Consider the following 42,195-nt stretch of genomic DNA (forward strand, 5'->3'; position numbering starts at 1 on the left):
TGGAGCGGATGATGCGTGACGCGAAGATCACCCAGATCTACGAGGGCACCAACCAGGTCCAGCGCATCGTGATGGCCCGCAACCTCCCGTAACGGGCCCGACCTCGAACTCCTCGGAGCCCCCGGCCGATTCCGATCGGCCGGGGGCTCCGGCGTTTCCGGACCGGCCTGATCGCCGGCCGCGGCGGTGTCGTATAAATGATCGTCAACTTTCCTGTAGTGCACCCGAGTACGGAGGAATGCAGATGACCGCTCACGAGAACGCCGGCAAGGTCTGGCTGATCACCGGTGCCAACTCCGGCTTCGGCCAGGCCATCGCCGAGGCCGCCATCGCCGCCGGCGGCACCGTGGTCGCCGCCGCCCGGCGCCCCGAGGCGCTGGCCGAGCTGGAGGCCGCCCACCCCGGCCGGGTCGTCCCGGTCCGGCTGGACGTCACCGACCAGGAGCAGATCGCCGCCGCCGTCGAGGAGGCCGTGTCCCGGCTCGGCCGGATCGATGTCCTGGTGAACAACGCCGGGCGCGGCGTGATCGGCGCCGTCGAGGAGACCACCGACCGCGAGCTGCGGGACCTCATGGACCTGCACTTCTTCGGCCCGGCCGCGCTCACCCGGGCCGTGCTGCCGCACATGCGGGCCCAGGGCTCGGGCGCCGTGGTGCAGATGAGCAGCATGGGCGGCCGGTTCTCCTTCCCCGGCGTCGGTGCCTACTCGGCCACCAAGTTCGCCCTGGAGGGGCTGTCCGAGGCGCTGGCCCAGGAGGTGGCCGGCTTCGGGATCAAGGTGCTGATCGTCGAGCCGGGGGCGTTCCGGACCGGCTTCGCGGGCGGTGGCGCGCTCGCCCACTCCGCCCCGATCGACGCCTACGAGCCGGTGGTCGGCCCGGTCCGCACCGGCCTGCCGGACTCCGACGGCAAGCAGGCGGGCGACCCGGTGAAGGCCGCCGAGGCGATCCTGACCGCGCTGGACGCCGAGCGGACCCCGCTGCGGCTCGCGCTCGGCACCGACGCCGTGGACGCGATCCTCGGCAACCTGGACGGCGCGCGCAGCGAGGCCGAGGCCTGGGCGGCGGTCGGCCGTGCCACCGACTTCCCGGCGGGGGCGTAACTCCGCGGGAATCCCCGTGACGGCGGGCGGCCTGGACCCTAGGCTGCCCGCCATGTCCTCCACGCTCAGCCTCGCCGTGCTCACCCCCGACAACATCGACGCCGCCCTGGCCCTGCGGGCGCGACCGGACCAGGAGGGCCTGGTCACACCGGTGGCGGAGTCGCTGGCCGAGGCGTACGTGTACGGGGAGACGGCCTGGCCCCGGCTGATCCTGGACGGCGGGCGGCCGGTCGGCTTCGTGATGGCCTTCTTCGACGTCCGCTTCGACCCGGAGCGACCCGGCGACCGCCCCCGCTCCGGCCTCTGGCGCCTGCTGGTCGACGCCGGGCAGCAGCGCGGCGGCTACGGCCGGTTCGCCGTCGAGCAGGTCTGCGCGGAGATCCGCCGCCGCGGCGGCACCCGCGCGACGGTCACCTACCACCCGGGCCCGGACGGCCCGGCCGGGTTCTACGCCCGGCTGGGCTTCCGCCCGACCGGCGAGCTGAGCGGCGAACAGGAGGTGGCGGAGGTCGAGCTGTGAGGCCTCAGTCCAGCAGTGCGGCGGCCTGCTGCCGGGCCTGCCGCAGCCACTCGGCCCGCTCGTCGGCGGGGGAGCCGGTGACGGTGCGGAACACCGTCCGCCGGACGTCGGTGACGCCGACGTACGGCAGCACGCAGGCCGCCCAGATCCGTTCCAGCGGGTCGCCGAACTCCTCGCGCTCCCGGGTCCCGGGGGTGTCCGAGGTGTTCAGCACCAGGGCCCGCCCGGCCCGCAGCAGTCCGGCCGGCTCGCCGTCGGCGGTGCCGAGCTTGTAGGCGACGCCGGGGGCCAGCACCCGCTGCACCCAGCCGGTCAGCACGGCGGGCGGCATGCCCCACCAGTTGGGGTGGATCACCACCAGCGCGTCCAGGGTGGCCACCTCGGCGCGGTGCAGGGCGAGTTGGGGGTCGGCGGTGGCCCCGGCGTCGGCCACCGTGCCGGTCTCCTCGGCGGTGAGCAGCGGTGCGAACCCCTCGGCGTACAGGTCGTGTGCCCGTACCTCGCAGCGGCGCCCGCGCAGCTCGTCGATCACGGCCTGGTGCAGCGCGTGGTTGAAGCTGCCCGGCCGCGGATGCGCCAGGTAGACCCCGATCCGCTTCATGTTCCGCCCCCCTCAAGGTGGTTGGAGGCCGATGCTACTGGTGCCGCCGGGGTTGCGGGGGCGGACGGCCCTAGGAGCGGGCGGCCGTGTAGTGCGCGAGCGCCTGCGCGGCCGGGACCGGGGTGAAGGGTTCGACGGCGGTGACCGCGAAGCGGGAGAGCCGCAGGTGGGGCTCGCCGGTGTCGGTCAGGGTCCACTGGTGCCGGGTCCGGGCCGTCATCGGGCGGCCGTCCTTGGCGATGCCCTGCCAGTCGAAGTCGATGGCCAGGTCGTACGTCCGGCCGGGCCCCGGGATGACGGTCAGCTCGCGGACGTGGTGCAGGCTGAGCTGGACCGCCTCGCGGGTGCCCGCGTACCAGGCGGCGACCTCCTCGTAGCTGTGCAGCGCCCGCCCGTCGGGGAGGGTCATCGTCAGGTCGTCGGCGAGCAGTTCGCGCAGCGGCTCGGCGTCGCCGGTGGTCCGCTCCAGCAGCTCCAGCCAGCGGTAGAGGAAGGCGCGGGCCCGGTTCTCGCCGGCCGCGGCGGTCAGCGTGGCGCGCAGCCGGTCGAGGTCGGCCTGCTCGGTGGTGGTGTGCTCGGACATGTTTCGGCCCTCTCGGCATGGCGGGGACATGTGTTGCGTGCGCACGCACACACTAGAACTGTGTGCGCATGCACGCAACCTCGGTACGATGAGCGCCATGGACCGCGCTGATCTCACCCTGGGCCCGCTGTCGGAGCAGGACCACGCCTTCTACGGCCTGGTCTGGGCGGGAACCACCCTCGCCGCCCGGATCGACCGGGAGCTCACCCGGGTGCACGGGCTGCCGCTGTCCTGGTTCGAGGTGATGCTCTGGCTGAACGGCCAGCGGGAGCCGGTGGCCGCCTCCGACCTCGGCGCGAAGACCATGCTCAGCCGCAGCCAGGTCTCCCGGGTCGTGGACGCCCTGGCGGGGCGTGGACTGGTGTCCCGCGCGCCCTCCGCCTCGGACGCGCGCTCGGTGCGGATCGAGCTGACCGAGCAGGGCCGCGCCGTCTTCGCCGAGGCCGACGCCACCCGGCGGGCCGTCCTCGCGCCGGTCTTCACCGAGCGGCTGGACGAGGCGGACATCGCCGCCCTGGAGACGGTCTGGCGCAAGCTGAAGGCCTGAGCCCGCTACGCCGCCGCCGACTTCCCGGAGGCGCCGGCGATCACCTCGTCCAGCACCTCCCGCGAGCGCAGCAGGTCGGTGATCATCCGGTCGATCCGGTCGCGCTCCGCGGTGAGCTCCTGGACCAGCAGCGGCGTGGCGGTCTTGTCCGGGCCGCCGTCGGAGTCCCGCATACAGGGCAGGATCTTGTGGATGGTGCGACTGTGCAGCCCGGCCGCGAACAGCTCCTGGATGTGGACCACCCGGTCCACCGCCGTCTCCGGGTACTCCCGGTGGCCGCCCCGGGTGCGTTGCGCGAACAGCAGGCCCTGCTGCTCGTAGTACCGCAGCGAGCGCTCGCTCACGCCCGTCCGCCGGGCCAGTTCACCGATCCGCATGCCGTCCACCCCGTCGTCCCGGTCGAAGCGCCCGTCGAGTCACTCGAGGTTCGAACCGGACGTCGATGCCAGCTTCCGCCCGACGCCCGCCGGATAACACGCCGATCCGACCTCGTGCGCTCCGGGGGTGGCGAGCGACGGTGGGTCGCTCGTGCCATGATCCCTGCATGGGTTCCAACGTTTTCTTCGACATCAGCATCAACGACGAGCCGGCCGGCCGCATCGTCTTCAAGCTCTTCGACGACGTCGTCCCGAAGACCGCCCGCAACTTCCGCGAGCTGGCCACCGGCCAGAACGGTTTCGGCTACGAGGGCTCCGGCTTCCACCGCGTGATCCCCGCCTTCATGCTGCAGGGCGGTGACTTCACCAACCACAACGGCACCGGTGGCAAGAGCATCTACGGCGAGAAGTTCGCGGACGAGAACTTCGAGCTGAAGCACGACCGCCCGGGTCTGCTCTCGATGGCCAACGCCGGTCGCAACACCAATGGTTCGCAGTTCTTCATCACCACCATCGTCACCGACTGGCTGGACGGCAAGCACGTCGTCTTCGGCGAGGTCGTCGAGGGCATGGACCTGGTGAAGAAGATCGAGGGCCTCGGCTCGCAGAGCGGCCGCACCTCGGCCAAGATCACCATCGCCAAGTCCGGCGAGATCGCCTGATCACCGTCCTCCGGGACCGGTGACAACCCACCGCCCCGGAGCGGGGAGTCGGACCTGCCGACCTTCCGCTCCGGGGCGGTGGCATGCCCGCCGACCGTGGAATGGCCTAGGACGAAGGACCGATGGTCGATCGCCCGCCGCCCGGGTGGAATGGGCGGGTGGATCACGAGAAGGCGTACGAGGGACTGGCACCGGACGTACGGGCGGCGTACCTGGAGCGGATCGGCGTGACGGAGCCCGGGCCGCCCTCGGCGGAGGGCCTGGCGCTGCTGCAGCGGGCCCACCTTCGGGCGGTTCCGTTCGAGAACCTGAGCATCCACCTCGGCGAGCCCGTGGTGCTGGAGCCGGCCGCCCTGGTGGCGAAGCTGGTGGACCGGCGGCGCGGCGGCTTCTGCTACGAACTCAACGGCGCCTTCGCCGAGTTGCTGCGCGCGCTGGGGTACCGGGTGAGCCTGCTGGCCGCCCGGGGCCTGGGCGGGGAGCGGCCCGGGCCGCCGTTCGACCACCTGGCGCTGCGGGTCGACCTGGACGAACCCTGGCTGGTCGACGTGGGGTTCGGCCGGTTCAGCCTGCTCCCGCTGCGCCTGGAGGAGCGCGGCGCCCAGCCCGACCCGCACGGCACGGTCGTGATCGGTCCGTACGGCGACCACGGCGAGTTGGACGTACGACTGGACGGCGTGCCGCAGTACCGGCTCGACCCGCGCCCGTACCACCTGGCCGACTTCGGGCCGACCTGCTGGTGGCAGACCACCTCGCCGCAGTCCCACTTCACCCGGTCGACCACCTGCTCGCTGCTCGCCCCGGACGGCGGCCGCACCACCCTCAGCGGCACCCGGCTGATCCGGACCGCCCCCGACGGCGGCCGCACCGAGGAGCAACTCACCGACGCCGGGGCGCTGTCCGCGTACCGGGAGCACTTCGGGATCGCGCTCGACCGGCTGCCGACCCCTCCGTCCGCCTGACGCCGGGGCGGCGGCATGCCGACGGCCGGGAACCGCGGCGTGCCGTCAGGCGAGGGCGGAGCCGGTCGCCCGGAGTCGCCGGTTACTTGAAGTCCGGCACCGTGGTGTCGTTCTTGAAGGCGTCGAAGACCTGCTTGGACTTGCCGGCGTCCCACTGCACCGCGGACTCGCCGGTCTTGGTGTGGTAGTCCGCGTTGCCGATCGGGACGGTCATGGTCTTGCCGTTGCCGCCGTTGACGTCCTTCATGGCGAGGAAGAGCGAGCCCAGGTCGGTCAGCCCGCAGTCGTCGTCGACGATCAGGGTGCCGAGCGCCGAGTCGACCAGCGGGTAGAAGGTGAACGGGTTGAGCACGGTGCCGGGGGAGGCGGCCTGGTGGGCGAGGGCGCCGAGGAACTTCTGCTGGTTGCGCATCCGGCCGAGGTCCTGGTCGGCCATCTGGTGGCGCTGGCGGACGAAGGCGAGGGCCTGGACGCCGTTGAGGGTCTGGTCGCCGGCCTTGAGGTCGAGGCCGGAGTCCCGGTCCTTGATGTCCTGGTCGATGTGCATCTCGACGCCGCCGATCGAGTCGACGATGCCGGCGAACCCGGCGAAGCCGATCTCGGCGTAGTGGTCGATGTGGATGCCGGTGTTCAGCTCGACGGTCTGCACCAGGAGCCGGCCGTTGCCGTTGGCGAAGGCCGAGTTGATCTTCGAGGTGGTGGCCTTGACGGTCTTCCCGTTGCTCGCCTTGAACTCCGGGATCGGTACCCAGGAGTCGCGCGGGATGCTCATCAGGGTGTTCCCGTGGTCCCCGATGTGCAGGATCATCATCGAGTCGCTGCGCTTGCCCTCGACGTCGTGGCCCGTGTGCATCTCGTCCTGCTGGGCCTCGGAGAGGCCCTCGCGGCTGTCCGAGCCGACGATCAGCCAGTTGGTGCCCTTGCCCGCCGCCGGGCGGCCCGGGTAGCCGGCCAGCACGTTGTCGTGGTTGAGCTTGGAGTCCGCCCAGAAGTAGGTGGAGACGGCGGTCACCATCACGGCGATCAGCAGGCCGAAGACCGACCACTTGACTATGCGCCGCCGCGGCCAGCGCTTGGCCTGGGCACCGGCCGGCCGCGCACCGGCCGGGCCGCCGGGACCACCCGGACCACCCGGACCGCCCGGCCGGCCGGGACCGCCGGGGCCACCGGGCCGGCCCGGGCCACCGGGCACGCCCTGCGGCGGGACGCCGCCGTACCGGGACGGCTCGGGCTGCCGCGGCGCGGGCGCCCCCGGCCCGCGCGGGTTCAGCGAGGTCGGCAGCGGCGGCTCGGCCGCCGCCCCGCCTCCGCCGTTGCCTCCGTACGGGTTCCCGCCGCCGCCCGGGCGGCCCTCCTGCCACGTGTTCATGCCGTCGAGGATGCCCGACCCCGCTCGGCCTGACTCCCCCCGGGGGCCCCACCAGGCCTCTTGTAGCAGTTTTGATGCACGTACCGGATCGTTCCGCTGAAACGTCCCGTCACCCGCGTTCCGGCTGCCGAAACGATTCTTGACCGCCTCGAACACAGCGTGTTTGCATTTCAGGCATGGATCAGCGTTGGGCACTCACGCGTCGGCGGCACGTCGACCTGCGGCGTGGGGTGGCCTGTTCGCTCTGTCGCGGCTGACACTCGCGCCTCGCGCCCGTCGAGACGCCCCCTTCCGAGCACCGAACCGCAGCGCCCCGCCCGCTGCGGCGCCGTTTCGAAGAGCCGCCCGCTTCCAGCCAGAGGTGAACCATGGCCACCGTCCTGTCCGTTTCCGGCTCCCCGTCCGCCACCTCCCGCACCACCCGCCTGCTGCGCCACGTCGACGCCCGCCTCGCCGACCGCGGCCACCACGTCATCCCCTTCGAGGCCCGCAGCCTGCCCGCGCACGCGCTGCTGTCGGGCGACTTCGACCACCCCGAGATCGTCGCCGTCACCGAGCTGTTCGCCCGCGCCGACGGCGTGGTCATCGGCACCCCCGTCTACAAGGCCGCCTACTCGGGCCTGCTGAAGGCCCTGCTGGACGTGCTCCCGCAGTACGCGCTGGCCGGCAAGGCCGTCCTGCCGCTGGCCACCGGCGGCTCGCCCGCGCACGTCCTCGCGGTCGACTACGCGCTGCGCCCGGTGCTCAGCTCGATGGGCGCCGGCCACATCACCCAGGGCTGGTTCGTGCTCGACCGCCACATCACCGCCGGGGAGGACGGCACCACCCTGGTCGAGCGCGAGACCGACGCCCTGCTGGCCCCCGTCGTGGCGGGCTTCGCCGACGCCCTGGAGCGGCTGGCCGCACCCGCGCTGACCGGCTGAGCAGCGGCCGGTGCGACCCCGTACGGGGCGACCCCGAGACGCTCCGCGGCGCCCCCTAGGGGGAGGGGGTGCCGCACCCCGTAGAACCTTGGTTGCACCGCTTCATTCCGACGGAGGACGAGCGGCCCGCAACCGACTCCTAACGTGGATCTCACGTCCCCACCCGCCCGAACGCGGCCCGACTCCGTCGGGTCCGCGGCCGACCGTGTCGGCAGGGTGGGGGCCAACGGGTGGGCCCACTTCTTAGGAGACTCCAGTGACGACGGCAGCAGCCGTGTACGACCCCCAGCTTCCCGGCGGACCGTCCGCCGTCGCCGCGTCGGCCCGTCAGGTCACCAAGGCGTACGGCTCGGGCGAGACCAAGGTGACCGCCCTGGACGCGGTCGACGTGGACATCCAGCGCGGCCGCTTCACCGCGATCATGGGCCCCTCCGGCTCCGGCAAGTCGACGCTGATGCACTGCCTGGCCGGCCTGGACACGGTCAGCGACGGTCGGATCTGGATCGGCGACACGGAGATCACCGGCCTCAAGGACAAGCAGCTGACCAGGCTGCGCCGCGACAAGATCGGCTTCATCTTCCAGGCGTTCAACCTGCTGCCGACCCTGAACGCGCTGGAGAACATCACGCTCCCGATGGACATCGCCGGCCGCAAGCCCGACCAGGCCTGGCTGGACCAGGTGGTGGAGACCGTCGGCCTGGCCGGCCGGCTCAAGCACCGCCCCACCCAGCTCTCCGGCGGCCAGCAGCAGCGCGTCGCGGTGGCCCGGGCCCTGGCCGCCCGCCCCGAGATCATCTTCGGCGACGAGCCCACCGGGAACCTGGACTCCCGGGCCGGCGCCGAGGTGCTGACCTTCCTGCGCCGCTCGGTGGACGAGCTGGGCCAGACCATGGTCATGGTCACCCACGACCCGGTCGCCGCCGGCTACGCGGACCGCGTGCTCTTCCTCGCCGACGGCGTGATCGTCGACGAGATGCACGCGCCGACCGCCGACTCCGTCCTCGAACGCATGCGCCGTTTCGACGGCAAGCGCACCAGCTGAGCGGCGGGACGACCTCACCATGCTGCTCAAGACCTCACTGCGGAGCTTCTTCGCCCACAAGGGCCGGATGGCGCTCTCGCTCGTCGCCGTCGTGCTGTCGGTCGCCTTCGTGTCCGGCACCCTGGTGTTCTCCAACACAGCCACCAGCACCTTCTCCAAGCTGTTCGCCGCGACCGCCTCGGACATCTCGGTCCAGCCGCCCAAGCCGGCCGACGACGACCAGCAGGCCGGCGACAAGCCGTCGACCGTCTCGGTCTCGCTCGCCCAGCAGGTCGCCGCGGTGCCCGGGGTGAAGACGGCCGTCGGCCAGGTCATGGTCGGCAACGCCATCCTGGTCAACCCGGCCACCAACAAGCTGGTCGGCCCGACCACCGGCGCGCCCACCCTGCTCGGCAACTGGACCGACACCCCGCGCAACCCGGTGAAGATCACCTCCGGCCACGTCCCGCAGAACTCCGGCGAGCTGGTCCTGGACGCGGACACCGCCAAGAAGGCCGAGCTCGGCCTCGGCGACAAGCTGCGGGTCGACAACGCCGGGGGGCAGCACCCGTACACGATCGTCGGCATCGCCACCTTCACCACCACCAACCCGGGCGCGGCGCTGGCCTTCCTGGACACCCCGACCGCCCAGCAGGTGCTGCTCGGCGAGCAGGCCTACACCTCCGTCGAGGCCTTCGGCGACGGCAGCCGCAGCAACGACCAGCTCAAGGCCGACGCCCTGGCCAAGGTCGGCGCCGGCTACCAGGTCAAGACCGCGGCCGAGCAGAAGGACGAGAACACCAAGTCGATCGGCAGCGGCCTCAACTTCATGAAGTACGCGATGCTCGGCTTCGCCGGCATCTCGCTGATCGTCGGCGGCTTCCTGATCATCAACACCTTCTCGATGCTGGTCGCCCAGCGCACCCGCGAGATCGGCCTGCTGCGCGCCATCGGCGGCAGCCGCCGACAGGTGAACGGCTCGGTGCTGGTCGAGGCGCTGATCCTGGGCGTGCTCGGCTCGACCCTCGGGGTGGCGGTCGGCCTGGGCGTCGCGGTCGGCCTGATCAAGCTGATGAACGCGATCGGCATGGACCTCAACGCGGGCGACCTGGAGATCGGGCCCGACGTGTTCGTGGCCGGCTACGCGGTGGGCATCCTGATCACCGTCATCGCGGCCTGGATCCCGGCCCGCCGGGCCAGCAAGATCGCGCCGATGGCCGCCCTGCGCGACCACGGCACCCCGGCCGAGGCCCGCTCCAACATCGTCCGGACGATCACCGGCCTGGTGCTGACCGGGGGCGGTGCCGCGCTGCTGGTGCTCGCGGGCTCGGCGCAGAAGGCGTCCACCGGCGGCCAGTACCTGGGCCTGGGCCTGCTGCTCACCCTGATCGGCTTCGTCGTGCTCGGCCCGCTGCTGGCCACCGTCGTCATCAAGGTGCTCGGGGCCCTGCTCCCGGCCCTGTTCGGCCCCTCCGGCAAGCTCGCCCAGCGCAACGCGATGCGCAACCCGCGCCGCACCGGCGCCACCGCCGCCGCGCTGATGATCGGGCTGGCGCTGGTGATCGGCTCGTCGGTGTTCAGCTCCTCGGCCGTCACCTCGGCCAGCGCGCAGATCGACAAGTCGGTGGGCGTGGACTACATCATCTCGGGCGGCCGCACCCCGGTCACCACCGACATGATGGACGCGGTGAAGCGGACCCCGGGCATCGATCACATCACCACCCAGGAGGCCTTCAACCACACGAAGGTCCAGCTGCCCGGCGGGCAGAGCGCCAGGACGAACCTGACCGCCGTGCCGACCAGCTTCTTCGGCACCGACTTCCACCCCACGGTCACCGCCGGCGCGGTGGACTCGGTCGGGCACGGCTCGCTGGGGATCGGCGAGACCTTCGCAAAGGACCACAACCTGAAGGTCGGCGACCGGCTGACCGTCGACTACGGCAAGGGCCGCACCCAGACCCTGCCGGTGGGCGTGGTCTTCGAGAAGGGCGGGCTGCTGGGCGACGGCACCTTCGTCGGCCTCGACACCATGACCGAGGTCGTCCCGGCCGCCGAGCAGCCGCCGGTCTGGACCTTCTTCGCCAAGGCCTCCTCCGGCACCGACGTCGCCAAGACGCTCACCGCCCTGGAGGACGCGCTCAAGCAGTACCCGCAGCTGAGCGTCAAGGACCAGGCCGGCTACAAGGAGCTGGTGCAGTCCCAGATCAACACCCTGCTCTACCTGATCTACGGACTGGTCGGCCTGTCGATCACCGTCGCCGTGCTCGGCGTGGTCAACACCCTGGCGCTGTCGGTGGTCGAGCGGACCCGCGAGATCGGCCTGCTGCGGGCGATCGGGCTCTCCCGCCGCCAGCTGCGCCGGATGATCCGGCTGGAGTCCGTGGTGATCGCGGTGTTCGGCGCCGTCCTCGGCACCGGGCTGGGCCTGGCCTGGGGCATCACCGCCCAGCGGGTGCTGCGGGACCAGGGGCTCGGGACGCTCTCCGTCCCGACCACCGTGATCGCGGTGACGCTGGTCTCCTCGGTGGTGATCGGCCTGGTCGCCGCACTCGTCCCGGCCTTCCGGGCCGGACGCATGAACGTCCTCGCGGCCATCGCGACGGACTGACCCGGCGACGGGGGACGTCGGGGCGAACCCCCACGGGGGAGGAACGGGGGAACGGGGGAAACCGGGGGGAACGGGGGTCAGGGGCCGGGCGCGCACAGCGCCCGGCCCCTGCGGCATGGACGGCCACCGGACTGCCGGCCTGATCATCCGATGCTGAGATCATCGCCGGATGCTGCCCTCGGACGCCCCACCCCTGCCCAGCGCCGCGCCCCTCACCGCGGCCGCGGCCGCCCGCTGGCGCGCCGCCCGGACCGCCTGGCGGCTGGACACCCGCTGGCTCGCGCTCGCCCCGGCCGCCTTCCTCGCCCTGGCCACGGCCGTGGAGCCGGCCGACACCGGCGGCTGCAACGTCCAGGGCGTCTGCCAGGACACCTGGGGCTCCACACTGGCGTTCTGGACGGTGCTGGCCGAGATCGTCCTGCTGATCGCCAAGCCCCGCTTCCGGGCACTGGTCCCCCCGGTCGCCCTGGCGGTGCTCTGGTACGCCCCGGGCGGCCTGGTCTCCCCGCTCGCCCGCTGGTCGGCCGTCCTGATGAACCTGCTGCTCGCCGCCGTGCTGATCGGCGCCGAACTCGGCCGCCGCCGCGCCCGCCGGCAACTGGACGAACTGGCGGCCCCGCCCGTCCCCTTCCCGTGGACGGCCGCCGGGGCGCCCTCGCCCGTCCACCCCGAGCCCGAGGGCCCGGGCCGCCGTCTCCTCGGCGGTCTGCTGCTCATGGTCGCCCTGGCGCTCCCGCTGTACGGCCTCTGGGCGCAGGCCGGGCAGCGGGCCGCCGACGGGCGGGCCACCCGGGTGGTCGGCACCGCCGGATCGAGCGACGGGGACGGCGTGCTGACCGTCCGCTTCCAGCCGCCCGGCGGCGGCCCGGAGCGAACCGCCGCCCTGGACGTCCAGTGGCAGCGGCAACCGCAGCCCGGCGAGCCCGTCCCACTGCTGGTGAACGGCGACTCCGTGCGCGCCGCCGGCGACGACTACGACCTCTCCGGCCAGGTGGCCTTCGGCGGCCTGAGCGCCCTGCTCGGCCTCCTGCTGCTCGGCTCGGCCGCCGCTGCGAACGCCCGCCGCGCCCGGCCCGCCTTCGAGGGCTCCGCACCCGCGCTGGCCGTCCGCGTCCGTACCGACGCCCGCGGCGATCTGCTGGTGCTGCCGCTGGACGGCCCGCCGGACGGGCCCGCGCTCTGGCGCCTGGTCGAGCGCGACCGCTACCGCTGGGCCCGCCACGGCGACCCGGACACCGACGGCCCGGCCTGGGTGCCCGACCTCCCGGAGACCGAGGAGGACGAGGACTACCCCGGCCCGTCGTCCGACGAGGCCGGGCCCTACGACCGCCCGACCCCCGCGCAGGCCGTCGCCCGGCTGGCCCGGACCGGCCGCAGCGTCCCCGCCGTGCTCTACCGCGGCCCGGACGGCCCGGACCGGCAGCTCCTGGTCCGCCCCGGACTGCTGGACCACGACCCGAACTGGGTGGCCGCCGAGGTTGCCCCCGTCGCCCGGGCGCCGCGGCTGAACCGCAAGGCCGAGTACGCACGCGAGCAGGAACTCGCCGTCGCCGAACTCACCGCCGAGACGGTGGCCGCCGCCCACCCGGCCGGTTCGGACGCCCGACCGGTGGCCGCCCGCCGCTGGGAGATACCCGTGCTGCTGCGCGTGCTGCCCGGGCCCGCGATGGCGCTGCTGCTCGCCGCCGCCGTGGTGTTCCTGAGCGGCGGGGGTTGGTGGCAGGGGCTGCTGCGCCCGCTCTGGTTCGGCTCCTCGGCGATCCTCGCCTGCGGCCACGCGCTGTCCTGGCAGATCGTGGCCGACCGGGACGGCCTGCGGGTGGCCACCGCGCTGCGCGTCCGCCACTTCCGGTGGCCGCAGATCACCGCCGCCGCCGTGCACCGCCGGCGGCTGATCATCCGGCTGCGCGGCGGCGAGGACCTCTCCGTGACCGGCTGGCCGATGTCCCGGCTGGCCCGCCACCTCGGCGAGCGGTACGACCCGGTGGAGCTGGCCCGGGTGGTCGCCACCGCCGCCCACCGCCCCGACCTGCGCCCCAAGCAGGTGCTGCCGGACCGGCTGGGCCGTCCGCAGCGCCTGGTGAACACCCTTTCGGTGGCCGGCTTCGCGCTGTTCATCGTCGTTCACCACTGGCTCTGAACCTGCCCCGAACCTGCACCGTTCCCACTCCGATTCGGGCTGGGGGGAACGGAGCGGTACGGTGGGCGTGATCACAGCGCCGGTACCGCCCTTCGGGGTGCCCGAGGCCGCCCAGACCGGGACAAGACGGATGCACGTCGGCACCGGTACGGTTGGCCCCGATGAACACCAAGGCTGCTGAGGAGCTGCCGGCTGTTTCCGTGATCATGCCGGTGCTCAACGAGGAACGACACCTGCGCACGGCGGTCCGGCGCATCCTGGACCAGGAGTACCCCGGGCCGATCGAAGTGGTGATCGCCCTCGGCCCCTCCACCGACCGTACCGCCGAGATCGCGGCCGCGCTCGTGGCCGAGGATCCGCGGGTGCGCACGGTGGAGAACCCCACCGGCCGGACCCCCGCGGGGCTGAACGCCGCCATCCGAGGGTCGCAGCACCCGATAGTGGTGCGCGTGGACGGTCACGGCCTGCTCACCCCGGGCTACATCACCACGGCGGTCCGGCTGCTCGGCGAGATGGACGCGGCCAACGTCGGCGGCATCATGCACGCCGAGGGCGAGACCGAGTGGGAGCACGCGGTCGCGGCCGCGATGACCTCCAAGATCGGTGTCGGCAACGCGGCCTTCCACACCGGCGGCCTGGCCGGCCCGGCGGACACCGTCTACCTCGGGGTGTTCCGGCGGGAGGTGCTGGAGAAGCTCGGCGGCTACAACGAGGAGTTCATCCGCGCCCAGGACTGGGAGCTGAACTACCGGATCCGCCAGGACGGCGGGCTGGTCTGGTTCACCCCGCAGCTCAAGGTGACCTACCGACCCCGGCCGTCGGTCCGGGCGCTGGCCAAGCAGTACAAGGACTACGGCCGCTGGCGCCGGGTGGTCACCCGCTACCACCGCGGCTCGGTCAACCTGCGCTACCTCGCCCCGCCGTCCGCGCTGCTCGCGGTCGTGCTCGGGCTGGTGCTCGGAGCCGCCGTCCACCCGGCCTTCCTCGCGGTGCCCGGCGCCTACCTGCTGGGCATCCTGGGCGGCGCGGTGGTCGAGGGCCGCGGCCTGTCCCTCAAGGCCAAGGCGCTGCTGCCGGTGGCGCTCGCGACCATGCACCTCAGCTGGGGCTTCGGCTTCATCACCTCGCCCCGCTCACTGGCCCGTCGGGTGATAAGGAGCATCGGCCCGTCCCCGAAGGACGTGCTCTCCCGGGCGGGTTGAGAGCGGTGACCGCCACCGCCGGTACCGCCGGGGGCGGTTGAGGGCGGGTCGGGTGCGAGCCCGGCCGCCGTCCTCACCGATGACGACGGAACCCGCGGCCCCTGCCGACTACTTGGCGCAGACGTCGGTGTCGTCCGCCTGCACCCGCTGGAGGTCCTTCGGCGCCTCCGTCGGTGCCTGGGTGGGGGCCGCGAGGACATCCTTGCCGAGCACCAGTACCAGTGCGCCCTTCGGGTCCGCCTTCGGGTCCTGCCGTGCGGCGTCCGCGGGCAGCCCGAGGGCGGCGGCCAGCGCGGCGGCCTCGGCCTCCTGGCCGGCCGGGTACGACACCGTGGTGGTCGCCGTGACCGCCGAGTCGGAGGCGACGGCGGCCTTGGCGAAGCCCTTGGCCTTCAGCTTCTCCACCGTCGGACCGGACTGCCCGCGCGTCCCGCTGCCGTTGCGCACCGTCACCCGGACGTCCTTGGCGTCCACCGCCGGAGCGGTGGTGGCCGGGGCGGCGGAGGAGGGGGCGGCCGGGGCCGGGGTGTCGGTGGCCGGCGGGGTGGCCGTCCCGGTCAGCGAGCGGTCGCCCGCGATCATCGAGAACACCTGCTCGGCGTCGGGCTGCTTGAGGATCAGCCGGTCGTCGTCCTTGGGGTCGTCCAGGACCGGCACGGTGGTGAAGGTGATGTTCTTGGTGTCCACCTTGCTGATGTCCTGCGCCAGGTCCTTGAGCTTGTCGACGCTGCCGATGCCGGAGTCCACGGTGAGCGCCTTGGTGGCGGCGTCCGCGAGCTTGTAGAGCTTGGTGGGGCTGGTCAGGGTGTCGTCGCTCTTGATCTTGCGGATCATCGAGCTGATGAACTGCTGCTGGAGCGGGATCCGGGTGAGGTCGCCGCCGAAGCCGACCGCGTGCCGGGTGCGGACGAAGGCCAGTGCCTCCTCGCCCTGGACCGTGTGGCGGCCCTTGGACATCTTCAGGTGCGAGTCCTTGTCGTCGATGTCCTTGGCCGCGCAGACCTCCACGCCGCCGACGGCGGTGGACAGGGTCTTCACCGCCTCGAAGTTGACCTGCACGAAGTGGTCGACCCGGATCCCGGTCATCTTCTCGACGGTCTTCCAGGTACAGCCCGCGTCGCGCCCGTCCTGGCCCAGACTGGTGTTGAACATCTCCCGCGCCGAGCCGGGGATCTTCTTCCCCTGGTCGGTCCGGCACTCCGGGATCGGCACCATCAGGTCGCGCGGGATGCTGATCACGGTCGCGTTGGTGCGGTCCTTGGCGATGTGGAACAGCAGCGTCGTGTCGGCGTGCCCGGTGCTGCCCTCGTCGCCGTACTCGCGCCCGAGGCCCTGCCGGCTGTCCGTGCCGATCACCAGGATGTTCAGCGCGTCCCCGGCGGCCTGGGGCCGCTCGGCCTCCTCGCCCAGCTGGACCTTGACCGAGGTCAGGTTGTCGTTGAAGTGCTGGTACAGGTAGTACGCCCCGCCGCAGCCCGCGACCATCGCCAGCGCGCCGGTGCCGGCCGTCCACTTGAGTATTCGTCGGCGCCGGTTCCGCCTGGCGGCGGCCGCCGCCAGGCGCCTGGTCGTCCGGCGGCCCTCCCCGTTGCCCTGGCCGGTTTCCGGCATGTCCTGCTGCACGCGGCTCCCTTCGTCCGGCCGGTCACGGGGGCGGCCCACTCGGGTAGCGGGCTGATCCGGACACACTAGACGAGCCGAACGGGGAATCGTTCCTGGTATGACATCCGTCACGAAAGAGTAATGGATCGGCAAAGCCGACGTGGGGCGTCAGTGCTGCGCGCAGGCGTCCACGTCGGCCGTGCGTCCCTCGAAGGTGGGTGCGGCGCTCGCCGAGGGCGACGCCGTCGCCTGGTTCGACCCTGCCCCGGCGGACGGGCTCGCCGCCGCCGTGGGTGCCGAGCCGGGCGGCCGGACGGCGATCGGCCGGTCGTCCCGCAGCGCGGTGAACAGCTGGGTGGTCTGCGGCTGCACGAACTCGTCCCGGTCCGAGTCGTAGCGGTACGGGCGGCGCGGCGCGGTCAGGAACTCCACGTCCGGCGAGGGGATGCCGCGCAGGTCCTGGGTGAGGTCGTACAGCGCGCCCAGCGACGACAGCCCGCCGTCCGCCTTGATCGAGGAGGTGGCCGCGTCCAGCACCGGCCACAGCTTCGCCGGGTTCAGCAGCACCCCCTGCGACTGCACCTTGCGGATCAGCGAGGCCAGGAACTGCTGCTGACGCCCCATCCGCTGGGTGTCGCTGCCGTCGCCCAGGCTCTCCCGGGCCCGGACGTAGCCGAGCGCCTGCTCGCCGTGCAGCACCTGCCGGCCGGCCGCGAGGTCCAGCTTGGCGTCCTTGTCGTGGATCGGCTGCGGCACGCACACGTCGACCCCGCCGATCGCGTCCACCATCGTCTTGAAGCCGTTGAAGTCGAGGATCAGGTAGTGGTCCATCCGGATGCCGCTGAGCTGCTCGACGGTACGGATCGAACAGGCCGGGCCGCCCAGCTCGAAGGCCCAGTTGAACTGCATCAGCCCCGACTTGCTCCGGGTGCTGTCCGGCTTCTCGCAAGCCGGGACGGTGACCATGACGTCACGCGGGATGGAGACCGCCGTCGCATGCTTACGGTCGGCAGCCAGGTGCAGCAGGATCGTGGTGTCCGAGCGCTGGGTGCCGGCCTCGCCGCCGTAGGAGGAGTTCGCGCCGGAGCGGTCGTCGCTGCCGATCAACAGGATGTTCTCGGCGCCGCCGGCCCCGGCCGTACGGCTCGGGCGTTCGGCCTCCAGCTCGGCCAGCAGCTTGTCGGTGGCCGAGTCGGTCCGGATGTTGCCGTCCAGCTTGCGGTAGGCGATGTAGAGCAGCGCTCCGGTGACGACCGCCAGGAACGCGACGACGCCGGCGGTGATCATCAGCCACCGCCGGCGCCTGCGCGGGCGTCCGGGTCCGTTCGGGGGAGTGTCCGTCGGGGGAACGTCATCGGTCGGGGGGTGCTCGGTGTCATCCTCGGCCATGGCAGGGATCCCTACCCGCCGGGCCCTCGCCGGGGGTCAGCCGAGGCGCAGTGTCACCCGTTCGGATTCGACCCGCTTCTCCCACTGCTCGGCGCTCAGGCCCTCGGAGTTGCGGCACAGCACCACCGAGGCGCCGGCCGACAGCGGGGCCAGCAAGCCGGCCTCCAGGCCCGCCCAGTCGTCGAAGGAGGACGTGGACAGGACGCGCGCGCCGGGTTCCAGCCCGAGGCGCACGGCCCCCTCCCGGGCCAGCGCGACGGTCTGCTCGCCGGTCAGCTTCAGCGGCAGCCCGTCCACCGAGGTCTCCAGCGACGGCCCCTCCGGGGGCACGGGGGAGTACGGCGCGAAGCGGTCGCCCTGGCCGGGCACCTCGGCGGCGTAGTCCAGGAAGCCGTCCGGGCGCTGCGGGAAGCGGCCGCCGAGCGGCCGCAGCGCGAGCGCGACGCGCTCGCCCTCGCACGCCTGGGCGGCCTCCAGGCCGTCCGGGCCGCTCACCACCAGGTCGGCGGCGGCCGGGTCGCCGCCCGGCACCGCCGTCACCCCGACCGACCAGCAGGCCAGCAGCCAGACGGCGCTCTGCCAGTGGGCGGGCAGGAGCAGCGCGGCGCGGTCGCCCGGACCGGCGTTCAGCTCGTCCTGGAGGAGGTTGGCGGTCTTGGCGACCCAGTTGTCGAAGGTCCGGGCGGAGAGTTCCACCCGTTCGCCGGTGGCGTCGTCGTAGAAGGTGACCAGCGGGGCCGCGGGATCGACCGAAGGGGTGCCGCCGCGCAGATATGCGTGCAGCAGCTCGACGGGGGTGCGGGCATCGGCAGCGAATGGCGCAGTCATGGTGCGCCCCAGCCTACGGCCTTCGGGTGGGAGGCCGGGAGGGGCGGCCGAGCGGGCGCGAGGCGACGTGGCGGGCCGCCCGGTTCGCAACGACGATCCCCCTTGTGTGCCCCCCAAGGGCACGGTGGTCGACTTCGCCGCCATCTCCGGCCACCGCGACGCCTTCAACACCGGAAGCCCCGGCGCCGCGCTCTACGCCCAGCTCCCGGCCCTGCGCACGGCCGCGGCGCGGTAGCCGGCCAACGTCCCCATCCCGTACGGCCGTTCCCCGCGCCCCGGCCTGTCGCCTTCCCCGCGTATCGTTCATAGCCCCAGGGACCACAGGAGGCGACGGCAGTGACGGGCGGCGAGGCGGTACGGCGCTGGCGGCCGGGCTTCCCGCTCGACGTCGCCCGGACGCTGCTGCCCCTGCGCCGGGGCCCCGCCGACCCCTCCTACCGCACCGCCGGCGACGGCGCTGTCTGGCGCGCCTCCCGCACCCCGGCCGGCGTCGGCACCCTCCGGGTGCGGCCCCACCCCGCCGAGGGCGAAGTCGAGGCGACCGCCTGGGGCCCCGGCGCGCAGTGGCTGCTGGACCGGCTGCCCGCGCTGCTCGGGGCGGAGGACCACCCGGAGGCGCTGGTGCTGCCGACCGGCCCGCTACGGGACGCCCAGCGCCGTACGGCGGGGGTGCGGCTCACCCGCACCGGCCTGGTCCTGGAGTCCCTCGTCCCGGCGATCCTGGAGCAGAAGGTCACCACCGACGAGGCCTACCGCGCCTGGCGCACCCTGCTGCGGGACTTCGGCACCTTGGCGCCCGGCCCGGCCGAGGGCATGCGGGTGGCGCCGTCGGCCCGCGAGTGGGCGATGATCCCGAGCTGGGAGTGGCACCGGGCGGGCGTGGACCCCAAGCGCTCGGCGACGGTGATGCGCGCGGTGCGGCTGGCACCGCGGCTGGAGGAGGCCTCGGCGATGGGCCACGAGGAGGCCTTCGCCCGACTGACGGCCGTACCGGGCATCGGCGTCTGGACGGCCGCCGAGACCCTCCAGCGCAGCAACGGCGACCCGGACGCGGTCTCGGTCGGCGACTTCCACCTCCCCAACCTGGTCGGCTGGGCCCTGGCCGGGCGTCCCCGCAGCGACGACGCCCAGATGCTCGCCCTCCTGGAGCCCTACCGCCCGCACCGCCACCGCGTCTGCCGTCTCCTGACGGCCACCGGCGCCCGCGCCCCCCGCTACGGCCCGAGGCTCACCCCCAACGACCACCGCCACCGCTGAGCGGAAAGCGCTGCGATGCGTACACGTGTTGTGTACGCTTGAAGCATGGCTGACGAACTGAACATCCGTGAAGTCCGGGCCCATCTCGCCGAGGTGCTGAGCCGGGCCGAGGCCGGTGAGGTCACCGTCATCACCCGCAAGGGCGAGCGTGTCGGAGCGGTCGTGCCGATCGAGATCCTCGATGCCATAGAGGACGCAGAGGACGAGCTCCTCGCCCGAGAGGCGGAGAAACATCGGGACGAACCCACCGTGAGCATGGCCGAACTCCTGGCAGACCTCTTCGGAGCGCCTCCGGGTGCTGCCGGGAGCGCCGGGTGAAGTACGCGTTCCGATTCACCGCGAGCGCCCGGCGGCAGCTACGCGCCATCGGCCAGGTCGATGCCATGCAGATTCTCGCCGCGCTCACCCGGCTCGGCGACGACCCGTACGCTGACGGCCCGGACGTCAAGAAGCTGACGGGCCACACGGGCCTCTATCGGCTTCGCGTCGGCATCTACCGCGTGGCGTACGAGATCCACGACGACGTTCTGGTGATCGTCGTCGTGGAGGTGGGCAACCGTCGCGAGATCTACCGGGGCCTCTGAGATCCCCTACCGCACCGCGATGAACGCGTCCGCACCCCGCTCCGCCCGCTCCCGCGGCGCCTCCGCCGGCCGGCCGACCGCCACGGCCCCCATCGGGTCCCACCCGTCCGGCAGGTCCAGCGCCGCCCGGACGGTGTCACGGCAGAACATGGTGGACGACACCCAAGCAGAGCCGTAGCCCTCACCCGTGAGCGCGACCAGCAGGTTCTGCACGGCCGCGCCGGCGGCGACGGTGAACATCTCCCGCTCCGCCGCGGCCCGGCGCCGGTCGGGGTAGTCGTGGGAGCCGTCCATCACCAGGCAGGGCACCACCAGGTACGGCGCGTCGCGCAGGACGTTGCCGCGGGCGGTACGGCGGGCGATCTTGGCGTCGTCCCAGCCGTCGAGTTCGCGCAGGTCGCGCTGCCAGGCCGCGAGCATCGCGTCCAGCAGCCGAACCCGGGTCTCGGCGGACTCCAGCAGGACGAACCGCCACGGCGTCGTGTGGTGCGGGGCCGGCGCGGTGACGGCGGCGGCGACGGCGCGGCGGACGGCGGCCGGGTCGACCGGGTCGGCGGTGAAGGCGCGGACGGTGCGCCGCAGGGTGACGGCCTGGCGCAGCGCCTCGGAGGTGCCGAGCCGGAACATGTCGTCGACGGCGGGCCGCACCAGCGGCCGGGTGCCGACGCCGTCCTCGTCTGTGACGAGGTGTCCGAGGCCGCGCACGACCGCGACCGGGACGCCGGTGGCCTTGCCCTTCACCAGGTCGGCGGCGGCGGCGAGTTCGTCGGCGGTGGCGGTGACGGTGAGGACCAGCTCGTTGCCGTGACTGTCGGTGCGGCCCCGGTGGTCCTCCAGGACGGACAGTCCGGCGGCGCCGATCGCGACGTCGGTGAGCCCGTTGCGCCAGGGCCGTCCGAAGGTGTCGGTGACGAGGACGGCGAGCCGGCAGCCGGTGAGCCGCTGGAGCCGGGCCCGCAGCGCGCGCGCCGAGGCGTCCGGGTCCTCGGGGAGCAGCAGGACGGTGCCGGGGGCGGTGTTGGAGGCGTCGACCCCGGCGGCGGCCATGACGAAGCCGTTGCGGTTCTCGACGATCCGGGCCGGGCCGCGCCGGGCGACCACCCGGACGGTCTCGGCGTCGATCGCCGCGTCGCGGTCGGTGGCGCGCAGCAGTCGGCCCTCGGCCTTGCTGACGATCTTCGAGGTGACCAGCAGGATGTCGCCGTCCTGGTACGTCCCGGCCTTGGCGATCAGCTCGGCGAGGTCGGCGCCCGCGTCGACCTCGGGGATCCCCTCGACGCCGAGGACCTCCAGCGAGGCGGTCACTTGCGCACCTGCTCCGCCAGTGTGAGCGCCGCCCGGGCCATCTCGGCGGTGGTCTCGACGTCGGTCATCAGCAGCGGGACGGCCCGGCAGGCGATCCCGGCGGCCTCGACGGCGGCGACGGCGTTCTCGTCCGCGGTGTCCACCAGCCAGCCGTCGATCAGCGCCGCGCCGTAGTTGAGCGCGACCGCCTCGGCGGTGGCCTCGACACCGACGGCGGCCAGCACCTTGTCGGCCATGCCGCGCACGGGCGCCCCGCCGATGATCGGGGAGAGCCCGACCACCGGGGCCGGTGCGGCGGCGACGGCCTCCCGGATACCGGGGACGGCCAGGATGGTGCCGATCGAGACGACCGGGTTGGACGGCGGGAAGAGGATGACGTCGGCCTCGGCGATGGCCTCCAGCACCCCGGGCGCGGGCTTGGCGGTGTCCGCGCCGACCGGGATGATCGCATCGGCGTCGACGGCGGCGTGCAGCTTGACCCAGTACTCCTGGAAGTGGATCGCCCGGGTGCCCTGCTCGTCGGTGATCCGCACGTGGGTCTCGACCCGGTCGTCGCTCATCGGGAGCAGTCGCACGCCGGGCTTCCAGCGCACGCACAGTGCCTCGGTGACCTGGCTGAGGCTGTACCCGGCGGTGAGCATCTGGCTGCGGACGAGGTGGGTGGCGAAGTCCCGGTCGCCGAGCCCGAACCATTCGGGGCCGACGCCGTACTCCTTCATCTCGGCCTTGATCGACCAGGTCTCGTCGGTCCGGCCCCAGCCCTGTTCCTCGTGGATCCCGCCGCCGAGGGTGTACATCACGGTGTCGAGGTCGGGACAGACCTTGAGGCCGTAGAGGTGGATGTCGTCGCCGGTGTTGCCGATGACGGTGATCTCGTCCTGCGGTCCGACCGCCGCGAGGAGTCCGCGCAGGAAGCGCGCCCCGCCGATTCCGCCTGCCAGTGCCACGATGCGCATGGGGTCATCCTGCCACGGTCGGACTCTTCGTCAGCCGCGCTCAATGCCTCTCGGCCTGAGTCCGCGGGTGCGGCTCCGGGTGCGGCTGGAGGTGCTGCCCGGGGACGGCGGTGGCGGCGCCGTACTGGTTCATCTCGGTCAGGCCCGGGGTGTAGAGGTGGATGGAGACGGCGGGTTCGAGCGCGCCGTTGACCACCTCGTGCAGGTAGCCGGAGGAGAACACCCGCTGGCCGCCGGGGCGCAGGGTGCGGGAGCCCTCGCCCGTGTGGGTCAGGGAGCGCTCGATCAGCTCGCCCCGGACGACGGTCAGCACGCCGGAGGACTCACCGTGGTCGTGGAAGCCGCTGCTCTGGCCGGGCAGCCAGCTGAGCAGCCAGACCTCGTAGCCGGGGCCGGTCTCCAGCCGGGCGTACCAGCGGGTGAGCGCGTCGTAGCGGACCAGCGGCTCCCAGCGGGCGCGGTCGGCGGCGATCTCGCGCACCAGCCGGGCGTACTCGGCGACGGTGCCGGGGTGCCCGGGCAGGTCGGTGCGGGCGAGGTGGGGGAAGGCGAGCGGGTCGCCGGCGATGGAGACGTCGCTGAGCCCGTCCGTCCAAGGACGGGTGGGGGCGAGGCCCGGGCGGGCGAGCTTGTTGCGGTCGCGGTTCCGTTTGCGGATGCGGATGGTGCGCACAGGAGTCGTCCTCGGAGGAGTCGGCTGGTTCGTCGGGATCAGCCGGATCCGGGATGTCCTGGGACGGGAATCGCGGGCGGCCTCTGTGTGTCCTGGGGGCGGCGCGCGGTGGGACGCGGGCGCCTAGATACAGCAGGAACAGAGGCGACAACAAGAGTTCACGGCACGGCGGAGGGTGGAACCGCTCCGGGGGCTGGCGAACTCTGACATAGGGGCAAGGACACCGCACGCGCGGGGTCGGTGTCAAACCGGGGGATGCGGCATTCGAGTGGGTTAGGTCCGGATCTTGCCCTGATGGGGTGGTTCATCACTCTCTATGTTTCGATGGGAAGATCGCCGGGAAGGCAGGCCGATGACCGGCCTGTGACGGTGACCGGGCGTCATTCCGCGAGTGGTTGTGGACGGTTCGATGCCGTCCGAGGCTTTCGGGCCGAAAGTCCGATGTGTCCGGATATGTACACTATTCGTAACTGTTTGGTGCCAGGGAGTGAATCCCGGCCTCAATACCAGAGCTCGGCTTGACTGGGCCAGAGTGACGCAACTGTAATTTCACTCGTGTCGTCGGCCGCACGAGGCAACGGCAACCACGGGGACGCCAAGTAGGGGCAGAGGAGGCGCGCCACATGAGCGAGCTCTTTGAGCTGTTGATCGGGGACGGCATCGCGGAGGATGAGGAGGAACTCGGTTGGCAGGAGCGCGCGTTGTGCGCCCAGACCGACCCGGAGTCCTTCTTCCCCGAGAAGGGCGGCTCGACCCGCGAGGCCAAGAAGGTCTGCCTCGCCTGCGAGGTCCGCTCGGAGTGCCTGGAGTACGCCCTCGCCAATGACGAGCGCTTCGGCATCTGGGGCGGCCTCTCCGAGCGCGAGCGCCGTCGGCTCAAGAAGAGCGCGGTCTGACCGGGGCGACCCCCGACCTCGCTGACCCTCCGACAACGACGGACAACCACACAGCTGAACGAGCGCCTCACCGCGACGGTGGGGCGCTTTCGTGTTCCCGGGCAGTTCTTCCGGTGCTCCCGGACCCCTCCTCCACCGCCTCCGCACCGGCACCGCGCACGAGGCGGCCATCCGGAGCCGTTAGTGTGGTGCGCCATCCGGTTGCCGTTCACCGGCTGTGTCCACCGAGAACTGGGGCCCACGCACTCGATGACCGTCTACAGCCACCAGAGCGGCTTCACCGCTTCCAGGCCGCCCGCCTACCCGCGTCACCTGGTCACCGCGGTGATCGTCTCGCACGACGGCGCCCGCTGGCTGCCGCAGGCCCTGGCCGGCCTGCTCGGCCAGGACCGTCAGGTCCAGCGGATCCTCGCGGTCGACACCGGATCCACCGACAACTCCCCGCAACTGCTCGCGAAAGCCCTCGACGACTTCGGCCTCGCCGACGGGATGCCCGAGAGCGGCCCGCTGATCCTCGGCCGCCGGGCCGGCTTCGGCACCGCCGTCGCCGAGGCCGTCTTCAACAGCCCGCCGCTGCGTCCCGAGGACCTCCCGTACCGGCTCGACCCCTCCGGCTACGACCCGGTCACCGGCGGCTGGGACGACTTCGGCGACCCGCTCGCCCAGGAGGACGACCTCGGCCGCGGCGGCCCGCGCGAGACCCAGCCGGTCGAGTGGCTCTGGCTGCTGCACGACGACTGCGAACCGCAGACCGACGCGCTGCGCCGCCTGCTCCAGGTCGCCGACTCCACCCCCAGCGCCGGCGTGGTCGGCCCCAAGCTGCGCAGCTGGTACGACCGCCGCCAGCTCCTCGAGGTCGGCGTGACGATCGCCCGCTCCGGCCGCCGCTGGACCGGCCTCGACCGCCGCGAGCAGGACCAGGGCCAGCACGACCAGGTCCGCCCGGTGCTCGCCGTCTCCAGCGCCGGCATGCTGGTGCGCCGGGACGTCTTCGAGGAGCTCGGCGGCTTCGACAAGGCCCTCCCGCTGATGCGGGACGACACCGACTTCTGCTGGCGGGTCAACGCCGCCGGCCACCGCGTGGTGATCGCCCCCGACGCCGTGCTGCGGCACGCCGAGGCGGCCAGCCGCGAGCGCCGCGCCATCGACTGCGGCTCCTCCCACCCGCACCGGGTGGACAAGGCCGGCTCCGTCTTCACCCTGCTCGCCAACTGCAAGGGCGCGCTCTTCCCGTACGTGCTGCTGCGCCTGGTGCTCGGCACCCTGCTGCGGGCCGTCACCAACCTGCTCGGCAAGGACCCGCGCCAGGCCGTCGACGAACTGGCCGGCCTCGGCCACGAACTCATCCGCTTCCCGCGGGTGCTGGCCGCGCGCAAACGACGCTCCCGGACCAGGGCGGCGGACGCCCTGGACGACCGCACGCTCTTCCCAGCCCCCGGCGCCACCGCCCGGCTGGCCGTCGAGGGCGTCATCGGCTCGCTCGGGATAGGGGGCGGCGACGACACCGGCAGCCGGCACGGCAGCGCCGAGGCCGGCGGCGACGAGGAGTCCGAGGACCTGGTCGTCGAGCAGTTCGCACTGCTCAAGAAGCTGGCCCGGCGCCCCGCGCCGGTACTGTTCGCCGCCCTGCTGGTGTTCGCCCTGGTCGCCTGCCGCAGCCTGCTCGGCGGCGGCGAGCTGTTCGGCGGCGCGCTGCTGCCCGCCTCCGACGGCGCCGGCGGCCTCTGGTCGATGTACGCGGACGCCTGGCACCCGATCGGCACCGGCTCCACCGCCGCCGCACCGCCGTACCTCGGCGTGCTCGCGGTGTTCTCCTGGCTGCTGTTCGGCCACGCCGACCTCGCGCTCACCGTGCTGGTCGTGCTCACCGTCCCGCTCTCCGCGGTCAGCGCCTACCTGGTGTCCCGGCCGCTGCTGGCCTCCAAGCTGGTCCGCGCCTGGGCCAGCGCCACCTACGCGCTGCTGCCCGCCGCGACCGGCGCGCTCGCCCAGGGCCGGATCGGCACCGCCGTCCTCGCCGTGCTGCTGCCCCCGCTGGCCCGCGCCGCCGCGATCGCGGCCGGCCTCGGCATCCGCGCGGAGAGCGCCGCCAAGGGCGCCCGCCCCGGCTGGCGGCCGGTCTGGATGACCGTCCTGCTGCTCACCCTGACCACCGCCTTCGTCCCGCTGACCTGGGCGCTCGCGGTGCCGCTGTGCCTGGCCACGCTGGTCGTCGCGGTGCTGCGCGGTGGCGCCTTCGGCTCCGGCGGTACGGCGCTGCGGCTGCTCGGCCTGCGCGTGCTGGTGATCCTCGCGGTGCCGGTCGCCGTGCTGGCCCCCTGGTCCCTGAAGGTGCTGTCGCACCCGCAGTGGCTGCTGCTGGAGGCCGGGCTGCCCGGCCTGCACGGCACCGGAGCGAGTGCGGCCGGCCTGCTGCTGGTCAACCCGGGCGGCGCCGGGGTGCCGCCGGTCTGGCTCTCCGCCGGTGTGGTGCTCGCCGCGCTCGCCGCGCTGCTGCGCGCCGACCGCCGCCGCGCGGTGCTCGCCGCCTGGGGCGCGGCCGGCGCCGGCCTGGTCTTCGCGGTCGCGGTGGCGGGCACCTCCGTCACCCCGGCCTCCGGCGGCCCGGCGGTGCCCGCCTGGGCCGGCCCGGCCACCCTGATCGCCGGGATCGCCCTGCTCGCCGCCGCCGCGATCGGCGCCGACGGCGCCAACGCCCGCGTCGCCGGGATCGCCTTCGGCTGGCGCCAGCCGGTCGCCGCCCTGGTGGTGGCCGCCGCCGCGCTGGCCCCGCTGGGCACCGGCCTGTGGTGGGCGCTGACCGGTGCCGGCGGCCCGCTGCACCGCGGCGACGCCGGCCAGGTGCCCGCCTTCATCGCCGAGGAGGCCGGCACCACCGACCGGTCCCGCACCCTCGTCGTCACCGGGGAGAAGGGCGCCGTCCGCTACACCGTGGTCCGCGGCGCCGGCCTGACGCTCGGCCAGGCCGAGTCCACCGTCGACCCGGCCACCGGCACCCAGGACGGACTCAACAAGATGGTCGGCAGCCTGCTGGCCGGCTCCGGCGCCGACCAGGCGAACGCCCTGGCCGGCTACGGCATCGCCTACGTCCTCGTCCAGCGCCCGGTGATCGACGCCTTCAAGGGCGTCCTGGACACCACCCCCGGCCTGGTCAGGGCCAACCAGGACGGCGACGCCGCGCTCTGGCAGGTCAACGGCGCCCCTGCGGTCCGCGCGGTGATCACCGCTCCGGGCGCCAACCCGGTGGTCGTCCCGGCCGGCGTGCGCGACCTCGGCGCCACCGTCCCGGCTGGCCCGGACGGCCGGGTGCTGCGCCTGGCCGAGGCCGCCGCCCCCGAGTGGAAGGCCACCGTGGACGGCACCGCCCTGGAGCCCACCACGGTGGACGGCTGGGCGCAGGGCTTCAAGCTCCCGGCCGCCGGCGGCAAGCTGTCCGTCACCCGTGAGGGCAGCCTCGCCCACACCGGCTGGATCTGGGCCCAGGCGCTGCTCGGCCTCACCATCCTGGTGCTGGCCCTGCCCGGCCGCCGCAGCCACAAGGACGACGACCTGCCCGAGGAGGTGGTGGCCGCCGCCGCGCTGGCCGCCGCCGCCCAGGCGCAGGCCCCCGCCCCCGGCAGCCGCCGGGCCCGCCGGATGGCCGAGCGCGGCGAGGGCGCCGAGCCCGGCGCCGAGGAGCCCGGGGTGTACGAGGGCCGGCCGGGCGCGGCCTTGGCCCAGCCGGCCGGCGATCCGGCGACCGAGGCGGTCCAGGCGGCCGCCGCCGTCCAGGAGGCCGAGCCGTACACCGACCCGTACCAGACCTACCAGCAGGCCGACCCGTACAGCTACGACCAGTACGCGGCCCAGCAGCCGGTGGCCGCGCCGTACGGCGGCCAGGGCTACGACACCCAGGGGTACGACGGGCAGCAGCAGGCCTACCCGCAGCAGGGCTACGAGCAGTACCAGCAGGGCCAGTACGGCTACGACCCGTACCAGCAGCAGCCCGAGCAGCACCAGCAGCCCTGGCTGCCGGGCCAGCAGCAGGGCGAGCCCTACTACGACCCGAACGACCCAGGCGGCCGGTACCCGCACCAGCACGGATCGGGGAGCTGACCCGCGATGAAGAAGCCCGCTTTCAGGAAGAAGTCCGCCGACCGGGCCGAGGAGCCCTTCGAGCCGGTTGAGGCCTTCGAGTCCGCCGGGGCCTTCGAGTCCGCCGGGGCCTTCGAGCCCGCGGAGTCGGCCGAGCCCGCCCGCGCCGAGGCGAAGGCCCCCGGCCGGTCCGCGGGGACGAAGACCACCCAGTCCCTGCTGGCCGCGGCCGTGGTGCTCGCGGCGGTGTTCGGGATCGCCCAGGTCCGCCAGCCGGCCGGCCCGGCCAAGGCGGACGTTGTCGCCCCGGCCACCGCGCAGGTCGAGCGGACCGCGGCGGTCTGCCCGCAGCCGCTCCAGGGCCTGACCGGCTCGACCACGCTCTCCGCCTACACCCCGCCCGGCACCGGCTCGGCCACCGGCGGCGCCGGCTGGCTCTCCGACCAGGCCGCCCCCGCCACCCCGCCGACCACCGCGCCCTCGGCCACCCCGACGGCGGGTGCCCCGGCGACCCCTGCCCCGAGCGGCTCGGGCGCCCCGGCGGCCCCGGCCCCGGACAAGAACGCCGCGCCCGCCGACGCCAAGCTGACCGTCACCAAGCCCGGCACCCCGGCCACCGGCCCGGCCACCAACGGCGACGCCGCGCCCGGCACCGGGGCCGTCGCCACCGGCGCGCTCGCCCCCGGCTTCACCGTCACCCAGACCACCGTGGTCACCGAGCAGCGCGGCCTGGGCCTGTCCGGCCTCACGTGCACCCCGGCCGGCACCGACTTCTGGTTCGCCGGGGCCAGCACGGCCGGCGACCGGGTCGACTACGTCAGCCTGGTCAACACCGAGTCCTCCGCCGCCGTGGTCGACATCAAGCTGTACGGCGACAAGGGCCTGATCGACAACGACGCCGCCAACGGCATCACCGTCGCCCCCGGCAGCTCGCAGTCGGTGCTGCTGTCCACCATCAGCAAGGGCGCCGTCACCGACCTCGCCGTGCACGTGGTGGCCCGTTCCGGGCGGGTCGGCGCGGCGCTGCACGCCGCCGACGGCAACAAGGGCGCCGACTGGATCCCCGCGTCGGCCGACCCGGCCGCCACCCAGGTGCTGCCCGGCCTGCCCGCCGACACCTCGGCGGCCCGTCTGGTGGTCTGGGCGCCGCCGGAGGACGACGCCGACCTGAAGATCCAGCTCTCCGGCAAGAACGGCTGGTTCACCCCGGCCGGCAACGAGTCGATCCACGTCAAGGCGGGCATGGTGGCCGCCGTCGACCTCGGCAAGGTCACCCGCGACGAGGTCGCCGGGCTGCGGCTGTCGCCCAGCGACGACAAGCACCCCACCCCGATCGTGGCCGGCCTGCGGGTCGACCGTACGGGCAGCAACGGCAAGAGCGACGCGGCCTGGCTCACCGGCAGCAACCCGATCGGCGCCCGGGCCACCGTCGCCGACAACCGGGCCGGGGCCTCCACGCTGTTCCTGACCTCCACCGGCGACGCCGCCACCGTCAAGGTCACCGGCTCGGCCGGCAGCGGCGGCGGCACCCCGGCGACCAAGGAGGTCCAGATCCCGGCCGGCGGCACGGTGGCCGTCCCGGCGCCCGAGCCCGCCGGGCTGAACGGCGTCTTCGCGCTCACCGTGGAGACCGAGTCCGGCGGCCCGGTGGTGGCCGCCCGGATGCTCGCCATCCCCACCAAGGACGTGCCGATGTTCACCGTCCAGGCACTGCGCGACGACCACAGCACCGTCAAGGTCCCGCAGGCCGCCCAGGACCCGGCCGTCGTCCTGCGCTGACCGCACGCCAGGGGCGGGCACCCGTTCGCGGGTGCCCGCCCCCGGCTGTCACTCCTCGCTCGCCTCCGGGCGCTCTCGACCCGGTGCCGACGTTCTCCCCCAGCCTGGCGGCTGGGCGGTGCCCCCACGTTCCGGCACTCTCCCCCAGCCTTCGGCCGGGGGTACCCCCATCGCTCGCTTGTCGCTCGTCGCTTCCGACACCGGCGCGCCCTTCGGCTCCCGAGGGGGTCACTCCTCGTCGTAGCGCGGGTCGATCGCGTCCGGCGACAGCCCCAGCAGGTCGGCCACCTGCTCGATCAGGATCTCGTGCACCAGCGCCGCCCGGTCCTCCCGGGTCTTCGCCCGGATCTCCACCGGCCGCCGGTACACCACGATCTGGCTCTTGCGCCCCTTCTCGCCCGGCGACACCCGGCCCAGTGGCACGCCGTCCTCGGTGTCGGCGCCGCCCGCCTCGTGCAGCGGCACCTCCTGGACGGCGAACTCCACCTCGATCAGCTGCGGCCAACGCCGCTCCAGCCGCTCCACCGACTCGCGCACGTAGTCGTCGAAGAGTTCGGAGCGGGTGAGCGAGATCGGCACCTGGGGCGGCGCCAGGGGGCCGCGCAGCCCTCTGCCGTGCCGGTCGCGGTGCCGGGGGCGGCGCGAGGGCCCTGTCGATGACTGCGGTGCGGAGCTGTCCATATCACTGCCGAGAGTAGTCCTTGGACGGTCGGAAGTGGACCACTCCGGCGGGGAAACGCCCGGGGGATCGGCGCACTGACGAGCGTGCGGCGGGCGACACGGCACCGCCTCCGGGCAGGCGGTCTTCGCTCCCCGGCGGGGAGTGCGGTACCGTCCACCCTCGTGAGCTCTGTACGTCGTTGTTCGCGGACCGCGTGCGGCCGACCGGCCGTCGCGACGCTGACGTACGTCTACGCGGACTCCACCGCCGTACTGGGCCCGCTCGCCACCTACGCCGAGCCGCACTGCTACGACCTGTGCGCCGAGCACGCCGAGCGGCTCACCGCCCCGCGGGGCTGGGAGGTCGTCCGGCTCGCCGCCGAGGCCGGGCCGCTGCGCCGCAGCAGCGACGACCTGGAGGCCCTCGCCAACGCCGTGCGCGAGGCCGCCCGCCCGCCGACCCCCCGTCATGGCCGCGCCACCGAGGGCGAGTCCACCGAGGGCGGTCGCCGCGGCCACCTCCGGGTTCTGCGCTCTCCCGACAACTGACGCATCACCCGGCACGGAGTGTTCGCCCGGCCCGGGTACGCTGCCCGTCTGACGTCACCGTGACCCGTCGACCGGACGGCCCGGTGGCCCGACGTATCGATCAGCACAGAACCAGGGTGGAGCCGCAGTGCGCGACCTCAAGCAGCTCGTGAAGGCGTACGACGTCCGAGGCGTCGTCCCGGACCAGTGGGACGAGAGCCTCTCCCGGGCCTTCGGAGCCGCCTTCGTGCAGATCACCGGCGCGTCCGCGATCGTGGTCGGCCACGACATGCGCCCCTCCTCCCCGTCGCTCAGCCGGGCCTTCGCCGAGGGCGCCGCGGCCTACGGCGCCGACGTGGTCGAGATCGGCCTCTGCTCGACCGACCAGCTCTACTACGCCAGCGGCAAGCTCGACCTGCCCGGCGCGATGTTCACCGCCAGCCACAACCCGGCGCAGTACAACGGCATCAAGCTCTGCCGGGCCGGCGCCGCCCCGGTCGGCCAGGACACCGGCCTGGCCGAGATCCGCGAGCTGGTCGAGTCCTGGACCGCCGAGGACGACACCGTCACCGTCCCGGCCAAGGACGTCGAGCCCGGCGTGCTCTCCGAGCAGGAGACCCTGCGCGGTTACGCCGACCACCTGCTGGGCCTGGTCGACCTCACCGCGATCCGCCCGCTCAAGGTCGCGGTGGACGCCGGCAACGGCATGGGCGGCCACACCGTGCCGACCGTCTTCGACGGCCTGCCGATCGAGCTCGTCCCGATGTACTTCGAGCTGGACGGCACCTTCCCCAACCACGAGGCCAACCCGCTCGACCCGAAGAACCTGGTCGACCTGCAGGCCAAGGTCCGCGAGGTCGGCGCCGACATCGGCCTGGCCTTCGACGGCGACGCCGACCGCTGCTTCGTCGTCGACGAGCGCGGCGAGCCGGTCTCCCCGTCCGCCATCACCGCCCTGGTCGCCGTCCGCGAGATCGCCCGCGCCAAGGCCGCCGGCGAGGCCGAGCCGACCGTCATCCACAACCTGATCACCTCCTGGACCGTCCCCGAGGTGGTCCGCGAGCTCGGTGCCACCCCGGTGCGCACCCGGGTCGGCCACTCCTTCATCAAGCAGGAGATGGCCGTCACCGACGCCGTCTTCGGCGGCGAGCACTCCGCGCACTACTACTTCCGCGACTTCTGGCGCGCCGACACCGGCATGCTGGCCGCGCTGCACGTGCTGGCCGCGCTCGGCGGGCAGCAGGGCACGCTCTCCGCGCTGACCGCCGAGTACGACCGCTACGCCGCCTCCGGCGAGATCAACAGCACCGTCGCCGACCAGGCCGACCGCTCGGCCGCCGTCCGGGCCGCCTACGCCGGCCTGGAGGGCACCACCGTGGACGAGCTGGACGGCCTCACCGTGGCCGGCCCGGACTGGTGGTTCAACCTGCGCGCCTCCAACACCGAGCCGCTGCTGCGCCTCAACGTCGAGGCCAAGGACCCGGCGAAGATGGCCGAGCTGCGCGACGGCGTGCTCGCCATCGTCCGCGCCTGACCGAGCGCCGCTGAGCGAAGCGCGCCTGGAAACAGGCCCCAGTGCCCCGGCCGGTAGGGTTGCCTATCGGCCGGGGCACCTCCGTGCCACCCCCGAACTTTGGAGAGCCCCATGAAGCTCGAATCCTTCCTGCTGGAGATCCTGGTCTGCCCGCAGTGCCGGGCCGCGCTCGCCGAGGGCGGCACCGAGGAGCAGCCCGAGCTGGTCTGCACCGGCGCGGACTGCGGCCTCGCGTACCCGGTCCGGGACGGCATTCCGGTCCTCCTGGTGGACGAGGCCCGCCGCCCGGCCTGATCCTGGGAAGCCCCCACCCGCGCCCGCCGCCCACAGGACAGCCGGAGGCCCGCCGCATGCTCGACGACACCCTGCTCGACGACCCGGCCGCCCTCCAGCGCGCCGACCGCGACCGCGCCCTGCTGGCCCTGGCCGGCGCCGGCGCCCGGGTCCGCACCGCGCTGCGGCAGGCCGACGCGGCCGGCCTCGACCGGCTGCGCCCGGACGGCCGCCCGCGCGCCGTCCTGGTCGCCGGGCACGGCAGCGCCCTGACGGCGGGCGAGATCCTGGCCGCGCTGGCAGGGTCCGCCAGCCTGGTCACCCCGCTGCCGCCGACCGAGGCCGCCGCCCCGCGCACCGACCGGACCGGCGCACCGCCCGCCTTCACCGCCGGACTCGGCTGGCAGCTGCCCGGCTGGGCCGGCCCGCTCGACCTGCTGGTGATCAGCTCCGCCGACGGCGGCGAGCAGGGCCTGATCAGCCTCGCCGAGCAGGCGTACGCGCGCGGCTGCGCCCTCGTCGTCACCGCTCCGGCGGGCAGCCCGCTGGCCGAGGCCGCGCTCCAGGTGCGCGCGCTGCCGCTGCCGTACACGGCCTCGGTGCTGCCCGACGAGGGCATGCCGGCCGTGCCGGCCGCCGAGCCGGACCTCCCGGCCGAGGACCCGGCCGCGCTCTGGTCCCACCTGACCCCGATGCTGGCGCTCGCCCAGAAGCTCGGCCTCACCCAGCTGCCGTACGACGCCCTGTCGAGCGTCGCCGACCTGCTGGACGCCGCCGCCGTGCGCTGCCGCCCGGACGCCGCCGCGTACACCAACCCGGCGAAGGGGCTGGCCGCCCGGCTGGCCGGGACCGTGCCGCTGCTGTGGGCCGAGGGCCCGATCGCCGGGGCGGCCGCCGCCCGGTTCGCCGCCCAGCTGGCCGACCGGGCCGGGCGTCCGGCGCTGGCCGGGCCGCTGCCGCAGGTGCTCACCGCCCACCGCGGCATGTTCACCGGCCAGTTGGGCGCGGGCGCGGACCCGGACGACTTCTTCCGCGACCGGGTCGAGGAGCCCGACCCGCTGCACCTGCAGGTCCTGCTGCTGCGGCACGTCCCCGGCACCGGTTCGCCGGAGGAGCCGGAGGGCCCGGCCGAGGTGCCGGAGGACGACGTGCGCCCGCGCAGCTTCGGCGTCAGCCGCGCGCACCGGTTGGCCGCCGCCCACGACGTCCGGCTGACCGAGTACGCGAGCACCCTGGCGGACCCGCTGCTCGCGCTGGCCGACCTGATCGCGCTGACCGACTTCGCCGCCGTCTACCTGGGGCTCGCCGCCGCGCAGTCCTGAGCCGGCTGCCGCTACTCTCGGCGCGTGAGCGAGCGAAGTGAGCGAACCATCGACAGGTGCGCGTTGTGCGAAGCGCCTGCCGAGCGGAGCGAGGTGGGCGCATGAGCGCAGAGGGCGGGACGAAGGCACTGGTCGCGGCGCTGTCCGCGAACCTGGCGATCGCGGTGGCCAAGTTCACCGCCTTCGTCTTCACCGGCTCCTCCTCGATGCTGGCCGAGGGCGTGCACTCGGTGGCCGACTCCGGCAACCAGGTGCTGCTGCTGGTCGGCGGCAGGCGGGCGCGCCGGGCGGCGGACGAGGAGCACCCGTTCGGGTACGGCCGCGAGCGTTACGTGTACGGCTTCCTGGTGGCCATCGTGCTGTTCACCGTCGGCGGCCTGTTCGCGATCTACGAGGGCTGGCACAAGGTCAGTCACCCGGAGGCGCTGGACTCCTGGGGCTGGGCGGTCGGCGTGCTGCTCTTCGCCATCGCGATGGAGGGCTGGTCCTTCCTCACCGCGATGCGGGAGTCGGCCAAGGCCAAGGGCCGTCAGGGCTGGGTGCAGTTCATCCGCACCGCCAAGGCGCCGGAGCTGCCGGTGGTGCTGCTGGAGGACACCGGCGCGCTGATCGGCCTGGTGTTCGCGCTGTTCGGCGTCTCGCTCACCGTGATCACCGGCAACGGCGTCTGGGACGGCGTCGGCACTCTGTGCATCGGCGCGCTGCTGGTGGTGATCGCCGTGGTGCTCGCCCTGGAGACCAAGTCGCTGCTGCTCGGCGAGTCCGCCGACAAGGAATCGGTGCTGCGGATCCGCGCCGCGCTGGTGGACGGCGAGGCGGTCACCGGGGTGATCCACATGCGCACCCTGCACCTCGGCCCGGAGGAGTTGCTGATCGCCGCCAAGGTCTCCGTCAACGCGCAGGACAGCGCCGCCCGGGTGGCGCAGGCGATCGACGCGGCCGAGGAGCGGGTCCGCGCCGCCGTCCCGATCGCCCGGGTGATCTACCTGGAACCGGACGTCTACAGCGCCGAGAAGGCCGCCGCGGGCGAGGACCCGGCCGCCACCCCGGGCGGGCCCGGCCCCGGCGCGGCGCACTGACGGACCGTCCCGGCCCCGGCTGGTGTCCGGGTCGAGCGGCGGTCGGATCCGCGACCTAAATCGGTCATCGGCGGACGGCCGGTGGGGCCGCCGGTGTAGATTCGTCACCAGAGCCAGAACGTCGCTGCTGATGGCGGTCGATCGGCGGTCCGTGCCCGTAGGGTGTGCGCCGGTCGAGGGAGAGAGGTCCTCCGACGGTTTGTGCTGCGCAGCAGGGAGTCGGCCCGCCACCGCGGGATCCGGCAGCCCCGGCGTAGCCGTGCGTCCGTACGGCCCGCCATGCGCGACACATCCGGACCATGGCCGTGCCCCACCCCATCAGCGAGGAGCAGACGCATGTCGACCGACATCACCGGTGACTTCAAGGTCGCCGACCTTTCCCTGGCGCCGTTCGGCCGCAAGGAGATCCAGCTGGCCGAGCACGAGATGCCCGGCCTGATGGCGATCCGCGCCGAGTACGCCGAGTCGCAGCCGCTGGCCGGCGCCCGGATCACCGGCTCGCTGCACATGACCATCCAGACCGCCGTGCTGATCGAGACGCTGACGGCGCTCGGCGCCGAGGTCCGCTGGTGCTCCTGCAACATCTTCTCCACCCAGGACCACGCGGCCGCCGCCATCGCCGTCGGCCCGGAGGGCACCCCGGAGAACCCGCAGGGCGTGCCGGTCTTCGCCTGGAAGGGCGAGACCCTGGAGGAGTACTGGTGGTGCACCGAGCAGGCGCTGACCTGGCCTGACGGCCAGACTCCGAACATGATCCTGGACGACGGCGGCGACGCCACCCTGCTGATCCACAAGGGTGTCGAGTTCGAGAAGGCCGGCGCCGCTCCGGACCCGTCCACCGCGGACAACGACGAGTTCCGGATCATCCTGGAGCTGCTCAACCGCACCCTCAAGGACACCCCGAACAAGTGGACCGAGGTCGCCTCCACCATCAAGGGCGTGACCGAGGAGACCACCACCGGTGTCCACCGCCTGTACGAGATGCACCGTGACGGCCAGCTGCTGTTCCCGGCGATCAACGTCAACGACTCGGTCACCAAGTCGAAGTTCGACAACAAGTACGGCTGCCGCCACTCGCTCATCGACGGCATCAACCGCGCCACCGACGTCCTGATCGGCGGAAAGGTCGCGGTCGTCTGCGGCTACGGCGACGTCGGCAAGGGCTGCGCCGAGTCGCTGCGCGGTCAGGGCGCCCGCGTCATCGTCACCGAGATCGACCCGATCTGCGCGCTCCAGGCGGCGATGGACGGCTACCAGGTCGCCACCCTGGACGACGTCGTCGAGATCGCCGACATCTTCATCACCACCACGGGCAACAAGGACATCATCATGGCCTCCCACATGGCCCGGATGAAGCACCAGGCCATCGTGGGCAACATCGGCCACTTCGACAACGAGATCGACATGGCCGGCCTGGCCAAGCTCGACGGCGTCGTGAAGACCGAGGTCAAGCCGCAGGTCCACGAGTGGCGCAAGGCTGACGGCCGCACCATCATCGTCCTCTCCGAGGGCCGCCTGCTGAACCTGGGCAACGCGACCGGCCACCCGTCCTTCGTGATGTCCAACTCCTTCGCGAACCAGACGATCGCCCAGATCGAGCTGTTCACGAAGACCGAGCAGTACCCGATCGGCGTCTACGTGCTGCCGAAGCACCTGGACGAGAAGGTCGCCCGCCTGCACCTGGACGCGCTGGGCGTGAAGCTGACCACCCTGACCCAGGACCAGGCCGACTACATCGGCGTTCCGGTTGAGGGCCCGTACAAGTCGGAGCAGTACCGCTACTGATGCGGTGAGCGCCGAACGCTGAACGCGCCGGTGGCCGGCACCACCCCCGTGGATGCCGGCCACCGGCGCGTTCGGTGTGCGCCCTTCGGTCGTTCAGCCATTCAGCGGACGAACACGTCGGTGGTCCAGTCGCGCTCGTTCACGCCGATCGGCTCGGTGCGCGACAGCAGCCCGGGCAGCCCGCCGATCTGCTCCAGGGCCGGCGGCGTGCCCCCGTACACGTTGGCGCAGATCCACACCTCGTTCCGGGACTCGCAGGTCGGGGCGGGGGTGGGGTGCCCGGTCGGCATCGTGCCGGGTTCGTCCGTGTCCGGCCGCAGTTCGAGGGTGACGGTCTTTCCCTGGACCTTGAAGTTCAGGTAGAGGTTCCAGGCCCCCCGGCCGCCCGGGTCCGGGCGGGAGAGCTGCACCACGTCCGGCGTGCCGAACTCCTCGGGCAGGCCGGTGAACTGGACCGGCAGCGGGACGTCCCGGTGCCCGTACTTGACACCGTTGGCCACCCTGAGGAGCACGTCGCGGCTGGTCTGCTCCGGGGTGCCGTTGCTCGCGCTGAGCTCCGCCCAACGGCCCGAGGGGGTCAGCCAACACAGCGACCACGTCTGAGTCCCGCTCGGCAGGGTCGTCCAGTAGGCCGTCCGCCCGTCGATCGGCGGGGCGTCCTCGCGCACGAGGTGTGTGCCGACCACCTGGATCTCCATCGGCGGCTCGACTCCGGCCGGGTAGAGCTGGAGGTTCAGGCGCGGAATGCTCCGGCCGGTGTCCTTGTCCGCGGAGTAGACGCCCTGGGCCTGGATCTCGCGGTCGATCCGGCCCGGTTGGTCCACCCAGTCGGGCAGCCAGCCGTAGGAGATCTCGGTGCTGAGCGGGTCCGCGGCGGCTCCGGTGGCGGTCGACGTCGGAGTCGGGGTCGGCGTCGCCGTCGCGGTGACCGCCGGGAGGGTCTGCACCGCCGGTGTCGTGTTGCCGGGCTTCATCAGCATCGTGGCCGTGAGGGCGGCGGCCGCCACGACGGCCACCGCGCCGGCCGTGGCCCGGTACCGGCGGTGCAGGCGGGCTCGTCCCCGGGCGACGGACGCGGTGATGTCGAAGGCCGCGGGCGGGGCCGGCTCGTCGGCCAGGGCCGACAGGGCGGCGGTCAGCTCGTAGTGATCGGTGGCGGTCATGACGTCCTCTCTGCGAGCGCCGGGACGGGAACGAGACTGCGACGGAGGGTGTCCAGGGCGCGCGCGCTCTGGCTCTTCACGTTGCCGGAGGAGCAGTTCAGCGCCTCGGCCGCCTGATCGATCGACAGATCGCAGTAGTACCGGAGCACGACCGTCGCACGCTGGCGCGGCGGGAGCGCCGCCAGGGCCTTTCGCAGGTCGAGCGAGACGTCCAGGTCGATGCTCGCGGCCGCGATGTCCGGGTCGGTGCCGGTCCGTACCGTCCGGCGCCACCAGGAGGTGCGCTGCTCGGCGAGGAAGGTGTTCACCAGCGTCCGGCGGGCGTAGCCGTCCACGTTCTTCGCGCGGCTCGCCTTCGCCCAGTGCACGTACAGCTTGGTGATGGTCTCCTGCACCAGGTCGTCGGCCCGGTGCCAGTCCCCGCACAGCAGATAGGCGACCTTCCGCAGCCAGCCGCTCCGGGAGGCCACGTACTCCGTGAACTCCGCGTCGCGTGTCTGCTTCGCCATCCGCACCCCCTCTCGTCGTGGCGGCGGCGCCTCTCCTGCGCCGTCCACCCCACTAATGCGCGGAGCTCCGGAGAATGTTGCATGCGGGCGCGGACGTAGGCTTTCGGGCATGCCCAACGGTCGGTACTCGCTCCACGACACTCATGACCACGTGCTGCTCGGCGAGGAGCGCTTCAGCTGCGCGCCCGGGGCGGCCGGGTGGCGGTACGTCTCCAAGACCTACGCGCCGGACGGCCGGGTGATCGGCAGCGTCGACCTCACGCTGGACTCGCGCGCCCGGCCGCTGCGGATGGAGCTGCGGGCCGGCGGCTGGCAGGTGCGCGGCGGTGCGGTGGACGGGGTGGCCTGGGTCCGTACCGACGCGGCGGACCCCGGTGGCGCGTCGGCGGTGGAGGGGCACGATCGGGCACACGGCTTCACCGGGCGCTCGCCGGGCTTCCTGGTCGCCACCGCCCGGATGCTGCGGCTGCGGGAGGGGGCGAGCGCGCGGGTGCGGCTGGTGGCGTTCACCGAGCCGGTGCTGGCGCCGCGGACCTTCGACCAGGGGTGGCTGCTGGAGGGCGTCGACACCCATGAGACGGACTCCGGGCCGCTGCTCGTCGAGCGGTACCAGGTGGCTGACCTGGAGACGGGGGAGCAGCAGGTCGTGCACCTGGCGGGGGACGTGGTGCTGGCGGCGGAGGGGATCGAGCTGGAGGAGCTGGCGTCGCCGCCGAACGCCTGGCCGGTGGGGGAGTAGCCGGTGGGGGAGTAGGGGGCGACCGGGCTCAGGCGGGCGGGGCGAAGCCGGTGTCGGGGGCGGGCTTGTCGAAGGACGGGGCTGCGGGGGGCACGGGCGCTGCCGGGGCGGGGGCCGGCGCGGGCGCGGGCGTCCCGAGGACGCGGTGAGGCCGGCCGTCGAATGGGGCCGCCGGTGCTGCGGGTGCCGTCGGGGCGGCCATGTGCGCGGCCATCTGCGCCGCGAACTGCTGCTGGGCGCGCAGCCACTCCCGGCGCTGGCGCTCGGTGAGCACCGCGCCCAGGTAGGCGGCCGGGTGCAGCCCCGGCGGTATCGGGTGGCCGGTCCGGGCGGACAGGTCCCCGGCCAGCCCGACGGCCATCCGGAGTGCGACGGACTGATCCAACTGGGTTATCCGGCCGAGCAGTTGACGGATCGCGAGCCAGAGCGGCTCGGGTACCGCGGACAGGTCCATCGCGACCAGCTCGCGACCCATGTCGTGGAGCAGCTGCGGGTGCACCGGGGGCAGCGGGTTGGTCGGCCCGCCCGCACCCGGGGTGCGCTCGCGGACGACCACCGTCCCGGCGAAGATGTCGCCCAGCCGCTTGCCGTCCGAGTTCACCGCCGAGGTGATCACTGCCGCGGCGCCGGTGGTCACGATCAGTTCGATGAAACCGACCAGCCCGCGCACCAGCGAGTGCCGGAACCGGACCGGGCCGCCGTCGGTGCGCACCACCCGCAGGCCGAGCGCGGCCTTGCCGAGCGAGCGCCCGTGGGTGAGGGTCTCGATCATCACCGGCAGGCCGACCAGGAAGAACACCATCAGGCCGAGCAACGAGGCCGCCGCGGCGGCGCCGTCGAGGTCGATCAGGGTGACGCTCAGTACCAGCGAGACGATGAACAGGGCGGCGAACTCGACGAGCAGGTCGAGCACGATCGCCAGCGCCCTGCTCGGAAGCTTCGCCGTCTGCAGGTCGAGGACGACCGCCTCACCCGTCACCAGGTCGCTCAAGACACCTGTCCGTTCACGCTCATGCGGGGAAGAGGGGACTTCGAATGGATCGGCCCCCACGACCCGCTCTCCACAGTCCGATCCGCAGCCGCCAACATACGGCGCCCGGTGGGCGCACGGGAAGTGAGATCCCGACGGCCGTGGCGGCGACGGCTCCTGGCATGCTGGGCCGCACGTGTCCGTACGTACCTGCTCGACCGCGTACGCGCGCCACGCGCCCACCGCAGACCATGGAGCCGCCGAATGGACCTGGACATCTTCGTCGCCACCCACCAGGGGGAGTGGGCCCGGCTGGACGCCCTCGCCCGTCGGCGCCGGCTCAACGGCGAGGAGGCCGACGAGCTGGTGGGGCTGTACCAGCGCGCCACCGGCCACCTGGCCAAGGTCCAGGCCGCAGCGCCGGATCCGGCCGTGGTCAGCCGGTTGACCGGTCTGGTGTCGCGGGCCCGCAGCGCGGTGACCGGCGCCCGGACCAACGGTTGGCAGGACGTCGCCCGCTACTACACGGTGAGCTTCCCGGCCGCGCTGTACCGCGCCCGCCGCTGGTGGGTGCCGGTGGCGGTCGTGTCGATGATCGCCACCGCACTGCTCGCCTGGTGGATGGCGACCCACCCGGAGGTCCGCAACAGCCTCATCGCCCCCGACGAGCTGCGGGAGCTGACCCGCCCCGGCGGCCAGTACGAGGCGTACTACTCGGACCGGCCGGCCAGTTCCTTCGCGGCGCAGGTCTGGACGAACAACGCCTGGATCGCCGTGCAGTGCCTGCTGTACGGAATCGCGCTGGGCATTCCGGTCCTGTGGGTGATGTGGAGCAACGTGGTCAACCTCGGCATCGGGGTCGGACTGATGGCCTCCGCCGGCCGGCTCGACACCTTCCTCGGTCTGCTCATTCCGCACGGCCTGCTGGAGCTGACCGCGGTCTTCGTGGCCGGCGGCTTCGGCCTGCGTCTCGGCTGGACCGTCATCGACCCCGGCCCGCGCACCCGTACCGTGGCGCTGGCGGAACAGGGCCGCTCGATCATCGGGATGTCGATGGGTCTGGCGACCGTACTGGCGGTCTCCGGCGTCCTCGAAGCCTTCGTGACCCCGTCCGGTCTGCCCACGTGGGCGCGCATTTCCATCGGCGTGCTGGCCGAGGTGGCCTTCCTTCTGTACGCCCTGGTGTTGGGCCGAAAGGCTGCCGAGGGCGGAGAGTCCGGTGACGTGGATGCGGCCGATCGGGCGGACCTGCAGCCCGTCGCGGCCTGAGTCGGCGTGATCAACAGGCCGCTGACCTGCTACTCTTCTCGCATCCCGACCAAACCATTGACGTGGCGAGGGTGGGCTAGTAGGTTTGAACGGTTGGGACTGACTGGACAACGGTCGGGCCCGGGCGTTAGTGTCTACGACACCGCCGAAATCGAGGCGAGCGCGTTTCACGAAATGCGCGCCCTCCGACGAAGCAAATCCAGCGGACTGAGCACACCGAAAGCTTTGATAAGCTTCGGAGCGAAGTTTGAAGGAAAACCCGCCAGCGGGAATTCGGAGAAAACGAAGCCGGTAAGAACGGCCGAGAAGATCTGATAAGCTGGAAACACGAAAGAACGAAGCGCCCGGAGGGCCCGCTGGAAGGCGGTCCGAAGGAAGCGTCCGTTCCTTGAGAACTCAACAGC

Annotated in this window: 41 protein-coding genes; 26 read left to right on the top strand and 15 right to left on the bottom strand. The window is 73.1% G+C overall.

What is annotated here, in order from left to right; translation table 11 throughout:
* The 3 genes from ACGF12_RS30730 to ACGF12_RS30740 all read left to right on the top strand — a co-directional run.
* Window positions 1–92, top strand: a 92-nt coding sequence (locus ACGF12_RS30730; protein WP_144385854.1) for an acyl-CoA dehydrogenase family protein, incomplete at its 5' end; no start/stop codon positions are given.
* A 152-nt stretch (window positions 93–244) separates the two neighbouring features.
* A complete protein-coding gene (locus tag ACGF12_RS30735; protein WP_393037164.1) occupies window positions 245–1,102 on the top strand; it encodes an oxidoreductase in 858 nt (285 codons plus the stop codon).
* A gap of 52 nt (window positions 1,103–1,154) precedes the next feature.
* A complete protein-coding gene (locus ACGF12_RS30740; protein WP_393037167.1) occupies window positions 1,155–1,622 on the top strand; it encodes a GNAT family N-acetyltransferase in 468 nt (155 codons plus the stop codon).
* A 4-nt stretch (window positions 1,623–1,626) separates the two neighbouring features.
* Here the strand turns inward: ACGF12_RS30740 and ACGF12_RS30745 are convergent, their stop codons facing one another.
* Both ACGF12_RS30745 and ACGF12_RS30750 read right to left on the bottom strand, forming a co-directional pair.
* Complete coding sequence (locus ACGF12_RS30745) at window positions 1,627–2,223, bottom strand: NAD(P)H-dependent oxidoreductase (RefSeq protein ID WP_393037170.1); 597 nt, start codon at window positions 2,221–2,223, stop codon at window positions 1,627–1,629.
* A gap of 70 nt (window positions 2,224–2,293) precedes the next feature.
* Complete coding sequence (locus tag ACGF12_RS30750; RefSeq protein WP_393037173.1) at window positions 2,294–2,806, bottom strand: DUF4440 domain-containing protein; 513 nt, start codon at window positions 2,804–2,806, stop codon at window positions 2,294–2,296.
* Between the two features lie 97 nt (window positions 2,807–2,903).
* On the opposite strand from ACGF12_RS30750, the gene ACGF12_RS30755 reads away from it, so the two are divergent.
* Window positions 2,904–3,353, top strand: coding sequence for a MarR family winged helix-turn-helix transcriptional regulator (locus ACGF12_RS30755; protein ID WP_393037176.1), 450 nt, complete (start codon window positions 2,904–2,906; stop codon window positions 3,351–3,353).
* Window positions 3,354–3,358: 5 nt separating this feature from the next.
* Here ACGF12_RS30755 and ACGF12_RS30760 read toward each other — a convergent pair whose 3' ends face one another.
* Entirely contained in the window at window positions 3,359–3,730 is a 372-nt protein-coding gene (locus ACGF12_RS30760; RefSeq protein WP_393037179.1) for a MerR family transcriptional regulator, read from the bottom strand.
* A gap of 167 nt (window positions 3,731–3,897) precedes the next feature.
* Between ACGF12_RS30760 and ACGF12_RS30765 the strand changes: the two genes are divergently transcribed.
* Together ACGF12_RS30765 and ACGF12_RS30770 are read left to right on the top strand one after the other, a co-directional pair.
* Window positions 3,898–4,392: a peptidylprolyl isomerase gene (locus ACGF12_RS30765; RefSeq protein ID WP_393037182.1), complete on the top strand. Its 495-nt coding sequence runs from the start codon at window positions 3,898–3,900 to the stop codon at window positions 4,390–4,392.
* 158 nt (window positions 4,393–4,550) lie between these two features.
* Window positions 4,551–5,354 (top strand): arylamine N-acetyltransferase, encoded by an 804-nt coding sequence (locus ACGF12_RS30770; RefSeq protein ID WP_393037184.1) that lies wholly within the window; start codon window positions 4,551–4,553, stop codon window positions 5,352–5,354.
* Window positions 5,355–5,436: 82 nt separating this feature from the next.
* On the opposite strand, the gene ACGF12_RS30775 is transcribed toward ACGF12_RS30770, so the two are convergent.
* The gene (locus ACGF12_RS30775) at window positions 5,437–6,723 is read right to left on the bottom strand and encodes an LCP family protein (RefSeq protein ID WP_393037187.1); all 1,287 of its coding nucleotides are present in this window, start codon (window positions 6,721–6,723) and stop codon (window positions 5,437–5,439) included.
* A 368-nt stretch (window positions 6,724–7,091) separates the two neighbouring features.
* Between ACGF12_RS30775 and ssuE the strand changes: the two genes are divergently transcribed.
* The 5 genes from ssuE to ACGF12_RS30800 all read left to right on the top strand — a co-directional run bounded on the left by ssuE (window position 7,092) and on the right by ACGF12_RS30800 (window position 14,617).
* The gene (gene ssuE, locus ACGF12_RS30780) at window positions 7,092–7,646 is read left to right on the top strand and encodes an NADPH-dependent FMN reductase (RefSeq protein WP_393037190.1); all 555 of its coding nucleotides are present in this window, start codon (window positions 7,092–7,094) and stop codon (window positions 7,644–7,646) included.
* Between the two features lie 256 nt (window positions 7,647–7,902).
* Window positions 7,903–8,688 carry an ABC transporter ATP-binding protein gene (locus tag ACGF12_RS30785; protein WP_393037193.1) on the top strand — a complete coding sequence of 262 codons (786 nt, stop codon included), beginning with the start codon at window positions 7,903–7,905 and terminating at the stop codon, window positions 8,686–8,688.
* Between the two features lie 19 nt (window positions 8,689–8,707).
* On the top strand, window positions 8,708–11,275 hold the full coding sequence (locus tag ACGF12_RS30790; protein WP_393037195.1) for an ABC transporter permease: 2,568 nt from the start codon (window positions 8,708–8,710) through the stop codon (window positions 11,273–11,275).
* 169 nt (window positions 11,276–11,444) lie between these two features.
* Window positions 11,445–13,415 (top strand): hypothetical protein, encoded by a 1,971-nt coding sequence (locus ACGF12_RS30795; protein ID WP_393037198.1) that lies wholly within the window; start codon window positions 11,445–11,447, stop codon window positions 13,413–13,415.
* 161 nt (window positions 13,416–13,576) lie between these two features.
* A complete protein-coding gene (locus tag ACGF12_RS30800) occupies window positions 13,577–14,617 on the top strand; it encodes a glycosyltransferase family 2 protein (protein WP_393037200.1) in 1,041 nt (346 codons plus the stop codon).
* Window positions 14,618–14,725: 108 nt separating this feature from the next.
* On the opposite strand, the gene ACGF12_RS30805 is transcribed toward ACGF12_RS30800, so the two are convergent.
* The 3 genes from ACGF12_RS30805 to ACGF12_RS30815 all read right to left on the bottom strand — a co-directional run bounded on the left by ACGF12_RS30805 (window position 14,726) and on the right by ACGF12_RS30815 (window position 18,436).
* A complete protein-coding gene (locus ACGF12_RS30805; protein ID WP_393037203.1) occupies window positions 14,726–16,240 on the bottom strand; it encodes an LCP family protein in 1,515 nt (504 codons plus the stop codon).
* A gap of 147 nt (window positions 16,241–16,387) precedes the next feature.
* The gene (locus ACGF12_RS30810) at window positions 16,388–17,506 is read right to left on the bottom strand and encodes an LCP family protein (RefSeq protein WP_393037206.1); all 1,119 of its coding nucleotides are present in this window, start codon (window positions 17,504–17,506) and stop codon (window positions 16,388–16,390) included.
* 138 nt (window positions 17,507–17,644) lie between these two features.
* Window positions 17,645–18,436, bottom strand: coding sequence for a TIGR03089 family protein (locus tag ACGF12_RS30815; protein WP_393037209.1), 792 nt, complete (start codon window positions 18,434–18,436; stop codon window positions 17,645–17,647).
* A gap of 106 nt (window positions 18,437–18,542) precedes the next feature.
* On the opposite strand from ACGF12_RS30815, the gene ACGF12_RS30820 reads away from it, so the two are divergent.
* From ACGF12_RS30820 to ACGF12_RS30835, 4 genes are all read left to right on the top strand, one after another.
* Window positions 18,543–18,671, top strand: a complete 129-nt coding sequence (locus ACGF12_RS30820) for a hypothetical protein (RefSeq protein WP_393037212.1) — start codon at window positions 18,543–18,545, stop codon at window positions 18,669–18,671.
* A gap of 101 nt (window positions 18,672–18,772) precedes the next feature.
* Window positions 18,773–19,693 carry a DNA-3-methyladenine glycosylase family protein gene (locus ACGF12_RS30825; protein WP_393037215.1) on the top strand — a complete coding sequence of 307 codons (921 nt, stop codon included), beginning with the start codon at window positions 18,773–18,775 and terminating at the stop codon, window positions 19,691–19,693.
* A gap of 45 nt (window positions 19,694–19,738) precedes the next feature.
* Entirely contained in the window at window positions 19,739–20,011 is a 273-nt protein-coding gene (locus ACGF12_RS30830) for a type II toxin-antitoxin system Phd/YefM family antitoxin (RefSeq protein WP_393037218.1), read from the top strand.
* Window positions 20,008–20,277, top strand: coding sequence for a type II toxin-antitoxin system RelE/ParE family toxin (locus ACGF12_RS30835; RefSeq protein ID WP_393037221.1), 270 nt, complete (start codon window positions 20,008–20,010; stop codon window positions 20,275–20,277). Before ACGF12_RS30830 ends, ACGF12_RS30835 begins: the two co-directional genes overlap by 4 nt.
* Before the next feature lie 6 nt (window positions 20,278–20,283).
* On the opposite strand, the gene ACGF12_RS30840 is transcribed toward ACGF12_RS30835, so the two are convergent.
* Genes ACGF12_RS30840 through ACGF12_RS30850 form a run of 3 tightly spaced genes read right to left on the bottom strand, consistent with a single transcriptional unit; the run spans window position 20,284 to window position 23,106 of the window.
* On the bottom strand, window positions 20,284–21,582 hold the full coding sequence (locus ACGF12_RS30840; protein ID WP_393037223.1) for a coenzyme F420-0:L-glutamate ligase: 1,299 nt from the start codon (window positions 21,580–21,582) through the stop codon (window positions 20,284–20,286).
* Complete coding sequence (gene cofD, locus ACGF12_RS30845; protein WP_393037226.1) at window positions 21,579–22,538, bottom strand: 2-phospho-L-lactate transferase; 960 nt, start codon at window positions 22,536–22,538, stop codon at window positions 21,579–21,581. The genes ACGF12_RS30840 and cofD overlap by 4 nt, the downstream gene beginning before the upstream one ends.
* A gap of 40 nt (window positions 22,539–22,578) precedes the next feature.
* Window positions 22,579–23,106, bottom strand: coding sequence for a cysteine dioxygenase (locus ACGF12_RS30850; protein ID WP_393037272.1), 528 nt, complete (start codon window positions 23,104–23,106; stop codon window positions 22,579–22,581).
* Window positions 23,107–23,834: 728 nt separating this feature from the next.
* Between ACGF12_RS30850 and ACGF12_RS30855 the strand changes: the two genes are divergently transcribed.
* The 3 genes from ACGF12_RS30855 to ACGF12_RS30865 all read left to right on the top strand — a co-directional run bounded on the left by ACGF12_RS30855 (window position 23,835) and on the right by ACGF12_RS30865 (window position 29,960).
* Entirely contained in the window at window positions 23,835–24,107 is a 273-nt protein-coding gene (locus ACGF12_RS30855) for a WhiB family transcriptional regulator (RefSeq protein WP_030062195.1), read from the top strand.
* 249 nt (window positions 24,108–24,356) lie between these two features.
* On the top strand, window positions 24,357–28,202 hold the full coding sequence (locus tag ACGF12_RS30860; protein ID WP_393037229.1) for a glycosyltransferase family 2 protein: 3,846 nt from the start codon (window positions 24,357–24,359) through the stop codon (window positions 28,200–28,202).
* A 6-nt stretch (window positions 28,203–28,208) separates the two neighbouring features.
* A complete protein-coding gene (locus ACGF12_RS30865; protein WP_393037232.1) occupies window positions 28,209–29,960 on the top strand; it encodes a DUF5719 family protein in 1,752 nt (583 codons plus the stop codon).
* Window positions 29,961–30,188: 228 nt separating this feature from the next.
* Here ACGF12_RS30865 and ACGF12_RS30870 read toward each other — a convergent pair whose 3' ends face one another.
* A complete protein-coding gene (locus ACGF12_RS30870; RefSeq protein ID WP_393037235.1) occupies window positions 30,189–30,641 on the bottom strand; it encodes a metallopeptidase family protein in 453 nt (150 codons plus the stop codon).
* An 84-nt stretch (window positions 30,642–30,725) separates the two neighbouring features.
* Here ACGF12_RS30870 and ACGF12_RS30875 point away from each other — a divergent pair, with 84 nt between their 5' ends.
* From ACGF12_RS30875 to ahcY, 6 genes are all read left to right on the top strand, one after another.
* Window positions 30,726–31,169, top strand: coding sequence for a DUF3499 domain-containing protein (locus ACGF12_RS30875; protein WP_393037238.1), 444 nt, complete (start codon window positions 30,726–30,728; stop codon window positions 31,167–31,169).
* Between the two features lie 127 nt (window positions 31,170–31,296).
* Window positions 31,297–32,682 (top strand): phosphomannomutase/phosphoglucomutase, encoded by a 1,386-nt coding sequence (locus ACGF12_RS30880; protein WP_393037241.1) that lies wholly within the window; start codon window positions 31,297–31,299, stop codon window positions 32,680–32,682.
* A 111-nt stretch (window positions 32,683–32,793) separates the two neighbouring features.
* Window positions 32,794–32,976, top strand: a complete 183-nt coding sequence (locus ACGF12_RS30885) for a Trm112 family protein (protein ID WP_097237660.1) — start codon at window positions 32,794–32,796, stop codon at window positions 32,974–32,976.
* Window positions 32,977–33,032: 56 nt separating this feature from the next.
* Window positions 33,033–34,277, top strand: coding sequence for an SIS domain-containing protein (locus tag ACGF12_RS30890; protein WP_393037245.1), 1,245 nt, complete (start codon window positions 33,033–33,035; stop codon window positions 34,275–34,277).
* Window positions 34,278–34,378: 101 nt separating this feature from the next.
* Window positions 34,379–35,356 carry a cation diffusion facilitator family transporter gene (locus ACGF12_RS30895; RefSeq protein WP_393037248.1) on the top strand — a complete coding sequence of 326 codons (978 nt, stop codon included), beginning with the start codon at window positions 34,379–34,381 and terminating at the stop codon, window positions 35,354–35,356.
* Between the two features lie 336 nt (window positions 35,357–35,692).
* Entirely contained in the window at window positions 35,693–37,141 is a 1,449-nt protein-coding gene (ahcY, locus tag ACGF12_RS30900) for an adenosylhomocysteinase (RefSeq protein WP_393037251.1), read from the top strand.
* Between the two features lie 101 nt (window positions 37,142–37,242).
* Here the strand turns inward: ahcY and ACGF12_RS30905 are convergent, their stop codons facing one another.
* Both ACGF12_RS30905 and ACGF12_RS30910 read right to left on the bottom strand, forming a co-directional pair.
* A complete protein-coding gene (locus tag ACGF12_RS30905) occupies window positions 37,243–38,304 on the bottom strand; it encodes a hypothetical protein (RefSeq protein ID WP_393037254.1) in 1,062 nt (353 codons plus the stop codon).
* Entirely contained in the window at window positions 38,301–38,813 is a 513-nt protein-coding gene (locus tag ACGF12_RS30910; RefSeq protein ID WP_393037257.1) for a SigE family RNA polymerase sigma factor, read from the bottom strand. The genes ACGF12_RS30905 and ACGF12_RS30910 overlap by 4 nt, the downstream gene beginning before the upstream one ends.
* Before the next feature lie 109 nt (window positions 38,814–38,922).
* On the opposite strand from ACGF12_RS30910, the gene ACGF12_RS30915 reads away from it, so the two are divergent.
* Window positions 38,923–39,552 carry a hypothetical protein gene (locus ACGF12_RS30915; RefSeq protein ID WP_393037260.1) on the top strand — a complete coding sequence of 210 codons (630 nt, stop codon included), beginning with the start codon at window positions 38,923–38,925 and terminating at the stop codon, window positions 39,550–39,552.
* 28 nt (window positions 39,553–39,580) lie between these two features.
* Here ACGF12_RS30915 and ACGF12_RS30920 read toward each other — a convergent pair whose 3' ends face one another.
* A complete protein-coding gene (locus ACGF12_RS30920) occupies window positions 39,581–40,543 on the bottom strand; it encodes an RDD family protein (protein WP_393037262.1) in 963 nt (320 codons plus the stop codon).
* A gap of 243 nt (window positions 40,544–40,786) precedes the next feature.
* Here ACGF12_RS30920 and ACGF12_RS30925 point away from each other — a divergent pair, with 243 nt between their 5' ends.
* Window positions 40,787–41,791 (top strand): stage II sporulation protein M, encoded by a 1,005-nt coding sequence (locus ACGF12_RS30925; protein WP_393037265.1) that lies wholly within the window; start codon window positions 40,787–40,789, stop codon window positions 41,789–41,791.
* Between the two features lie 167 nt (window positions 41,792–41,958).
* On the opposite strand, the gene ACGF12_RS30930 is transcribed toward ACGF12_RS30925, so the two are convergent.
* The coding region (locus tag ACGF12_RS30930) for a hypothetical protein (protein WP_393037268.1) at window positions 41,959–42,195 on the bottom strand (237 nt) is incomplete at its 5' end.

The sequence above is a fragment of the Kitasatospora sp. NPDC048296 genome, assembly GCF_043201815.1.
GTDB lineage: Bacteria > Actinomycetota > Actinomycetes > Streptomycetales > Streptomycetaceae > Kitasatospora.

What these genes read in the sequence shown, in the direction of transcription:
- ACGF12_RS30735 (WP_393037164.1), top strand. Translation starts at nt 245, where the DNA reads ATGACCGCTCACGAGAACGCCGGCAAGGTCTGGCTGATCACCGGTGCC.
- ACGF12_RS30740 (WP_393037167.1), top strand. Translation starts at nt 1,155, where the DNA reads ATGTCCTCCACGCTCAGCCTCGCCGTGCTCACCCCCGACAACATCGAC.
- ACGF12_RS30745 (WP_393037170.1), bottom strand. Translation starts at nt 2,223, where the DNA reads ATGAAGCGGATCGGGGTCTACCTGGCGCATCCGCGGCCGGGCAGCTTC.
- ACGF12_RS30750 (WP_393037173.1), bottom strand. Translation starts at nt 2,806, where the DNA reads ATGTCCGAGCACACCACCACCGAGCAGGCCGACCTCGACCGGCTGCGC.
- ACGF12_RS30755 (WP_393037176.1), top strand. Translation starts at nt 2,904, where the DNA reads ATGGACCGCGCTGATCTCACCCTGGGCCCGCTGTCGGAGCAGGACCAC.
- ACGF12_RS30760 (WP_393037179.1), bottom strand. Translation starts at nt 3,730, where the DNA reads ATGCGGATCGGTGAACTGGCCCGGCGGACGGGCGTGAGCGAGCGCTCG.
- ACGF12_RS30765 (WP_393037182.1), top strand. Translation starts at nt 3,898, where the DNA reads ATGGGTTCCAACGTTTTCTTCGACATCAGCATCAACGACGAGCCGGCC.
- ACGF12_RS30775 (WP_393037187.1), bottom strand. Translation starts at nt 6,723, where the DNA reads ATGAACACGTGGCAGGAGGGCCGCCCGGGCGGCGGCGGGAACCCGTAC.
- ssuE (WP_393037190.1), top strand. Translation starts at nt 7,092, where the DNA reads ATGGCCACCGTCCTGTCCGTTTCCGGCTCCCCGTCCGCCACCTCCCGC.
- ACGF12_RS30790 (WP_393037195.1), top strand. Translation starts at nt 8,708, where the DNA reads ATGCTGCTCAAGACCTCACTGCGGAGCTTCTTCGCCCACAAGGGCCGG.
- ACGF12_RS30795 (WP_393037198.1), top strand. Translation starts at nt 11,445, where the DNA reads ATGCTGCCCTCGGACGCCCCACCCCTGCCCAGCGCCGCGCCCCTCACC.
- ACGF12_RS30800 (WP_393037200.1), top strand. Translation starts at nt 13,577, where the DNA reads ATGAACACCAAGGCTGCTGAGGAGCTGCCGGCTGTTTCCGTGATCATG.
- ACGF12_RS30810 (WP_393037206.1), bottom strand. Translation starts at nt 17,506, where the DNA reads ATGATCACCGCCGGCGTCGTCGCGTTCCTGGCGGTCGTCACCGGAGCG.
- ACGF12_RS30815 (WP_393037209.1), bottom strand. Translation starts at nt 18,436, where the DNA reads ATGACTGCGCCATTCGCTGCCGATGCCCGCACCCCCGTCGAGCTGCTG.
- ACGF12_RS30830 (WP_393037218.1), top strand. Translation starts at nt 19,739, where the DNA reads ATGGCTGACGAACTGAACATCCGTGAAGTCCGGGCCCATCTCGCCGAG.
- cofD (WP_393037226.1), bottom strand. Translation starts at nt 22,538, where the DNA reads ATGCGCATCGTGGCACTGGCAGGCGGAATCGGCGGGGCGCGCTTCCTG.
- ACGF12_RS30855 (WP_030062195.1), top strand. Translation starts at nt 23,835, where the DNA reads ATGAGCGAGCTCTTTGAGCTGTTGATCGGGGACGGCATCGCGGAGGAT.
- ACGF12_RS30860 (WP_393037229.1), top strand. Translation starts at nt 24,357, where the DNA reads ATGACCGTCTACAGCCACCAGAGCGGCTTCACCGCTTCCAGGCCGCCC.
- ACGF12_RS30865 (WP_393037232.1), top strand. Translation starts at nt 28,209, where the DNA reads ATGAAGAAGCCCGCTTTCAGGAAGAAGTCCGCCGACCGGGCCGAGGAG.
- ACGF12_RS30870 (WP_393037235.1), bottom strand. Translation starts at nt 30,641, where the DNA reads ATGGACAGCTCCGCACCGCAGTCATCGACAGGGCCCTCGCGCCGCCCC.
- ACGF12_RS30885 (WP_097237660.1), top strand. Translation starts at nt 32,794, where the DNA reads ATGAAGCTCGAATCCTTCCTGCTGGAGATCCTGGTCTGCCCGCAGTGC.
- ACGF12_RS30890 (WP_393037245.1), top strand. Translation starts at nt 33,033, where the DNA reads ATGCTCGACGACACCCTGCTCGACGACCCGGCCGCCCTCCAGCGCGCC.
- ACGF12_RS30895 (WP_393037248.1), top strand. Translation starts at nt 34,379, where the DNA reads ATGAGCGCAGAGGGCGGGACGAAGGCACTGGTCGCGGCGCTGTCCGCG.
- ahcY (WP_393037251.1), top strand. Translation starts at nt 35,693, where the DNA reads ATGTCGACCGACATCACCGGTGACTTCAAGGTCGCCGACCTTTCCCTG.
- ACGF12_RS30905 (WP_393037254.1), bottom strand. Translation starts at nt 38,304, where the DNA reads ATGACCGCCACCGATCACTACGAGCTGACCGCCGCCCTGTCGGCCCTG.
- ACGF12_RS30910 (WP_393037257.1), bottom strand. Translation starts at nt 38,813, where the DNA reads ATGGCGAAGCAGACACGCGACGCGGAGTTCACGGAGTACGTGGCCTCC.
- ACGF12_RS30915 (WP_393037260.1), top strand. Translation starts at nt 38,923, where the DNA reads ATGCCCAACGGTCGGTACTCGCTCCACGACACTCATGACCACGTGCTG.
- ACGF12_RS30925 (WP_393037265.1), top strand. Translation starts at nt 40,787, where the DNA reads ATGGACCTGGACATCTTCGTCGCCACCCACCAGGGGGAGTGGGCCCGG.